Genomic DNA, 55345 nt, shown 5'->3' on the forward strand with positions numbered 1-55345 from the left:
ATTCCCGCCCCCCCCTACCGCGGCCGGGGGCCGGAATCCGCCCCGGTCCCGCCCCCCGGGGGGGTGGGCCGGGGCGCGCCCCCCCCCCCCCCCCCCCCCCCCCCGCCACGCGGGGGGGGGGGGCTGGGGGGGCCCACGGGCGGACTTACGCGGACGCGCAGTTCGGGCACGTACCGCGGTACGTCACCTCCACGTCCGAGACGGTGAAGCCGAAGCGCTCCGAGTCGGGGAGGTCGGCCAACGGGTTGCCCGTCGGGTGGACGTCGCGGATCGCGCCGCACTGGGCGCAGACCAGGTGGTGGTGGGGCCGGTGCGCGTTCGGGTCGTACCGCTTGGCGCGCTTGTCCGTGGCGACCTCCAGCACCTCACCGAGCGAGACCAGCTCGCCCAGGGTGTTGTAGACGGTCGCCCGGGAGATCTCCGGGAGCCTCGTGACGGCCCTGGCGTGCACCTCGTCGGCGGTCAGATGGACGTGTTCGCCGTCGAGGACCTCGGCCACGACGCGTCGCTGCGCGGTCATGCGCCATCCGCGTCCACGCAGCCGTTCCAGAAGGTCACTCATACAGACCAGCCTAACAGCAAGGGGACCAGGTCCCGAACGGGTGTGACTTTGGAGCTTTACTTGACTTAGACATTGTCCATTGTAGGATCGGGACCGGCATTAGCCAAGGGACAGGTTTTGCAGGATTGGCGCAGGAGGCCTACGTGACTCAGGGACCGCTTACTACGGAAGCCGGTGCTCCGGTAGCCGACAACCAGAACAGCGAGACCGCGGGCCTCGGCGGCCCGGTGCTCGTGCAGGACCAGCTCCTCCTGGAGAAGCTGGCCCACTTCAACCGTGAGCGCATCCCGGAGCGTGTCGTGCACGCCCGCGGCGCCGGCGCCTACGGCACCTTCACGGTCACCGCCGATGTCACCAAGTACACCCGCGCCAAGTTCCTCTCCGAGGTCGGCAAGCAGACGGAGGTCTTCCTCCGCTTCTCGACCGTGGCCGGCAACCTGGGCGCGGCGGACGCCGTCCGTGACCCGCGTGGTTTCGCGCTGAAGTTCTACACCGAAGAGGGCAACTACGACCTCGTCGGCAACAACACCCCGGTGTTCTTCATCAAGGACGCCATCAAGTTCCCCGACTTCATCCACACCCAGAAGCGCGACCCTTACACGGGTTCGCAGGAGGCGGACAACGTCTGGGACTTCTGGAGTCTGTCGCCCGAGTCGACCCACCAGGTGACCTGGCTGCACGGCGACCGCGGCATCCCCGCCTCGTACCGCCACATGGACGGCTTCGGCTCGCACACCTTCCAGTGGAACAACGAGGCCGGCGAGGCCTTCTGGGTGAAGTACCACTTCAAGACGGACCAGGGCATCAAGAACCTGACCGCCGAGGAGGCCGAGGTCCTCGCGGGCAAGGACCCCGACTCCCACCAGCGTGACCTGCGCGAGGCCATCGAGCGCGGCGACTTCCCGTCCTGGACCGTCGGCGTGCAGATCATGCCGGTGGCCGAGGCGGCGAACTACCGCTTCAACCCGTTCGACCTGACCAAGGTCTGGCCGCACGCGGACTACCCGGTCATCGAGTTCGGCAAGCTGGAGCTGAACCGCAACCCGGAGAACATCTTCGCCGAGGTCGAGCAGTCGATCTTCTCCCCGGCGCACTTCGTGCCCGGCATCGGCCCGTCCCCGGACAAGATGCTCCAGGGCCGCCTCTTCGCCTACGGCGACGCCCACCGCTACCGCGTCGGCATCAACGCCGACCACCTGCCGGTGAACCGCCCGCACGCCACCGAGGCGCGCACCCACTCCCGTGACGGCTACCTGTACGACGGCCGCCACAAGGGCGCGAAGAACTACGAGCCGAACAGCTTCGGCGGCCCGTTCCAGACGGACCGCGCGCTGTGGCAGCCGATCGCGGTCACCGGCGCCACCGGCGAGACGGCGGCTCCCTCGCACGCCGAGGACAACGACTTCGTCCAGGCGGGCAACCTGTACCGCCTGATGTCGGAGGACGAGAAGGAGCGCCTGATCAACAACCTGGCCGGCGGCATCTCGCAGGTCTCGCGCGAGGACATCATCGAGCGCGCGATCAACAACTTCCGTCAGGCCGACGGTGACTTCGGCAAGCGGCTGGAGGCCGCGGTCCAGGCCCTGCGCGGCTGACGTCCAGCACTGGACCGCTTGTCGTAGCGGCGGGCCGGATCCCCGGGGACGGGGGTCCGGCCCGTTCGTCATGCCGGGCGGCGCGCGGAGTCCCGGCGTACGCGTCCCGCGGCACCGGGATCAGGCGGGCACCACCGGAGCCGGGTGCTGCCGGGCCGGGGCCCAGCAGCGGATGATGTCGCGGACCGAGACGATGCCGACCGGCTCCTGGCGGTCGAGGACGATGAGGTGGCGGAAACCGCCGTGCGCCATCGCCCCGGCCGCCTCCTCCAGCCTCCAGGACGGCGCGGCGAACACGACGTCGGTGGTGGTGTGGGCGTGGGCGCGCTCGGCGTCCGGGTCCTGGCCCAGGCCGAGGGAGTTGAGGATGTCGCGTTCGGTGAGGATGCCGATGCCGCCGGCGTCGGGGTCGTGCACGACGGCCGCTCCGACGCGGCGGGCGGACATCAGCGCGGCGGCCTGGCGCAGGGTGTGGGCGGGGCCGATGGTGAGGACGACCGTGCTCATGGCTTCGCGGACGAGCATGGGTGGAGCCACCTCCTGCCGGTGATCCATGAGTTCGTTCATGGATTCACATGTTCACAAGTGGGGGAAATCCTCAGGGTGGCAGGTAAAGCCCGGGTCAACAAGGGGGCGCGGAGGGGCAGTCGGCGTGCGCGGGGGCGGGCTCAGTAGCGCTGGTTCAGGTGTCCGAGCAGTTCGTCGTGGAGCAGGCCGTTGGACGCGGCGGCGTTGCCGCTGTGCGGGCCGGGACGTCCGTCGAGGCCCGTGAACGTGCCCCCGGCCTCCGTGACGATGATCGCGTTCGCGGCCATGTCCCAGAGGGAGAGCTCGGGTTCGGCGCAGATGTCGACCGAGCCCTCGGCGACCATCATGTACGGCCAGAAGTCGCCGTAGGCGCGCGTGCGCCACACCTCGCGCGTCAAGTCCAGGAAGCCGTCGAGCCGGCCCTGCTCCTCCCAGCCGCTGAGCGAGGAGTACGCGAAGGAGGCGTCGGAGAGCGACGAGACCTTGGAGACCTGGAGCCGGGAGGCCGAGGTCAGGCTGCGGCCGGTGAAGGCGCCGTGGTCCTTGGCGGCCCACCAGCGGCGGCCGAGGGCGGGGGCGGAGACCAGGCCGACGACGGGGTGGTAGCCCCCTTCGCCCGCTTCCATCAGGGAGATGAGGGTGGCCCAGACGGGAACGCCGCGCACGTAGTTCTTGGTGCCGTCGATCGGGTCGACGACCCAGCGGCGGGGGCCGGTGCCCTCCACGCCGTACTCCTCGCCGAGGACGGCGTCGCGGGGACGGGCGCGGGAGAGGTGGCCGCGGATGAGTTCCTCGGCGGCCTTGTCCGCTTCGCTGACCGGGGTCATGTCCGGCTTGGTCTCGACCTTCAGGTCGAGCGCCTTGAAGCGGTCCATCGTCGCGGCGTCGGCGGCGTCCGCGAGGACGTGGGCGAGGCGGAGGTCGTCGAGGTAGTCGGGCATGCGGCCACGGTATCTGCCGGGGGCGGGGCGGGGCCAACAGGGGTTCGGCGGGGAGAGGGCGCCCGAGCGGGGGTGATCGCGGTGATGAGGGACGGCGGCGGCGGGCGTGTCGGGAAGGTGCGGCGGGCCGGGTCGTCCGGCTCGGCCCTGACCGGGTGCCCGTGGCCACGGCCCGCCGGCCGGGGGCCGTCAGGGCTCTTGACAAGGTCCGCAAACCCGTCAAATCTGGGCGACGGGTCGCTTCGGTCCAGGGGAGGCGCCGGTGCCCTCAGCGCGGGAGTCCCTGCTCGATGCCGCCGGCACGGCACTGTCGCGCCGGCCGTGGTCCGCCGTGCGGATGGTGGACGTGGCGGCGGCCGCCGGGGTGTCCCGGCAGACGCTCTACAACGAGTTCGGCAGCAAGGACGGCCTCGGCCGGGCGCTCGTGCGCAGGGAGGCCGACGGCTATCTCGCCGGCGTGGACCGCGCGCTCTCCGCCCCCGGCGACCCCCGTGAGAGGCTCACCGCGACGGCCGAGTGGACGACGTCCGCCGCCGTGGACAACGCGCTGGTCCGGGCCCTGCTCACCGGATGCTGGGGGACCTGGCTGCCCGCGCCCGCGCCGGGACCCGTACCGTCCTCCTGCGCGGCGCCGGCCCAGCGGCGGGCCGAAAGTCCGCTGCCCTCGCCCGGCGACCTGGTCGACCTCGTCCGCGACCGCGCCGTCGCCGCGCTGGCCGGACCCGGGACGCCCCGCCCGAAGGCCGCCGAACTCGCCCGCACCTGCGAACTCGCCGTCCGCCTCGCCCTGTCCTGCGTCACCGCACCGCCCGGCGGACCCGGCGTCTCGGAACTCGTCCGCACCGCCCTGCCAGGGCAGTTGGCGCCGTAGCGGCCGGGGGCGTCAGTGCGCGGAGCCCGACAACTGCAGCCCGATCACACCGATGATGACCAGGCTGATCGAGACGATCTTCAGCGTGGAGACCAGGTCGCCGAGGAAGACCATGCCGTAGATGGCCGTGCCCGCCGCACCGATGCCGGTCCACACGGCATACGCCGGGCCGACGTCGAGCTTCTTCAGCGACATCGTCAGCAGGCCGAAACTCCCGAGCGCGAAGGCGCAGAACGCGATCGTGGGCCACAGCCGGGTGAACCCGTGCGAGAGCTTCAGACACACGGCGAAGCCGGTCTCGAGCACCCCGGCCACTATGACCAGCAGCCACGCCATGTGTCGTCCTCCCGTGGTCACTGCCGTGACCGCTTCGTCGTTCGGCTTCGCGCAGGCCTGGATCCGGCTTGGTGCGATTATGCACTTACCGATCCCGAGCCAGGGCAAACAACGCGGAGGTCAGTCGCCTTCCTTCCGCTCCCGCGTGGACAGCAGCCGGCGCAGCGAGTACAGCCGGGCCGGGTCGGCGTGGCCCTCGGCGACATACGCGTCCAGCGCGCAGTCCGGCTCGTCGTGGCTGCACGCGCGGGGGCAGCCCGCGGTGCCCGGCTCCAGGTCGGGGAAGGCGTGGATCACACGGGACGGGTCGATGTGGGCGAGCCCGAACGACCGCACGCCCGGGGTGTCGACGACCCAGCCGCCCGCGTCCGAGGACAGCGGCAGGGCGAGGGCGGAGGTCGTCGTGTGCCGGCCGCGCCCCGTCACCGCGTTGACATGACCCGTCGTACGCCGGCGGTCCTCCGGCACCAGCGCGTTGACCAGGGTCGTCTTGCCGACGCCCGAGTGGCCGACGAACGCGGTGACCTTGCCGTCCAGATGCTCGCGCACACGGTCGGCGGCGTCGCCGTTCTCCAGCTCCTCACGGCTGGTGACGACGTAGGGGATGTCCAGGGCGCCGTACAGGCCGAGCAGTTCGTCGGGCGGGGCGAGGTCCGACTTGGTCATCACCAGCAGCGGGGTGAGGCCGCCGTCGAAGGCCGCGACCAGGCAGCGGTCGATGAGGCGCGGACGCGGCTCGGGGTCGGCGAGGGCGGTGACGATGGCGAGCTGGTCGGCGTTGGCGACGACCACGCGCTCGTAGGGATCGTCGTCGTCGGCCGTGCGCCGCAGGACCGAGGTGCGCTCCTCGATGCGGACGATCCGCGCGAGCGTGTCCTTCTTGCCGGACAGATCACCGACCAGCGCCACCCGGTCGCCGACGACCGCCGCCTTGCGGCCCAGTTCCCGCGCCTTCATCGCCACCACGGGCCGGTCGTCGACGAGACAGGTCAGCCGCCCCCGGTCCACGGTGAGGACCAGGCCCTCGGCGGCGTCCTCGTGCTTGGGCCGGATGTGGGTGCGCGGCCGGTTGCCCTTGCGGTTGGGGCGCGAGCGGATGTCGTCCTCGTCGGTGTGCTTGCCGTAGCGGCGCATGGCGATCGGTCCCTACGCCCCGAGCATCCCGGCCCACAGCTCGGGGAAGTCGGGCAGGGTCTTGGCGGTGGTCGCCACGTTCTCGATCTCCACGCCCTCGACCGCCAGGCCGATGATCGCTCCGGCGGTGGCCATGCGGTGGTCCTCGTAGGTGTGGAAGACCCCGCCGTGCAGGCCGCGCGGGCGGATGTGCAGCCCGTCGGCGGTCTCGGTGACGTCACCGCCGAGTCCGTTGATCTCCTTGGTGAGCGCGGCCAGGCGGTCCGTCTCGTGCAGGCGCAGGTGCGCCACCCCGCGCAGGGTGGAGGGGGAGTCCGCGAGGGCCGCGACGGCCGCGATGCCCGGGGTCAGCTCGCCGACCTCGCCGAGGTCCACGTCGATGCCGTGCACGGCACCCGATCCGGTGAACACCAGACCGTAGTCGGTCAGTTCGCAGGAACCGCCCATCTCGGTGAAGATCTCGCGCAGCCGGTCGCCGGGCTGGGTGGTGCGGGCCGGCCAGTCCGGGATCACGACCCTGCCGCCGGTCACCAGGGCCGCGGCGAGGAACGGCTGGGCGTTGGACAGGTCGGGCTCGATCGTGAGGTCGCGGCCGAGCAGCGCGCCCGGCTTGACCCGCCACACGTTCGGCTCGCCGCCGGACTCCGGGGTGTCGACCTGGGCGCCGACCGAGCGCAGCATGTCGACGGTCATCCGGATGTGCGGCATGGACGGCAGCGCGGAGCCGGTGTGGCGGACCTCGACGCCCTGGTTGAAGCGCGGGCCGGACAGCAGCAGGGCGCTGACGAACTGCGAGGACGAGGACGCGTCGATCTCGACCGGGCCGCCCTCCAGGGCACCGCCGCCGTGCACGGTCATCGGCAGCGCGCCGCGCCCGTCGTCGTCCACCCGGGCACCGAGGGCGCGCAGCGCGTCGATCACGCCGTGCAGCGGGCGCTCGTACGAACGCGGGTCGCCGTCGAAGCGGACGGGACCGTCGGCCAGCGTGGCGACCGGGGGCAGGAAGCGCATGACCGTGCCGGCGTTGCCGACGTCGACCGTGGCGGGGCCGCGCAGCCCGGCCGGGATGACCCGCCAGAACTCGCCGGTGCCGTCGGGGCCGACGCCCTCCTCGATCTCGACGCCCATCGCCCGCAGCGCCCCGGCCATCAGCAGGGTGTCGCGGGAGCGCAGCGGGCGGCGCAGCCAGCCGGGCTCGGAGGCGAGGGCGGCCAGCACCAGGGCGCGGTTGGTGACCGACTTCGACCCCGGCACGTGGACGGTCGCGTCGACGGCTGCGCTCGCGTGCGGGGCGGGCCAGAGGGCGGTGTGCGCGGGATTCACGGTCATGGGCCCCACTTTAATGGCTGGGACCGGCCGGGAATCTTGATCGAGGGCGGCGTCGTCCGACCGGCCCCCGCCGCTCACGGCTCCAGCAGCCAGCGGCCTCCGCCGATCAGCGAGCACAGCGACACCGCGTGGAACAGGAGGAACCACACCCCCGCCGGCGCGTGGGAGAGCCGGGCGAGCTGGTCCGCGTCCGAGTCCCCCGCCCCGCCGCGCGCCCGCTTGGCCTGAAGCTCGAACGGCGGACGCACCCCGCCCAGCAGCAGGAACCACACCGCCGCGTACGCGAACGCGGCCTGCACCTGCGGGCCGGCCAGCCAGGACACCAGCAGGAACGTCCCGCCGGTCAGCACGACCGTCAGCACCCCGTACGCGTTGCGGATCATCACCAGCAGGGCGACCAGCAGGGCGGTCGCCACCCACAGCAGCAGCGTGATCCGCCCCGAGGCCAGCAGCGCGGCCCCGCCCAGGCCCAGCAGCGAGGGGGCGGTGTAGCCGGCCACCGCGGTGAGGATCATGCCGAGCCCGTGCGGCTTGCCCCGGCTCACGGTCAGTCCGCTGGTGTCCGAGTGGAGTGTGATCCCGGTCAGCGTGCGCCCCGTGAGCAGCGCCACGAGCCCGTGCCCGCCCTCGTGCGCGATGGTGATCGCGTTGCGTGCCGTCCGCCACAGCGGGCGCGGCACGACGACGGCGAGCGCCGCGGCCAGGGTGGCGACCACCACCCACAGCTCGGGATCGGGCTGGGTGCCGGAGACCTCGTCCCACAGGGAGGCGAGCGAGGCCGATGCGAGGTGATCCATGGTCGGTGAGGGCTCCTCGTACGGGCGAGCGGGGGTGTGGCGCGCAGCGCCTCGGTGGGGAGTGGTGGTCGGGAGACGGGTGGGCCTGGCAGTGTGGCACGTATGTGCGGACGGTATGCGTCGAGTCGACGGCCCGAGGATCTCGCGGGAGTCTTCGAGATCGAGAAGTGGGAACCCGAGGAGACCCTGGAGCCCGACTACAACGTGGCGCCGACCAAAGAGGTCTACGCCGTCCTGGACCGCCCTCTGAAGGACGCCGGGGATCCGAGGCCGGTTCGCCAGCTGCGCACACTGAAGTGGGGACTCGTCCCCTCCTGGGCCAGGACGCCCGAGGGCGGCGCCCGGATGATCAACGCCCGCGCGGAGACCGTCCACGAGAAGCCGTCCTTCCGCCGCGCCTTCGCCGCCCGCCGCTGCATCCTGCCCGCCGACGGCTACTACGAGTGGGTCACCGGCAAGCAGGAGCGCGACCTGGAGGTCGAGGGGCGCAAGAAGCGGCCGCGCAAGCAGCCGTACTTCGTGACCCCGGCGGACGGGTCGGTGTTCGCCATGGCCGGGCTGTACGAGTTCTGGCGGGACCGGACACTGCCGGACGACCATCCCCGGGCCTGGTGGGTGACGTGCTCGGTGATCACGACCGAGGCGGAGACCGCCCCCCTCGCCGTCGCCCCGGCCGACGGCCCGCGGGCGCTCGCCGACATCCACCCGCGCATGCCGCTGATGCTGACGCCGGACCGCTGGGACGCCTGGCTCGACCCGGCGCGCACCGACCCCGCCGACCTGGCCGGCCTGCTGGCGCCGCCGCCCGCCGGGCTGATGCGCGCGTTCCCCGTCTCCACCGCCGTCAGCAACGTCCGCAACAACGGGCCCGAGCTGCTCAAGGAGCTGGAGGCACCGGAAGAGGGCACACTCTTCTGACGTGACGACCCAGACCATCGACACGGACGCCGGCACCGCCCGCATCACCTGGCACCCGGCCACCGAGCCCCGTCTCGTCCTCGCCGTGAGCCACGGCGCGGGCGGCGGCATCGAGGCGCGCGACCTGCGGGCGCTGGCGGCAGTGCTGCCCGGGCACGGCGTGAGCGTGGCCCTCGTCGAGCAGCCCTGGCGGGTCGCCGGCAAGAAGCTGGCGCCCGCCCCGAAGACCCTGGACAGCGGCTGGCGCGGCCTGTGGCCCGCCCTCGCCGAACCCGGCCTGCCCGTGGTCGCCGGCGGCCGCAGCGCCGGCGCCCGCGTCGCCTGCCGGACCGCCTCCGAACTGGGCGCCCACGCCGTCCTCGCCCTGAGCTTCCCGCTGCACCCGCCGGGCAGGCCCGAGAAGTCCCGCGCCGCGGAGCTGCTCGGCGCGGGGGTGCGCACCCTCGTCGTCCAGGGCGGCAACGACCCGTTCGGGAAGCCCGAGGAGTTCCCCGAAGGGACCTACGACCTGATCGAAGTGCCGTACGGCGATCACGGGTTCGCCGTGCCCAAGCGGGCGGACATCACCCAGGAACGGGCCCTGGAACTGATCACCGACGGCGTCGCGCAGTGGGCCGGCTCACTCGTCTGACACCCCGGGAATGACCGGCGCACCACCGCTGTTGTGGGGGACATACGTTGCTGAGCCATTCAGCACCGACGCCGTAGGAGAGGAAGTCCGCCGCATGGGTTCGACCTTCTGCCCACCCGTCTCCCCCCTCCACGCCGTGGACGGGCTGCGCCCGGCAGAGTCGGATTCGCGTCGCAGCCGTGCCGACCTGGACTGGACGGTGCTGCACGCGGCGAAGACCGCCCCTATTCGGGCGGCGGGCGGACCGGATCGTCGTCTATCCTCCGATTCGAGTGGGGCCGGTCTCGGCTCCGCGACGTCACTGGAGGAGGTGGGTCCGGTCACTGGGACCGACGCAGGGACCGAACACGGCCAGGCGGAGCAGCCCGAGGGCCGGGGCACGGGCGCGGAGTCGACCGCGGAGCGCAGTGCGCGCTTCGAGCGGGACGCGCTCGAGTTCCTCGACCAGATGTACTCGGCCGCGCTGCGCATGACCCGCAACCCGGCCGACGCCGAGGACCTGGTGCAGGAGACCTACGCCAAGGCGTACGCGTCCTTCCACCAGTTCCGTGAGGGCACCAACCTCAAGGCGTGGCTCTACCGCATCCTCACGAACACCTTCATCAACTCGTACCGCAAGAAGCAGCGCGAACCCCAGCGCAGCGCGGCCGAGGAGATCGAGGACTGGCAGCTCGCCCGTGCCGAGTCGCACATGTCGACGGGTCTGCGCTCCGCCGAGTCGCAGGCGCTCGACCACCTGCCCGACTCGGACGTGAAGCAGGCGCTCCAGGCGATCCCCGAGGAGTTCCGCATCGCCGTGTACCTCGCCGATGTCGAGGGCTTTGCCTACAAGGAGATCGCGGACATCATGGGGACACCCATCGGAACGGTGATGTCCCGGCTGCACCGGGGCCGCCGGCAGCTCCGCGGCATGCTGGAGGACTACGCCCGCGACCGTGGTCTGGTCCCGGCCGGCGCCGGAGAGTCGAACGAAGCGAAAGGCTCGGGGTCATGAGCTGCGGAGAGCCGCACGAGACGGAATGCAGCGAAATCCTCGATCATCTCTACGAGTTCCTCGACCGGGAGATGCCGGACTCGGACTGCGTGAAGTTCGAGCACCACTTCGAGGAGTGCTCGCCCTGCCTGGAGAAGTACGGGCTGGAGCAGGCCGTGAAGAAGCTGGTCAAGCGGTGCTGCGGACACGACGACGTGCCGGGTGACCTGCGCGCCAAGGTCATGGGCCGGATCGACCTGATCCGCTCGGGCCAGTCGGTGCCCGAGCACGACGTGACGGCCGCGCCGCCGACTCCGCAGGAGTCCTGAGCCCGTCGCACGCGAGGCGTCACTCGTCCGTGCTAATCCGCGGGTGAACCGCCCGCCGTCCCCCTGCCGCGGTCCTAGGCTCTCCGGAGCCTGACAGGCATGGCCCCGGGGGAGGCGATCATGGACGCGGTACCGGCTCGGGCGCGCGTGTACGTCGCCGGTGCCGTCCTCGCCGCCCTGCTGTGCCTGAGCCCGCTGCCGGGCCCGGACACGCCCTGGCGGCTCGTGTTCCCGCTCGCCGTGCTGTACGCGGGATGCGAGCGGGTCGCCCGGTCCCGGTTCGTCGGCACCTGCTATCCGGTGCTGCTCGCCGGAGTGTTCCTGCTGCCGCCCCCGGCCGCCGCGTTCGTGGCGCTGCCGGGGGCGCTGCTGTCCCCGGTGGAGCAGCGGCCGGCCGCCCTGCGGCGTGCCTGGCGGGCCGCGCAGCTCACGCTCGCCGCCTGGGCCGCGGCCCAGGTGCACTGGACGCTGGGCGGCCGGGACGCGGTCGCGGCGCCCGACTTCCCCTACGTGCTCCTGCCCGCCGGCGCCGCGGTGCTGGCCTTCTGCGCGGTGCTGACCGTGCTGGACGGCGGCATCCTGGCGCTGGCCGACCGGGTGCCGGCGCGGCGGGCCTGGCGGGGGCTGTTCTGGCGTTCGCTCGCCCCCGTCGCCGTGCACGGACTCGCCGGGCTGATGATGGCGGTCCTGTGGCTCAGCCCGTACGGTCCCGTCGCCGCGCTGCTCGTGCTGCTGCCGATGGGCGTGGCCTCGTGGGCGTTCGCCCAGTACCACCGGGAGAGGGCGGCCCACCAGGCGACCATCCGGGCCCTCGTGCAGGCCGTCGACATCAAGGACGGCTACACGCGCGGGCACAGCGAACGCGTCGGCCGGGCCTCGATGATGATCGCCCGCGAACTGGGTCTGGACGACGAACGCGTCGAGACGCTCCGCTTCGCCGGGATCCTGCACGACGTGGGCAAGCTCGGGGTGCCGACGCGGCTGCTGCGCAAGGACGGGCCGCTGACGCCCGAGGAGCGGCGCGTGATCGAGCTGCACCCCGAGTACGGGCACGAGATGGTGCGCGGCATCCGCTTCCTCGGCGAGGCCCGGGCCGCGGTACTGCACCACCACGAACGCCTGGACGGCAGCGGCTACCCCTACGGGCTGGCGGGCGCCCAGATCCCCGAGTCGGCGCGGGTGGTCGCCGTCGCCGACGCCTTCGACGCCATGACGTCCACCCGTTCCTACAGCAGGGCACGGCCGGTCTCGGCGGCCGTCGAGGAACTCCGGCGCTGCGCGGGGGCCCAGTTCGACCCGCGGATGGTCGGGGCGCTGGTGCGGGCCGTCGCCCGCCACGGCTGGCACCCCGTCGTGACCGCCGACGGCACCCCCGCCGGCCCGCCCCGCCCGGCCGCCGGCGGGGGCGATGCCGCGCGCGACGGTGCCGTGAAGGGTGCTCCGTGAGGCGGCGCGGAGCCGGGGCGGCGGCCGCGTCGCCCCCGGCCGCCGGAAGGGCCGCGCCGTGACCTCGCCCGGGGCGGCGGGCGCCCCGTCCCGTGCGCACCGGCTCCGGTGGCGGCGGGCCCGGACGGCCCCGCGGACGCCCCCGGTGCTCCCGCTGATGCACGCCGCCGCCGGCCTCCTCGCGCTCGGGTGCCTCGCCTCCGTGCTGTGGTCGGGGCTCGTGGAACGCCCCGTCGCCGCCGCCTTCGGATGCCTCGTCGCGCTCGGCGAACTGACGCGCCGCGCCGAGGGGGAGGGCCGAGAGGGCGCGCCGCTCGCCACCGCCGGGGCACTGGCGTACGCGCTGCTCGGGGACGTCGCCGGGCGGCCCACGCAGCACGGCGTCGCCCAGACCGTCGCCGTCGTGCTCGCGGCCTCCCTGCTCGGCAGCGTGCCGCACGTCGCACGCGGGAACGGACCCGTCCTCGACCATCTGGCGCGGCGCCTGCTCACCGTCGCCTTCGCCGCCGTGTGCTTCCGGCCGCCGGCCGCCCAGGGCACCTTCCGCGACTGGGGCGGCTCCGCCCACGCGCTGCTGCTGATCGGACTGCTCGCCCTGACCGCGCTGTGCGACGCCGTGCTCGCCGCGGCACCCGCGCACGCGCGCACCGGGTGGCCCTTCGGCCCGCTGCTGCGCGAGCAACTGCGGGGCGTGGTCGGCATCACCTCCGCGGTCTGCGCGACGGGGGCGGTGATGGCGCTCGCCGTGGCCGTCGCGGGGCTGTGGGCGCTGCCCGTCTTCTGCGTGCCGCTGCTGCTCGCCCAGCTCTCCTTCCGGCGGTACGCCGCCGTCCGCGCCACCTACCGGCAGACCATCGCCTCCCTCGCCCGCGCCACCGAGATCGCCGGGTACACCCCGGCCGGGCACGCCCGCCGCGTCGCCGAGCTGAGCGCGGCCGTCGGACGGGACCTCGGGCTGTCCGGGCCCGAACTGACCGTGCTGGAGTACGCGGCCCTCATGCACGACATCGGACAGCTCAGCCTCGTCGACCCGGTCCCCGGCGGAGCCACCGCCGGCCTGCCCGCGGCCGAGCAACGGCGCATCGCGCTGCTCGGCGGGGCCGTCGTACGCCAGACCGGCGTCGACGCGGCCGTCGCCGTGGTGGTGGAGCGGCAGGCCGACCCCTGCGCGGAGCAGCCGGTCGCCGCCCGGATCGTGCGCGCCGTCAACGCCTACGAGGAGAGGGCGCGGGACGCGGGGCCGGGCGGTGACCTGTCCGCGCTGGAGGAGCTGCGCCTGGCCACCGCGGGCGACTACGCTCCGGAAGTGGTGGAAGCGCTGGCCCGGGTGCTGTCCCGAGGCAGCCTTACCTCGCCCGCGGCTGGGTAACCCATGGGTAATGAGCGCCCTCCAGGCCGTACGTGGTTTGATGCGCAGGAGAGGGTGTCCGGGGGCGCGGAAAGGCACAGCCAGCCCACTGAACGGAACTGGCAGGCGGGAATCGTGAGGATCTTCGGCAAGGGACGGCACCGGCCCTCCGCCTCCTGGCGGCAGGCCACCGACCGTGCGTTCACGCTGATCGGCGACGGTCGCTACGAGGACGCGGGGGCGCTGCTGACGCGGGCCGCCGACCTGGAGCCGTGGCTGTCGGAGTCGTGGTTCAACCTCGCCCTGCTGCACAAGTTCCGGCACGACTGGGAGCAGGCGAGGGCGGCGGGACTCAGGGCCGTCGCGCTGCTCGACCGGGACAGCGGCGCGCCGGACTGGTGGAACGTCGGCATCGCCGCGACCGCCCTCCAGGACTGGCCGCTGGCCCGGCGCGCATGGCAGGCCTACGGGCTGAAGACGCCCGGCGACGCCACCGACGCCGGTGAACCCCTCGGCATGGACCTGGGCAGCGCGGCCGTGCGGCTCTCCCCGGAGGGCGAGGCCGAGGTGGTGTGGGGACGGCGGCTGGACCCCGCGCGCATCGAGGTGCTGTCCATCCCGCTGCCGTCCTCCGGGCGCCGCTGGGGCGAGGTCGTGCTGCACGACGGCGTCCCCCACGGGGAGCGCACCACGGCCGCCGGGCACGCCTACCCCGTCTTCGACGAGATCGAGCTGTGGGCGCCGTCGCCCGTGCCCACCTGGGTGGTCCTCCTGGAGGCCGCCACCGAGGCCGACCGGGACGCCCTGGAACAGCTCGCCGCGGACGCGGGGTTCGCCGCGGAGGACTGGTCGTCGTCGGTGCGGTTGCTGTGCCGGATGTGTTCCGAGTCGCGGATGCCGTCGGACGAGGGTGACGGGGAGCACCTGGATCCGCACGACCACAGCGAGCCCGGCCACCCCGGTCCGCTGGGGCACCGGACGGACGGGCAGTTGTGGGTGCCGGAGCGGGAGTGCGGCGTGGCAGCGCCGGCCTCTCTGGTCCGGGGGCTGCTGGACGGGTGGGTCGCGGACAGTCCCGATTCCCGTGACTGGCGGGATCTCGAAGAGGTGTGCTGAGGCCCCCCTCCCGTCCCGGCTGCTCGCCCGGTTCCCCGCGCCCCCTCCGGGACGCGTTCCCCGTACCCTGTATCAGGCATCAACCCGGGTTTCACTGAGGAAGGCATACGTCGGTCATGGCGCAGCAGGACACCGATCAGCAGCACGCGGGCGTGCTCCCCGTGGACGACGAGGGCTTCGTCGTCGACACCGAGGACTGCGAGGAGCGCGAGACGGCCTGGCGTGAGCGCGGGACCTCGCGCCCGATCACGGTGGTCGGCAACCCGGTGCTGCACAAGGAGTGCCAGGACGTCACCGACTTCGGCGACGAGCTCCAGGAGCTGGTCGCGGACATGTTCGCCAGCCAGCGCACCGCCGAGGGCGTCGGCCTCGCCGCCAACCAGATCGGCGTCGACAAGAAGGTCTTCGTCTACGACTGCCCCGACGACGAGGGCGTCCGCCACGTCGGCGTGGTCTGCAACCCGAAGCTCGTCGAACTGCCCGCCGACCGGCGCCGCCTCGACGACAGCAACGAGGGCTGCCTGTCCGTGCCGACCGCCTACGCGCCGCTCGCCCGCCCCGACTACGCCGAGGTGACGGGGCAGGACGAGAAGGGCAACCCGATCAAGGTGCGCGGCACCGGTTACTTCGCGCGCTGCCTCCAGCACGAGACCGACCACCTGTACGGGTACCTCTACATCGACCGGCTCTCCAAGCGCGAGCGCAAGGACGCGCTGCGGCAGATGGCCGAGAACGAGCCGCGCTACCCCGTGGTCGCGAACGACTGACCGCGGGGGGCGGCCGCACAAGTCCCGGGCGCACGGCGCCCGTTCGGGTCACACCCGGGCGGGCGCCGTTCGTCTGTCCGCCGTGGGTTCCCCCCTTCCCCGCCCCGCCCCCGCCCGAGATCCAAAGCCGCCACACAACAGGAGAATTCCGGCACGGTGGGGTGGTGAATGAAGCAAATCCGTTCCCAGGACGGTCAGTTGTGGTGCTGAATGGATGAGCGGGGATACGCAACGGCGCACGCCCCGCTCAGCGAGGGGTGTGCGCCACCGGCGGCTGAGAGGGGTTTGTTCGTGCATGCTTTCTCACACGGCACCACAGCGACACCGACCGCGACCGCAGTTCCACCGCAGCTCTCACTGCCGGTGATCGAGACGGAATTTCCCCGGCGACTCCACCCCTATTGGCCGAAGCTCCAGGAGAAGACCCGGACCTGGCTGCTCGAAAAACGGCTCATGCCCGCGGACAAGGTCGAGGAACATGCCGATGGCCTGTGCTACACGGACCTGATGGCGGGGTACTACCTCGGCGCGCCCGACGCGGTCCTGCAGGCGATAGCCGACTACAGCGCGTGGTTCTTCGTCTGGGACGACCGTCACGACCGCGACGTCGTCCACGGCCGGGCCGCCGCCTGGCGGCGGCTGCGGGAGCGGCTGCACACGGCGCTGGACGCACCCGCGGACCACCTGCACCACGAGGACCCGCTGGTCGCCGGGCTCGCCGACAGCGTGCTGCGGCTGTACGCCTTCCTGTCGCCCACCTGGAACGCCCGGTTCGCCCGGCACTTCCACGCGGTGATCGACGCGTACGACCGGGAATTCCACAACCGCACCCACACAATCGTGCCCGGCGTCGAGGAGTATCTGGAGCTGCGCCGGCTCACCTTCGCGCACTGGATCTGGACCGACCTGCTGGAGCCGAGCGCCGGTTGCGAACTGCCGGACGCCGTGCGAAAACACCCCGCATATCGGCGGGCGGCCCTGCTGAGCCAGGAATTCGCCGCCTGGTACAACGACCTCTGCTCACTTCCGAAGGAAATAGCGGGGGATGAGGTCCACAATCTCGGCATCAGTCTCATCACCCACCGCGGTCTGAGCCTGGAGGAAGCGACGGCGGAAGTCCGGCGAAGAGTCGAGGAATGCATCACGGAATTCCTCGCCGTCGAACAGGACGTATTGCGGTTCGCCGACGCGCTCGCCGACGGGACCGTGCGCGGAAAGGAACTGAGCGGCGCCGTGCGGGCCAATGTCGGCAATATGCGGAACTGGTTCAGTTCCGTCTACTGGTTCCACCACGAGTCGGGCCGGTACATGGTCGAGAGCTGGGACGACCGGTCCACGCCCCCGTACGTCGACAACGAAGCGGCAGGTGAGAAATGACCGTCGAGTCCGTCAACCCCGATATCCGGACCGATCAGGCACCGGAGCTGCGCGAGCCGCCCGTGGCCGGCGGCGGAGTACCGCTCCTCGGCCACGGCTGGAAGCTGGCGCGCGACCCGCTGACCTTCATGGCCCAGCTCCGCGACCACGGCGACGTCGTCCGCATCAGGATCGGCCCCAAGACCGTGTACGCGGTCACCACCCCGGCGCTCACCGGCGCCCTCGCGCTGAGCCCCGACTACCACATCGCCGGTCCGCTGTGGGAGTCGCTGGAGGGCCTGCTCGGCAAGGAGGGCGTGGCGACCGCCAACGGGGCGCTGCACCGGCGCCAGCGGCGCACCATCCAGCCCGCCTTCAAGCTCGACGCGATCCCCGCCTACGGGCCGATCATGGAGGAGGAGGCGCACGCCCTCACCGAGCGCTGGCAGCCGGGGCGGACCGTCGACGTCACCTCCGAGGCGTTCCGCGTCGCCGTGCGCGTCGCCGCCCGCTGCCTGCTGCGCGGCCAGTACATGGACGAGCGCGCCGAGCGGCTGTGCGGATCCCTCGCCACCGTCTTCCGGGGGATGTACCGCCGGATGGTCGTCCCGCTCGGCCCGCTGTACCGGCTGCCGCTGCCGGCCAATCGCGAATTCAACAACGCGCTGGCCGACTTGCACCTGCTGGTCGACGAGATCATCGCCGAACGCCGCGCATCCGGTAAGAGGCCGGACGATTTGCTGACGGCTCTGCTGGAGGCGAAGGACGACAATGGCGACCCGATCGGGGAACAGGAGATCCACGACCAGCTCGTCGCGATACTCACCCCCGGAAGTGAAACCATCGCTTCCACGATCATGTGGTTGCTGCAGGCACTTGCCGAACACCCGGAACATGCCGACCGCATACGCGACGAAGTCGAAGAGGTCACCGGCGGACGCCCCGTGGCATTCGAGGACGTTCGCAAGCTCACGCACACCGGCAATGTCATCGTGGAGGCGATGCGTTTGCGTCCGGCCGTGTGGGTATTGACCCGCCGCGCCGTGGTGGAGACCGAACTCGGTGGCTACCGCATTCCGGCCGGGGCGGACATCATCTACAGTCCGTACGCAATCCAGCGCGATCCGAAGTCATACGCCCGTCACCTGGACTTCGACCCCGACCGATGGCTCCCGGAACGCGTGACGGAACTGCCGAAATACGCCATGCGGCCGTTCAGCGTCGGCAATCGCAAGTGCCCCAGTGACCACTTCTCGATGGCGCAGCTCACGCTGATCACGGCCGCGCTCGCCGCCAAGTACCGCTTCGAGCAGGTGGCCGGCTCGAACGACGCCGTCCACGTGGGCATCACCCTGCGTCCGCACGGCCTGCTGGTCAGGCCCGTGGCGCGGTGACCTCCCGGCGAGGTGCCGCCCCGTCCGGGTGGGCACCTCGCCGGGCCGAGGGGCGGGACTCAGAAGTCCTCGTCCAGGTCGACGGTGCCCTCCACCGCCACCTGGTACGCCGACGGGCGCCGCTCGAAGAAGTTGGTCAGCTCCTGGACCCCCTGCAGCTCCATGAAGGAGAAGGGGTTCTCGGAGCCGTACACCGGGGCGAATCCGAGGCGCGTCAGCCGCTGGTCGGCCACGCACTCCAGGTACTGCCGCATCGAGTCGGTGTTCATGCCCGGAAGGCCGTCGCCGCACAGGTCGCGCGCGAACTGGAGCTCGGCCTCGACGGCCTCCCGCAGCATGTCGGTGACCTGCTCGCGGAGCCGGTCGTCGAAGAGGTCGGGCTCCTCCTTGCGGACGGTGTCGACCACGTCGAACGCGAAGGACATGTGCATGGTCTCGTCGCGGAACACCCAGTTGGTGCCGGTGGCCAGGCCGTGCAGCAGGCCCCGGCTGCGGAACCAGTAGACGTAGGCGAACGCGCCGTAGAAGAACAGGCCCTCGATGCACGCGGCGAAGCAGATCAGGTTGAGCAGGAAGCGGCGGCGGTCGGCCTTGGTCTCCAGTCGGTCGATCGACTCGACCGAGTCCATCCACCTGAAGCAGAACTCGGCCTTCTCGCGGATCGACGGGATGTTCTCCACGGCCGCGAAGGCGGCGGCGCGGTCGTCCGGGTCGGGCAGATAGGTGTCCAGCAGCGTCAGGTAGAACTGGACGTGTACCGCCTCCTCGAAGAGCTGACGGCTCAGGTACAGCCGCGCCTCGGGGGAGTTGATGTGCTTGTAGAGGGTCAGCACCAGGTTGTTGGCGACGATCGAGTCGCCGGTGGCGAAGAAGGCCACCAGCCGGCCGATCAGGTGCTGCTCCTCGGGGCTCAGCCTGGCCAGGTCCGCGACGTCCGAGTGGAGGTCGACCTCCTCCACGTGCCAGGTGTTCTTGATGGCGTCCCGGTAGCGCTCGTAGAAGTCGGGGTAGCGCATCGGGCGCAGGGTCAGCTCGAAGCCGGGGTCGAGCAGGTTCTTGCTGGTCATTACTGGCAGGCCTCGCAGGACTCGGGGTTCTCCAGGGAGCAGGCGACCGCCTCGGGGTCGGCCTGCACGGGGGCGGCGGCCCGGCCGGCGGCGCGGGCGATGCGGGTCGCCGGACGGGAGCGCAGGTAGTACGTGGTCTTCAGGCCCTGCTTCCAGGCGTAGGCGTACATCGAGGAGAGCTTTCCGATGGTCGGCGTCTCCAGGAACAGGTTCAGCGACTGGGCCTGGTCGAGGTACGGGGTGCGGGCGGCGGCCATGTCGATCAGGGCGCGCTGCGGGATCTCCCAGGCGGTGCGGTACAGCGCGCGCACGTCCTCGGGGATCCAGGCGAAGCCCTGCACCGAGCCGTTCGCCTCGCGCAGCGCCTCACGGGTACGGGCGTCCCAGACGCCGAGCCGCTTGAGGTCGGCCACCAGGTACGAGTTGACCTGGAGGAACTCCCCGGACAGCGTCTCGCGCTTGAACAGGTTGGACACCTGCGGCTCGATGCACTCGTACGCGCCCGCGATGGACGCGATCGTGGCGGTCGGCGCGATGGCGAGCAACAGGGAGTTGCGCAGGCCGCTCGACGCGATGCGCGTCCGCAGCGCCGCCCACCGCTCCGGCCAGACCGGCTCCACGCCGTAGTGGTCGGGGTGCAGCACACCCCGGGCGGTACGGGTCTTCTCCCAGGCCGGCAGCGGGCCGTCGCGCTCGGCGAGGTCGGCGGAGGTCTCGTACGCGGCGAGCATGATCCGCTCGGCGATGCGGGTGGACAGTGCCTTCGCCTGCGGCGAGTCGAAGGGCAGCCGGAGCTGGAAGAAGACGTCCTGGAGGCCCATCGCGCCGAGGCCGACCGGACGCCAGCGGGCGTTGGACCGGCCCGCCTGCTCGGTCGGGTAGAAGTTGATGTCGACGACGCGGTCGAGGAAGGTGACGGCGGTGCGAACGGTGGCGTCCAGCCGCTCCCAGTCGATGTCCCCGCCGGTCACGAAGGCGCCCAGGTTGACCGAGCCCAGGTTGCAGACCGCCGTCTCCCCGTCGTCCGTGACCTCCAGGATCTCCGTGCAGAGGTTGGAGGAGTGGACGACGTTGCCCGGCTCGGCGGTCTGGTTGGCGGTGCGGTTGGCCGCGTCCTTGAAGGTCATCCAGCCGTTGCCGGTCTGCGCGAGGGTGCGCATCATGCGGCCGTACAGCTCACGGGCGGGGAGGGTCTTCCTGGCCAGGCCCTTCGCCTCGGCCGCGCGGTAGGCGGCGTCGAACTCCGCGCCCCACAGGTCCACCAGCTCCGGCACGTCCGAGGGCGAGAACAGCGACCAGGGCCCGTCGGCGTCCACCCGGCGCATGAACTCGTCCGGGATCCAGTGCGCCAGGTTGAGGTTGTGCGTGCGGCGGGCGTCCTCGCCCGTGTTGTCCCGCAGCTCCAGGAACTCCTCGATGTCCGCGTGCCAGGTCTCCAGGTAGACCGCCGCCGCGCCCTTGCGCCTGCCGCCCTGGTTCACCGCGGCCACCGAGGCGTCCAGCGTCTTGAGGAACGGGACGATGCCGTTGGAGTGCCCGTTGGTGCCGCGGATCAGCGAACCCCGGGCGCGGACGCGGGAGTAGGCGATGCCGATGCCGCCGGCGTGCTTGGACAGGCGGGCGACCTGGTGCAGGCGGTCGTAGAGGGAGTCCAGCTCGTCCTTGGGGGAGTCGAGGAGGTAGCAGGACGACATCTGGGCGTGCCGGGTGCCGGAGTTGAAGAGGGTGGGGGAGGAGGGCAGGTAGTCCAGGCGGCTCATCAGCCCGTAGAGCGCGGCGACTTCGTCCACGGCCCGGTCGGTGTCGTCCTCGGCGAGCCCGCAGGCGACGCGCAGCAGGAAGTGCTGGGGCGTCTCGACGGCCCTGCGGGTGATCGGGTGCCGCAGCAGGTAGCGGCTGTGGACCGTGCGCAGGCCGAAGTAGCCGAAGCGGTCGTCGGCGTCCGGGTCGATCAGCGCGTCCAGGCGGTCCGCGTGCAGCCGGACGAACGCGGCCGTGCGGTCGGCGATCAGGCCCTCGCGGTGACCGGTGGCGACGGACTCCGTGAAGCGGGTGACGCCCTGGGAGGCGGCCTCGGCGCGGATGCTCAGGGTCAGCAGCCGGGCGGCGAGGCGGGAGTAGGCCGGGTCCTCGGAGATCAGTCCGGCCGCGGCCTCCGTGGCCAGCTCCCGCAGCTCGGCCTCGTCGGCGCGCGCGGACCGGCCGCGCAGGGCGGCGGCGGCGACCCGGCCGGGGTCGGCGTCCGGCAGGCCGGCGGTCAGCTCGGTCAGGGTCCGCAGCAGGGCGGCACCGGGGCCGTCGGGCTCCTCGGCCGGCCCGGGCGCTGCGGCGGTCGAAGCCGTCACCGGGTTCGCAGCGGCCGGGTCGGCTGGCGCGATGGTCACGTGGGGGCACTCCCTCGCTCGGCACGGGGCCTTGCGAGGGGCAGGGGCAGCTCACGAGCGCACGCGGCGTCGCGTCCACCGGCCCATTCCGCGAGGCCCGGACGTCATGGCGCCCGGACCGGGACGGCCGGGCGCACTGTCGGCAGGTCCTCGGACTGAAGCCCGTGCGCTCACGCGGACACGCGAACACGCACAAGTACACCGTTGCGGGACAGTTCCGGATTCCCACCGGATTCCCCTGCGGCGACAGCGAGCATGAGCATACATCTTGTGCCGGGCCGCGCGAGCACCCCCAGATGTTGTGCCGTGAAGCTGTCAGAGTGTCAGGCTGTAGGTGAGCAGCATGATGTCGTCCAGCTCCGGCAGCGGGTTCCAGTCGCGCTCGGGCGTGCGGACGAAGCCCAGGCGTTCGTAGAGCCGGTGGGCGGTGCGCATCGTGCGCTGGGTCGACAGCACGACGCGTTCGCAGCCCTCGACGGCCCGGGCACGGTCGACGCAGGACCGCACGAGGGCCTCGCCCACACCGCGTCCGCGCCCCTCGCGGGCGACGGCGAGCATGCGTATCTCGGCCTCGCCGGGCCGGGCGATGTCGGCCATGGGGCCGCCGGACGGCACGAAGGTCACGCCGCCCAGGACGCGGCCGTCCGCGGTGGCGACCAGGACCTCGGCGGCGGCCCGCTTGGCCACGTCGCGCAGTTCGCCGAGGTAGGCGTCGCTCTCGCCGAAGTCGAGGAGGCCGTCGTGCAGGTAGGCGTCGGCGGTGATGTCGCCGAGGGCGGTGTGGTCGGAGGGGAGTGCGGTGCGGATCTCGAGGTCCATGGGGACTGTGTACGGCAACGGGCCGCCCTCGCGCATCACGAGGGCGGCCCGCCGCGGTGGTCTCCCGGGGCCCGACGGACAGGCCCCGGGGAACTGCCTCAGTGCGAGGAGCCCGCCGTGGCCGGGGGCAGCTCGACCTGGACGCCCGGGTCGCCCGCGTCCGCCGTGTAGTCCTCCGGCTTGGTCTCGTCGACGCCGTCGGGTGCCTTGACGGCCCTCAGGACGAAGGTCAGCGCCACGGTGACCAGGACGTTCAGCACGAAGGCGGTGAGACCGATGTAGCCGATCTCCCCGATGCCCGGGATCTCCTTGGCCGAACCGCCGAAGTGCTTCTGCGTCGGCGAGGCGACCCCGTACGCGGCGGCCGTGCCGTAGACCATGCCGACCGCCCAGCCGCCGAGCAGCGCCCAGCGGTGGAACCAGCGCGTGAACAGGCCGCCCACCAGGGCCGGGAAGGTCTGCAGGATCCAGATGCCGCCCAGGAGCTGGAAGTTGATCGCCACCGTCTTGTCCATGCCGAGCACGAAGACCAGCGCGCCCACCTTCACCAGGAGCGACACCAGCTTGGAGACCTTGGTCTCCTGCTCGGGCGTGGCGTCCGGCTTGATGAAGTCCTTGTAGATGTTGCGGGTGAACAGGTTCGCGGCCGCGATCGACATGATCGCCGCCGGGACCAGGGCGCCGATCCCGATGGCCGCGAAGGCCACGCCCGCGAACCAGGCCGGGAACATGTCCTCGAACAACTGGGGGATGGCGAGCTGGCCGTTGCTCACCTTCACGCCGGCCGCGATCGCCATGAAGCCCAGCAGCGCGAGCAGGCCGAGCATCAGCGAGTACAGCGGCAGGATCGTGGTGTTGCGGCGGATCACCTCACGGCTGCGGGAGGACAGCGTCGCGGTGATCGAGTGCGGGTACATGAACAGCGCCAGCGCCGAGCCCAGCGCCAGCGTGGCGTACGTCCACTGGCCCGCCTCTCCCGGCGCCAGCGCGCCGCGCGGCTTGCCGGTCGCCTCGTTGGTCTGGCCGAACGCCTCGCCGGCCTTGGCGAAGATGTCGTCGAAGCCGCCCAGCTTGATCGGGATGTAGATGATCGCCACCGCGATCACGATGTAGATCAGCGTGTCCTTCACGAACGCGATCAGCGCGGGCGCGCGCAGCCCCGACGAGTAGGTGTACGCCGCCAGCACGCCGAAGGCGATCAGCAGGGGCAGGTCCTTGACGAACCAGTTGGTGTCCTCCCCGCCGCCGACGCCCATCACGTCCAGCACGGCCTGGATGCCGACGAGCTGGAGCGCGATGTACGGCATCGTGGCCAGGATGCCGGTGACGGCGACCGCCAGCGACAGGCCCTTGGAGCCGAACCGGCCGCGCACGAAGTCCGAGGTCGTCACGTAGCCGTGCTTGTGGGAGACCGACCACAGGCGGGGCAGGAAGGTGAAGATCAGCGGATAGACCAGGATCGTGTACGGCACGGCGAAGAAGCCGGCCGCGCCCGCCGCGTAGATCGCCGCCGGGACGGCCACGAAGGTGTACGCGGTGTACAGGTCGCCGCCCAGCAGGAACCAGGTGACCCAGGTGCCGAACGAGCGGCCGCCGAGGCCCCATTCGTCGAGGCTGTGCTCGTTCTCGGCCTTGCGCCAGCGCGCGGCCAGGAAGCCCATGGCCGTGACGAGCACGAAGAAGAAGATGAAGACGGCGAGTGCGACGCCGTTGACGCCGTCGTTCACTTCGAGCCGCCTTCCCGGCGGGCGCGCTGGTCACGCTGCCACAGCTTGTACGCGACGACCGTCAGCGCGGTGGAGATCAGCACCCACGCCATCTGGTACCAGTAGAAGAACGGGATGCCGATGAGCGTCGGGTCCGTCTTGGCGTACGAGCCGACCCACAGCATGGCGACGAACGGTGCGGCGAGGCAGAGGGCGATGACGACGCGTGCCGGCGTCACCGTCGGCCCTCTGCTGGTTTCCGGGGCTTGCGACATGCGGTGACTCCGTCCCTCGCTGATCACCTGGTGCGGTGCGCACGAAAATGTAGGTGACGGTGTCAGGACAGCGGAAGACCTCGTTCACACTTCGGTCGCCGTACGCGGTGTGCCGGGTGGCCCGGGGAGGGGTGTGCCTAGTCCTGGGGCCGCTTGAGGCGGGCCACGAACTTGTAGCGGTCGCCGCGGTAGACCGAGCGCACCCACTCCACCGGCTGGCCCGTCCGGTCCAGCGAGTGCCGGGAGAGCATCAGCATCGGCAGGCCGACGTCGGTGCCGAGCAGCCCCGCCTCGCGCGGGGTGGCCAGCGAGGTCTCGATGGTCTCCTCGGCCTCGGCCAGATGGACGTCGTACACCTCGGCGAGTGCCGTGTAGAGGGACGTGTACTTCACCAGCGACCTGCGCAGTGCCGGGAAGCGCTTCGCCGACAGGTGCGTGGTCTCGATCGCCATCGGCTCGCCGTTGGCCATGCGCAGCCGCTCGATGCGCAGCACCCGCCCGCCGGCCGTGATGTCCAGCAGTCCGGCGAGGCGTTCGTCGGCGGTGATGTAGCCGATGTCCAGGAGCTGGGAGGTGGGTTCGAGGCCCTGCGCCCGCATGTCCTCGGTGTACGAGGTGAGTTGCAGCGCCTGCGACACCTTGGGCTTGGCGACGAAGGTGCCCTTGCCCTGGATGCGCTCCAGGCGCCCCTCGACGACCAGCTCCTGAAGGGCCTGGCGCACGGTCGTGCGCGAGGTGTCGAACTCCGCGGCCAGGGTGCGCTCGGGCGGGACCGGGGTGCCCGGCGCCTGCGTCCGGGTCATGTCGAGCAGGTGCTTCTTCAGTCGGTAGTACTTGGGCACGCGCGCGGTACGGACGGTCGCCCCACCCTCGTTCTCCGCACTGCTGACGTCGGTGCTCATGCTCTGCCTTCCCGGCTCCGGGTGCCGAAGCGACCGACATCCGCTATCGGCCACGGCTCACATCGTGGCACGGGTTGGTGCCGGGAGGGCCCCGCACGCTCCGTGATCCCTTCTGTATACCTCCGTGGCCCCCGTTGGTCTAGTCCACCATGGCGTCCGGGGTCTCTGGTACGGCTCGCGCGGCAGGTCCCGGCGCCCCGCCGGGCGGCAGTGGTACACCCGGCCCCGGTCCGTCCGAAGTGTCGCTTGCGCAATGAAAGGTCCCTGCATATCTCGGTCGCATCACGGACGCCCGGAGGGTGCTTGAAGACCCTTGACAGCCCAATTGGTCTGGGCCAAGCTCCCCCTACTGGTCTACACCATTGGTCCAGGTCCCGGCCCCATGGGCGGTCCGCGTCGACGAGCAACCGCGGGGAGGCAGGGGGGTTTTGTGGCATCCCTGAGGAGGGTGGCGTGAAGCGCAAGCTGATAGCCGCGATCGGTATCGCGGGCATGATGGTCTCGGTCGCGGCGTGCGGGGGCGACGACGGCGACGACGGCAAGAAGGCCGGGGCGGACGGCTACGCCGGCCAGACGCTGACCGTGTGGGTGATGGACGGTTCCTCGCCCGACCAGTGGCAGGCGGACCTCGCCAAGGAGTTCGAGGCGAAGACCAAGGCGAAGGTCAAGTTCGAGATCCAGAAGTGGAACGGTATCCAGCAGAAGCTGACCACCGCTCTGTCCGAGGAGAACCCGCCCGACGTCTTCGAGATCGGCAACACCCAGACCCCGGCCTACGCCAAGACCGGCGGCCTGGCCGACCTGGCCGACCTCAAGAGCGAGATCGGCGGCGACTGGTCCGAGTCCCTGAACAAGTCCGCGGTCTTCGACGGCAAGCAGTACGCGGCCCCGTGGTTCGTGGTCAACCGCGTGGTCATCTACAACAAGAAGATCTGGGCGGACGCGGGCATCAAGGACACGCCCAAGACCCGCGACGAGTTCTACAACGCCCTCAAGACCATCGGCGAGAAGACCGACGCCGAGCCGATCTACATGCCCGGCCAGAACTGGTACCACTTCGTGGGCCTGGCCATCGGTGAGGGCGCCGAACTGGTCAAGAAGGACGGCGACAAGTACGTCTCCAACCTCGCCGACCCGAAGGTCGCCGCCGCCACCGAGACCTACAAGAAGTTCCAGGCCCTCTCCAAGGCACCCAAGGACAAGGACGAGGCCACCCCGCAGCAGGGCGAGATCTTCGCCAAGGGCAAGACCGGCGCCATCATCGGCATGGGCTGGGAGGGCGCCACGGCGATCACCACCAACCCGGCGATCGAGAAGGACCTCGGCTACTTCACCATCCCGGGCGCCACGGCCGACAAGCCCGAGGGCGTCTTCCTCGGCGGCTCCAACCTGGCCGTCGCCGCGGGCAGCAAGAAGCAGGAGCTGGCCAAGGAGTTCCTGAAGATCGCGCTGTCCGACAAGTTCGAGGGCGAGCTGGCCAAGGCCAACGGCGTCATCCCGAACAAGGAGTCGCTGCAGGGCAACCTCCAGGGCAACGCCGCCGCCGAGGCCGCCGCGCCGGCCGCCGCCGGCGGTGACACCACGCCGCTGATCCCGGAGTGGGCCGCGGTCGAGAACGACCCCAACCCGATCAAGACCTATCTGACGGCCGTGCTGAAGGGCAAGTCCCCCGCCGAGGCCGCCAAGCAGGTCGAGGGCGAGTTCAACAAGCGCCTGGCGCAGCAGCAGTAACACCGGGTGAGCCGGGGCGGGGGCAGGCAGACGACGGCCCCCGCCCCGGCGTCGAGTTGAGCAGGTCGAGAAGAGAGAGACCGCGAGCATGACCGTGCAGACCGAACGGCCGCCCCGAGGCCCGTCGGACGTCCGCAAGGCGGGCGGCGGGGACACCGGCCGGGCGAAACCGAGAGCCGCGTCACGCGCCGGCGCGCTCGTCCCGTACCTGTTGCTGCTGCCCGCCTGCGCGGCCACCGTGCTGCTGCTCGGCTGGCCGCTGGTGAAGGACGCCCTGCTGTCCTTCCAGAACCTCAACATGGCGCAGCTCATCCAGCACGTCACCGAGTGGACGGGCTTCGACAACTACAAGGAGGTCCTCACCGGCGAGGACTTCTGGCGGGTCACCCTCCGCTCGATCGTCTTCACCGCGGTCAACGTCGTCCTCACCATGGTGGTGGGCGGCCTGATCGGCCTGCTGCTCGCACGCCTCGGCAGGGCCATGCGGTTCCTGCTGATGCTCGGCCTGGTGCTGGCGTGGGCCATGCCGGTCGTCGCCGCGACCACCGTCTACCAGTGGCTCTTCGCCCAGCGCTTCGGCGTCGTCAACTGGGTCCTGGACAAGCTCGGCTGGCACTCCATGGCCGACTACAGCTGGACCGGCAGCCAGATGTCGACGTTCTTCGTCGTCACCGTGCTGATCGTCTGGATGTCCGTCCCGTTCGTCGCCATCAACCTGTACGCGGCGACCACCACCATCCCCGGCGAGCTGTACGAGGCGGCCGCCCTCGACGGAGCCGGCGTCTGGCGCAGCTTCACCTCGGTCACCCTGCCGTTCCTGCGCCCGTTCCTCTACGCGACGACCTTCCTGGAAGTCATCTGGATCTTCAAGGCGTTCGTCCAGGTCTACACGTTCAACGGAGGCGGCCCCGACCGCCTCACCGAGATCCTGCCCGTCTACGCCTACATCGAGGGCGTCGGCAACCAGCACTACGGCATGGGCGCGGCGATCGCGGTCCTGACCATCCTGATCCTGCTCGGTCTGACCGCCTACTACCTCAGGATCGTGCTCAAGCAAGAGGAGGACGAGCTGTGAAGCGCTCGCTCTTCGGCCGCCTGTGGCCCAACGTCACGGCCGTCGTCCTGTTCATCGGCCTCGTCTTCCCCGTCTACTGGATGTTCGCGACGGCCTTCAAGCCGGCCAACGACATCATCTCGGAGGACCCGGTCTGGTTCCCGACCGACATCACCTTCGAGCACTTCAGGACCGCGGTCGACGCCGACCACTTCTGGACCTACGTCGCCAACTCGTTCGTCGTCACCGTCTGCGCGGTCGTCTTCTCGCTGATCATTGCGCTGGCCGGAGCCTTCGCCCTGGCGCGGATGCGGTTCAAGGGGCGGCGCGGCTTCGTCATCGGCTTCATGCTCGCCCAGATGGCGCCCTGGGAAGTCATGGTCATCGCCATCTACATGATCGTGCGCGACGCCTCGATGCTGAACAGCCTCGTACCGCTCACCCTCTTCTACATGATGATGATCCTGCCCTTCACCGTCCTGACGCTGCGCGGCTTCGTCGCCGCCGTGCCGAGGGAGCTGGAGGAGTCCGCGATGGTCGACGGCTGCACCCGGGCCCAGGCCTTCCGCCGCGTCATCCTGCCGCTGCTCGCCCCGGGCCTGATGTCCACCTCGATGTTCGGCTTCATCACCGCGTGGAACGAGCTCCCCCTCGTCCTGGTCGTCAACAAGGAGGCCGAGTCCCAGACCCTGCCGCTGTGGCTGACCAGCTTCCAGACCGTGTTCGGCGACAACTGGGGTGCGACCATGGCCGCCTCGTCGCTCTTCGCCGTCCCGATCCTGATCCTCTTCGTCTATCTGCAGCGCAAGGCCGTCAGCGGCCTGACCGCCGGCGCCGTGAAGGGATAACGCCATCCGATGACGACCATCGCCAGCGGTACCGACACACTCACCCGCGACGCCCTGACCGTCCTCCAGCCCGGCTTCACGGGCACCACCGCCCCCGACTGGCTGCTGCGCCGCCTCGGCGAGGGGCTGGCCTCCGTCGGCCTGTTCGGGCGCAACATCGCCTCGCCCGGGCAACTGGCCGCCCTCACCGCCCAGCTCCGCGCCGAACGCGAGGACGTGCTGGTCGCCATCGACGAGGAGGGCGGCGACGTCACCCGGCTCGAGGTGCGCACCGGCTCCTCCTTCCCCGGCAACCTGGCCCTCGGCGCGGTGGACGACACCGGGCTCACCCGGCAGGTCGCCGCGGAGCTCGGCCGCCGCCTCGCCGCCTGCGGGGTGAACCTCAACTGGGCCCCGTCCGCCGACGTGAACTCCAACCCGGACAACCCGGTCATAGGGGTGCGCTCCTTCGGCGCCGGCACCGACCTGGTCGCCCGCCACACCGCCGCCTACGTCATCGGTCTCCAGTCGGCGGGCGTGGCCGCCTGCACCAAGCACTTCCCGGGCCACGGAGACACCGCCGTGGACTCCCACCACGCCATGCCCCGCATCGACGTGGACGCCTCGGTGCTGGCCGAGCGCGACCTGGTGCCCTTCCGCGCCGCCATCGCCGCCGGCAGCCGCGCGGTGATGAGCGCCCACATCCTGGTCCCCGCCCTGGATCCGCGCCTTCCGGCAACGTTGTCCCGCCGCATCCTCACCGACCTGCTCCGCGGTGAACTGGGCTACGACGGCCTGATCGTCACCGACGGCATGGAGATGCGGGCCATCGCGGACACCTACGGCATCGAGCGCGGCAGCGTCCTGGCCGTCGCGGCCGGCGCCGACGCGATCTGCGTGGGCGGGGGCCTCGCCGACGAGGAGACCGTGCGCCGGCTGTGCGACGCCCTGGTCGAGGCCGTCCGCACCGGCGACCTGCCCGAGGAACGCCTGGCCGACGCGGCGGAGCGCGTCCGCGCCCTGGCCCGTTGGACGGCGGCCGCCCGCTCCGGCGCGGCCCGAGCGGCGTCCGCCGGGAACGAGGAGGTGGGCCTGCGCGCCGCCCGCCGCGCCCTGCGCGTCACCGGCGGCGAGGGCTTCACCGCCCTGACGGCACCGCCGTTCGTCGCCGCGCTCACGCCGGTCGCCAACATCGCGGTCGGCGACGAGACCCCCTGGGGCGTCGCCGCCGAGCTGTCCCGACTGCTCCCCGGCACCGAGACCGGCAGCTTCGCGGGAGCGGACGCCGGGAACGAGGTGCTGGCCGCCGCGGGACCGCGCCGCATCGTGGCCGTCGTCCGCGACGAGCACCGCCACCCCTGGATGGCGGCGGCGCTGGACGCCCTGCTGGCGGCCCGCCCGGACACCGTCGTGGTCGAGATGGGCGTCCCCGGGGCCGAGCCCCGTGGCGCCCTGCACCTGGCCACCCACGGCGCGGCCCGCGTCTGCGGCCGGGCGGCGGCGGAGGCCCTCACGGGCGGCTGAGCCGTACGGCGGCACGACGAAGGCGCCGCACCCCCGGCCGGGGGTGCGGCGCCTTCGTCGTGCCGGGTACGCGGGGCGCGGACCGTCGGTCAGATGCCCTGCCAGTCCGGCTTGTGGGCGTAGGTGTGCCGGAAGTAGCCGGCGAGCTTCAGCTTGCCCGCGGCGGCCTCGTCGACGACGACCGTGGCGTGCGGGTGGAGCTGCAGAGCGGAGGCCGGGCACACGGCCGCGACGGGGCCCTCGACGGTCGCGGCCACCGCGTCCGCCTTGCCCTCGCCCGTGGCCAGCAGCACCAGGTGGCGGGCCTCCAGGATGGTGCCGATGCCCTGCGTGATCACGTGGTGCGGCACCTGCTCGATCTCACCGTCGAAGAACCGCGCGTTGTCGACGCGGGTCTGCTCGGTCAGCGTCTTGATGCGGGTCCGCGAGGCGAGCGAGGAGCAGGGCTCGTTGAAGCCGATGTGCCCGTCCGTCCCGATGCCCAGGAGCTGGAGGTCCACCCCGCCCGCCTCGCCGAGCGCGCGGTCGTAGGCCTCGCACGCCGCCTGGACGTCCTCCGCCGTGCCGTCGGGGCCCATGAACGCCTCCATCGGGACGCCCAGGGGCTCCAGCACCTCGCGCCGCAGCACGGAACGGTACGACTCCGGGTGCTCCGCGGGCAGCCCCACGTACTCGTCGAGCTGGGCGATCCGCGCCCGCGAGGCGTCCACGGCGCCCGAACGCACCCGGGCCGCCAGCGCCTCGTAGACGGGCAGCGGCGTCGAGCCTGTGGCGACCCCGAGCAGGGCGTCGGGCTTGCGCCGCAGGAGCTGCGCCATGGCCTCGGCGATGAGCTCGCCGCCCGCCTTGGCGTCGGGAACGATGACAACTTCCACGCTGGCCTGCCGTTTCGAAGAGAGGGACTCACCCGGTGCCCGGGACTGCGTGTGGTTTAGACCAATCTAACAGAGGAGGGCCGTCCGGGCGGGGCGAACTGGCGGCCGGACCGGCGAACGGAAGAGCGGCTTCTCCGGGGAGCGCCCGGAAAATGCCCCGGCGGTCCGGCCCCGCTGGTGGGCCGACAGGGTTAGGCTTCTGCAGACCGCCCGCGCACGGGGCGAGCGGCGGAACACGGCACGAACAAAGACCGTCCACCGCATGGACACGGCTAGTGGTCTAGTCCACAATGGCCAGTGGGACCCCGCGACATGACACACACGCGAGGGACGTCAGACTTCCGCCTTCCCCGCACAGGAGGGCGGACCGAGGAACCGGTGCTCTCTGCCCTGACTGCCCCGGCTCCTCATCCTTCGGCCGACCGGGACCGCACACCCCACGGCCGATGTTGCTCCGGGCTGCGGTGCCGGGAGGGTTGAGGGTCCCTCCCAGGCGCCGCGGCCCGCGGGTGTCTCCGGGCCCGGGCAGCGGCGGAATCCGGCCGATTTCGATCGGTGTCCGTACCGCCAGGTACGCTCGGCCACGTGCCCTCCATGAACGAACTCGTACGCCAGCACACCGCCCTCGACGACTCCGACCTCGAGTGGCTCCACCTGCTGGTCTCGGAGTGGCAGCTCCTCTCCGACCTCTCCTTCGCCGACCTGGTCCTGTGGGTCCCCACCCTGGACGGCACCCGGTACGTCTCCGTCGCCCAGATGCGCCCCAACACCGGCCCGACCTCGTACCAGGACGACATGGTCGGCCACCTCGTCCCGCGCGGCCGGCGCCCCATGCTGGACATCGCCCTGGACGAGGGCCGCATCGTGCGCGAGGGCGACCCGGAGTGGCGCGAGGAGGTCCCCGTCCGCGTCGAGTCCATCCCGGTACGGCGCCAGGGACGCGTCCTCGGTGTCATCGCCCGCAACACCAACCTGCTCACCGTGCGCACCCCGAGCCGCCTGGAGCTCACCTACCTGCAGAGCGCCTCGGACCTCGCGCAGATGATCGCCGCGGGTGCCTTCCCGTTCGAGAACCAGCAGGTCGACATGGACGCCTCGCCCCGCGTCGGTGACGGTCTGATCCGCGTCGACGGGGACGGCATCGTGCAGTACGCGTCCCCCAACGCCCTGTCGGCCTACCACCGCCTCGGCCTCGCCGCCGACCTGGTCGGCCACCACCTCGGCCGGACCACCGCCGAACTCGCCCCCTCACGGGGCCCGGTGGACGAGGCACTCGCCAAGGTGGCCAGCGGCTGGGCACCGCGCGAGTTCGAGATCGAGGCGCACGACGGGGTGATCCAGTTCCGCGCCATCCCGCTCAAGCCGAAGGGCACGCGCATCGGTTCACTGGTGCTGCTGCGCGACGTCACGGAACTGCGCCGCCGCGAACGCGAGTTGATCACCAAGGACGCCACCATCCGGGAGATCCACCACCGGGTGAAGAACAACCTCCAGACCGTGGCCGCCCTGCTGAGGCTCCAGGCCCGGCGCATCGAGTCCGAACGGGGCCGCGAGGCGCTGGAGGAGGCCGTGCGCCGGGTCGGGTCCATCGCCATCGTCCACGAGACGCTGTCCCACAACCTGGACGAGCGCGTGGAGTTCGACGAGATCGCCGACCGCGTCCTGGCCATGGTCGCCGAGATCTCGCCGGGCAAGGTGACCGGCAGGCGCACCGGCCGTTTCGGCATCCTGGACGCCGAGGTGGCCACGCCGCTGTCGATGGTGCTCACCGAGGTGCTGCAGAACGCGCTGGAGCACGGCTTTCGCGAGGGCGACACCGGCACGGTCGAGGTCTCCGCGGTCCGCGGCGGCACGACGAGGGAGTCCCGCCTGCTGGTCACCGTCCAGGACGACGGCGTCGGCCTGCCCGAGGACTTCGACCCGCACAGCTCGGGCAACCTCGGTCTTCAGATCGTCCGGACCCTGGTGGAGGGTGAGCTCGGCGGCACCTTCGACATGATCCCGGCTCCGGAGGGCGGCACCCGGGTGATCCTCGACATCCCGGTGCCGGCGCACAAGTAGCACGGCACACGGAGCCGCGGGCGGACAGCAAAAAGCCTCGGACCCGTGAAGGTCCGAGGCCAGTGCTCATGTGATGCGGGGGAGCATCGGGGGGTACTGCGCGCTGCGGCTCGGGGGCGGGAGTTGCGTACGCGCTGTACGCGCCGCCAAGCTGAGGCTGTCAGTAGGGGTGGCTGGTCAGGCGGAGGCCTGACGGGCCCGGTTGCGGGCGGCACGGCGCTTCATCGCGCGGCGCTCGTCCTCGCTGAGACCACCCCAGACGCCGGAGTCCTGACCGGACTCGAGCGCCCACTGCAGGCACTGCTCCATGACAGGGCAGCGACGGCAGACGGCCTTGGCTTCCTCGATCTGCAGCAGCGCGGGACCGGTGTTGCCGATGGGGAAGAAGAGCTCGGGGTCTTCCTCGCGGCAAACGGCGCGGTGACGCCAGTCCATGGCTGCTACCTCTCCTTGGTATTACGTGCAGGGTGCTTGTGAATGTGAACGCTTTCACGAATCCCTCAACAAGGGAAGGGCCTACCGCCAGGTTCCCTGGTGTGGTCCTTGGATTGAAGAGGGGTTCCGGTGATCTGTGGAGGCCGGTGTTGCGGGCCGTCCCGATCGCCATGAAGAGACTCGCAAACCTCGGCGGCGGATACAACCCCTTCCGGAAAGTTTTTTTTGATTCTTCGGTGTCGACTAGGTCACAGCCGTACTTCTATGGGGTGGACCCTGGCCTAAACGTTCGAGTGAAAGGACTTTTGCCGGTTCTGCTCACACAATCACACGCAGTGCACGGCGTACGCCTGTGAACGTCACGCTCGTCCGCAGCCCCAGGTGGTCACCGTCCATCTGGAGGGGCAGGGGCACCTTCGAATGCAAGGTGAAGTCACTCAGATCGTGCAGGGAGACCGCGTGCCTGCCGCGAGGTCCGCGCTCGGGGGACGAAGTGAGCAACTGGGTGCCATACCGGGCAACCGCGGCCGTGGACAGCCGGCTGAGTCCGAACACGTCGAGCCCGGTGTCGAACGACGCCTCGGGCGACGCGTAGATCGGCCGGTTGCCGAGGAACGTCCACGGGCACGTGTTCGAGACTATGGAGAGCACCAGATCGGTGACCGGGTCCTCGCCGGCGCGCTCCAGCGTGATGGTGCCGCTGCGGCGGTGCGGCTCCCCGAAGAGCTGGCGCACCACCTGGCGGACGTAGAGGGCGTGGGTGGACTTCTTGCCCTGCTCGCGGTGCTGCTCGACCCGGCCGACCACTCCGGCGTCGAAGCCCAGACCGGCGTTGAAGGTGAACCAGCGGGCCGGCACCGCCTCGTCCTCCGAGCCCGGCGTGCCGGAGGCCAGCCCCAGGCCGACCGTCCGCTCACTGCCCTCGCGCAGCGCGTCCAGCAGGGCGCCGGTGGCCTCCACCGCGTGGTTGGGCAGGCCCAGGGCGCGGGCGAAGACGTTGGTGGAACCGCCGGGTACCACCGCGAGACCGGGCAGGTGCTCCGGGTCGGGCCCGGCGTGCAGCAGGCCGTTGACGACCTCGTTCACCGTGCCGTCGCCACCGAGGGCCACCACCAGCTCGATGTCGTCGCTCAGCGCCGCCTGCCGGCCGAGGTCGCGCGCGTGGCCCCGGTACTCCGTGGTGACCGCCTCGAGCTTCATCTCGCTCGCGAGCGCATGGATCAGCACGTCGCGCGTGCGCGCGCTCGTGGTGGTTGCCGCCGGATTGACCACGAGAAGTGCACGCATGCTGTGCAGGGTACCTACTGGGCGGTACCCGGCCCAGACCGAGGTAGGGAACGGGTAAGGGTCCGGCCGTGCGGCGCGGGCCCGGCCCGCGGGCCTCGGCGCGGGCGCCGGTGGCCCGACGGCTACCCTTCAGGGGTGAGCAGTGAGCAGACCCCCACCCCCGAAGCCGAAGCCGCCGAAGAGGCGGGCCCGCGTCCCGGCCGTCTGACGGCCGCGGCCGCGCTCGCCGCGCTGGAGGGGCTGGCGCTCGTCGTCGGCGGAGCCTGGATGCTCGTGGAGGGGCTCACGGGGCATCCCGACGACCGGACCTCGGCCGTCACCGGCGGCGTCACCCTGATCGTCCTCGCCCTGCTGCCGCTGCTCGCCGCCCGCGGGCTGCTCGCCCGGCGCGGCTGGAGCCGGGGACCCGCCGTGATCACGCAGATCATGGCGCTGCCGGTGGCCTACAACCTGCTCCAGGCCGACAGCGTGGCCATCCCGGCCGGCATCGTGCTCGCCGTCGTGTCCGTCACGGCGCTGGTCCTGCTGGTCAATCCCACGACGACCCGCGCCCTCGGCATCCGGGGACCCGGCCGCGCCGAGAAGTAGCCGCGGGGCCGGCCGCCGCTCCTACTCCTCGACCAGCAGCTTCTCCCGGAGCTGCGCCAGGGTGCGCGCCAGCAGCCGGGAGACGTGCATCTGGGAGATCCCGACCTCCTGCGCGATCTGCGACTGGGTCATGTTGCCGAAGAAGCGCAGCAGCAGGATCCGCTTCTCGCGCGGGGGCAGGTCCTCCAGCAGGGGTTTGAGCGACTCCCTGTACTCGACGCCCTCCAGCGCCTCGTCCTCGGCGCCGAGGGTGTCCGCGACCGCCGGGGACTCGTCGTCGGTGTCGGGGACGTCCAGGGACAGCGTGGAGTACGCGTTGGCGGACTCCAGCCCCTCCAGGACCTCCTCCTCGGAGATCGCCAGCTTCTCGGCGAGCTCGTGGACCGTGGGGGAGCGGCCGTGGAGCTGGGAGAGCTCCGCGGTGGCCGTCGTCAGCGACAGGCGCAGTTCCTGGAGCCTGCGCGGCACGCGCACCGCCCAGCCCTTGTCCCGGAAGTGCCGCTTGATCTCACCCACGACGGTGGGGGTGGCGTACGTGGAGAACTCCACCCCGCGGTCCGGGTCGAAGCGGTCCACCGACTTGATCAGGCCGATGGTGGCGACCTGCGTGAGGTCGTCCAGCGGCTCGCCGCGGTTGCGGAAGCGGCGCGCGAGGTGCTCGACGAGCGGCAGATGCATGCGGACGAGCTGATTGCGCAGCTCCGCGTACTCCGGGGTGTCCTTCGAGAGCGTCCGCAGCTCGGTGAACAGGGCGCGCGCCCCGCTGCGGTCCCGCGGGTCGTGGCGCGTGTCCTGCGTGCCGGTGCCACGGGCGCCCGGCGCCTGCTCCTCGGAGTGCCGCTCGTGCTCGCTCATGGTCCCGCCCGTCGCCCTTTCCCGAGCCCCTGCCCCCGCTCGGCCGGGCCGGGCGGGGGCATCCCCGGTCCGCCCGGCCGTGGGCGTGCTCCGCACGGCGCCGTCGCCGCTCCCGGCCGCCTCGGGGGCGTCGTCCTCCGGGTGCGGGCGGGCCTGCTCGGGGATGCCGTCGATGCCGTCCGCCATGCGTGGGGCCGCGTTCTGGGAACGCGTGCCCTCGGCCGGCAGCTCCCGTGTGCCGCGCTCTTCGTCCCGCACCGGCCCGTCCCCGTTCCTCACGTCGGCCCTGGTCCCGCGCCGCGCTGTTTGTACAGGCTGATCGAAACGGTCTTGTCCTCGTCCACGGCGGAGGAGACCTTGCCCGCGAGAGCGGACAGGACGGTCCAGGCGAAGGTGTCCCGCGAGGGGGCGTGACCGTCCGTGGTCGGCGCCGAGACGGTGACTTCGAGCGAGTCGTCGACGAGGCGGAAGACACAACTGAGCACCGAGCCGGGCACGGCCTGCTGAAGCAGGATCGCGCAGGCCTCGTCGACTGCGATGCGCAGGTCCTCGATCTCGTCGAGGGTGAAGTCCAAGCGGGCTGCGAGGCCGGCCGTCGCCGTACGCAGCACCGACAGGTAGGCACCCGCGGCCGGCAGCCGGACTTCCACGAAGTCCTGGGTCGCGGGCTCGCCTGCGATCTGGGACACCCTCACCTCCAAGGTGGTACAAGCGTTACAGGGCCGGGGGCCGCCCCCCGGGGTAACGCGACACGTGGTTCAGCGGTGACGTTATCGCGCTCCGAAGTTTCCTGTCCCCGAGCCCCCAACCCCTCGCTGTCACTCATAGTAAACACCCGAACACGCACAGTGGCTAGGGGTTGGGCGGGCTCAAATCGAAAGAGCGCGCGCCGGGTTGACGTACCCAGGCGCACGTCGCTCGAACCGTCCCTCCGTACAGTCGTCCGAGGGTCATACGAGCACGTGGTCGACGAAGCACCAACGCCAGTTCTCCCCGGGCTCGAACGTCCGCATCACGGGGTGGCCGGTCTCCCCGTGGTGCGCCGACGCGTGCCGCTTCGGCGAGGAGTCGCAGCAGCCCACGTGCCCGCACGTGAGGCACAGGCGAAGCTGCACCGGCTCCGTGCCCTCGGCCAGGCATTCCGGGCAGGTGTCGCTCAGCGGCTTCGGCTCCGGGTGCGGCAGCGCGTCGGCGTGCGTGCACTGTTTCATGATTGCCAGGTTACGACGGGTGTGCGGATCACCGCGCGGAAGAAGAGGGCGGGCGAGGGCCATGGACGTGATGCCGCTGCTGTTGCTGGTGGCGGGCAGCGCCGCGATCGCGGCGGCGGGCAGACGCGTCCCGGTGCCCGCGCCGCTGCTGCTGGTCGCGTCCGGTCTGGCCCTCAGCTACGTCCCCGGGGTGCCCGACTACACCCTCGACCCGCACGTCGTCCTGCCGCTGATCCTGCCCCCGCTCCTGTACACGGCCGCCACCGACAGCTCCTACCTCGACCTGCGCGCCCAGGTGCGGCCCGTGGCGCTGCTGTCCGTGGGGTACGTGCTCTTCGCGACCTTCGTCGTCGGCTGCGCGGCCTACCTGATCGTGCCGGGGCTGCCGCTGACCGCGGCCCTGGTGCTCGGCGCGGTGGTGGCGCCGCCGGACGCCGTCGCCGCCACGGCGGTCGCGCGCCGGGTGGGGCTGCCGTCCCGGATCACCACGATCCTCCAGGGCGAGTCCCTGGTGAACGACGCCACCGCGATCACCGCCTACAAGGTGGCGCTGGCGGCGGCGGTCGGCGAGGGCGCCACCTGGGCCGGCGGGATCGGCGAGTTCCTGATCGCGGCGTTCGGCGGAGTGGGCGTCGGACTGGTGCTCATGGTGCCGATCCACTGGCTGCGCACGCACGTGCGGGAGCCGCTGCTGCAGAACACGCTCTCCCTGCTGATCCCGTTCGTCGCGTACGCGGCCGCCGAGCAGGTGCACGCCTCCGGGGTGCTGGCGGTGGTGGTCGTCGCGCTCCATCTCGGCCACCGCGCGTGGGAGGTCGACTTCGCCACCCGCCTCCAGGAGGAAGCGGTGTGGAAGATGGTCGCCTTCGTCCTGGAGTCGGCGGTTTTCGCCCTGATCGGCCTCCAGCTCCCCGTGGTGCTGAAGGGACTCGGCGAGTACGAGGGAACCCAGGCCGCCTGGTACGCGCTCGCCGTCTTCCTGGTGGTGGTCGCCGCGCGGTTCGTGTGGTCGTACCCGGCGACCTTCCTGCCCCGCCTCCTGTCGGCACGTGTGCGCGAGCGCGAGGAGAACCCGACCTGGAAGCAGCCGTTCGTGATCGCCTGGGCCGGGATGCGGGGCGTGGTCTCGCTGGCCATCGCCTTCTCGATCCCGCTGACCGTGCACAGCGGCGAGCCGTTCCCGGAGCGCAACCTCGTCCTGTTCCTGACCTTCACCACCGTCATCGGCACCCTGGTCGTCCAGGGCGTGACCCTGCCGCCCCTGATCCGGCTGCTGAAGTTCCCGCCCCGCGACGTGCAGGCCGAGACGCTCGCGGAGGCCAACGCCCAGGCACAGGCCTCCCGGGTCGCCGAGGAGCGCCTGGACGGCCTGCTCACCGACGAGCGCAACACGCTTCCCGCGCCCCTCGCCGACCGTCTGCGCACGGTCCTGGAGCGCCGCCGCAACGCCGTCTGGGAACGCCTCGGCCAGGCCAACCCCGTCACCGGCGAGAGCGTCGACGACACCTACCGGCGGCTGTCCCGCGAGATGATCGGCGTGGAGCGGGAGGTCTTCGTCCGGCTGCGGGACGGCCGCTACATCGACGACGAGATGTTGCGGACGCTGCTGCGCCGGCTGGACCTGGAGGAGGCGGCGGCGTACCGGGAGACGGCGTAGAGGCAGGCGGGCAAAGGCCCCGGACGGTGCCCCCGCGCGCGTGCCGTACGGCCGTCCCCGCCCTCAGGGGAACGGGCGGCCGGTGACGACCGCCGCCAGGGTGGTCCCGCGCGGGAACGCGCCCTCCTCGGTCAGGGCGAGCAGCCCGTACAGCATCTTGGCCACGTAGACGCGCTCGACGGGCAGGCCGTGGCGCCGTTCGAAGTCCCCGGCGAACGAGTCGAGCTCGGGGGTGACACGGGCGTAACCGCCGCAGTGGAAGCGGTCGTCGACGCTCCAGGTGCCCCGGGGCCCGCCGAAGGCCCGCTCCTGCAGCGCCCGTACGTCGTCGGCGAGGAAACCGCCCTTGAGCACGGACATCCCGAGCGCACGCCGTCCGCGCGGGAGACCGGCGGCCAGTCCGGCCAGCGTGCCCCCGGTGCCGCAGGCGACCGCGACCACATCGGCGAGCCCGCCCAGTTCCCCGCCGAGTTCCCGGCAGCCGCGCACGGCCGCCGCGTTGCTGCCGCCCTCGGGGACGACGAACGCGCCCTCGGCGCCCGCCGCCCGCAGCAGGGCCGCCAGCGTCGCGGGTTCGCTCTTGCGGCGGTACGTCGAGCGGTCCGTGAAGTGCAGCCGCATCCCGTCGGCCGCGCACCGGGCCAGGGAGGGGTTCAGCGGCCGGCCGGCCAGTTCCTGGCCGCGCACCACACCGACCGTGGGCAGCCCGAGGAGCCGGCCCGCCGCGGCCGTGGCGCGCAGGTGATTGGAGTACGCACCCCCGAAGGTGACGACGGTACGCCCCTGGGCCAGGGCGAGATTGGGGGCGAGTTTGCGCCACTTGTTGCCGATCAGATCCGGGTGGATCAGGTCGTCCCGCTTCAGCAGCAACCGCACCCCGTGCCGTTCGAAGCGTTCGTCCGCGGCTTCGTGCAGCGGCGAGGGCAGGCGGGGGCGCAGCGCGGCGAGGCCGGACGGGTCGGTGCTGGTCACCCCGCCATTGTCGCGCCGCGCCGCACGGGATCCGTGCTCACTTCAGCCGGTCCCGGATCCGCTCGCGCATCGACGCCATCGAGAACCCCCGCGGGTCCACCTTCCCCGGCTGCCATTCGAGGTGGCCGATGACGGACCGCTCGTTCCAGCCGTGGTGGCGGCAGACCGCCGCGGCGGCCTGCTCGATCGCCTCCAGCTGCGCCGCCGGCCAGGGGTCCTCGCCGGTGCCCAGGTTCTCGCACTCGAAGCCGTAGAAGTGCCGGTTGCCGTCGGTGTTCGCCTCGTTGTCCCGGGGCAGCCCCTTCTCCGCGATGACCGCGCGCAGGACCTCGTCGTCGCCGAGGCCGGCGTGGTTGGCCCTGCCGTAGCCGACCAGGTGCACCTTGCCGTCCTTGGTGATGACCCCGTGGCACAGCGGCCCCGGCAGGCCCTCGTAGCCCTTGCGGCAGATCTCCACGGTCCGCTCGCTGCCCCTGGTGACCGTGTGGTGGATCATCACGCCGTGGACGGGACCCCACGGGCCCTTGTGGTTGCGGTTGTGGTGCCGCCAGTCGCCGACCTCGACGACACTGAGGCCCTCCGCCTCGAGTGCCCTGAGGAAACTGCCCGCCGACATGGGTGAGGCCATGGCCGACTCCTTCGCGCTGCGCGGCGGTCGCCGGGCGCGACCGCCTCGTACGGTGCTTGTACCGAAACGGAGCGTTGCCTACTAGTTGTTCGGGCGGGCTCCGCCGGTGTTCGGGCCCGTGTGCGAGCCGATCCGGACAGTCCCGTCCGGACGGTGGCGGGGGAGAGCGGCGGGGGCGCGGTGCCGCGCCGCCGGACGAGCCTCCCTTTCTGCCCTGGCAGCCGCTGATCCATTCCCGCTCTTTCGTGTAATAGCACCGGCACGCTCCGTGAGGAAGGCTGTTCCACGCACATCGATGCCGGGCGCGGGCGCCCGGCATGACCGGGAGGGCAATTCCTTATGTCGGTAGGCGAAGAGGTCCGCGACGAGCAGACCGCGCCGCAGCAGAGCCTCGGCACGGCGGCCGCGCGGAACCTGGCCACCACGACCAAGTCCGTACCTCAGATGCAGGAGATCAGCTCACGCTGGCTGCTGCGCACACTTCCCTGGGTGGACATCCAAGGCGGCACGTACCGGGTGAACCGGCGCCTGACCTTCGCCGTGGGCGACGGCCGGGTGACGTTCGTGAAGACCGGTGACCGCGTCGAGGTCATCCCCGCGGAACTGGGCGAGCTGCCGGCCCTGCGTTCGTACGGGGACGAGGAGGTACTGCGGGAGCTGGCCCAGCGCTGCGAGCAGCGGGAGTTCGGTCCGGGGGAGGTGATCGCCTCCTTCGGCGGTCAGGCCGACGCGGTCCATCTGCTCGCGCACGGCAGGGTCGAGAAGATCGGCACCGGCCCGTACGGCGACGACGCGGTGCTCGGAGTCCTCGCCGACGGCGCCTACTTCGGCGACCACGCCCTGCTCGACGGGGACGCCATCTGGGAGTACACGGCCCGCGCGGCCACCGCCTGCACGGTGCTCGTGCTGCCCCGCCAGGAGGTGGAGCACATCGCGCAGCGCGCCGACTCCCTGCGCGAGCACCTTCGGCAGCGGCGCTCGATCCCCGCGCAGCGCACCAACAAGCACGGTGAGAAGGCGATCGACCTCGCCGCGGGCCACACCGGCGAGCCGGACATCCCGCACACCTTCGTCGACTACGAGGCCCGGCCCCGCGAGTACGAACTGAGCGTCGCCCAGACCGTGCTGCGCATCCACTCGCGCGTGGCCGACCTCTACAACCAGCCGATGAACCAGACCGAGCAGCAGCTCCGGCTGACCGTCGAGGCGTTGAAGGAGCGCCAGGAGCACGAGCTCATCAACAACCGCGAGTTCGGCCTGCTGCACAACTGCGAGTACGACCAGCGGATCCAGCCGCACGACGGCGTGCCCGGTCCGGACGACCTGGACGAGCTGCTCAGCCGCCGACGCGGCACCAAGCTCCTCCTCGCCCACCCGCGTGCCATCGCCGCCATCGGACGCGAACTCAACAAGCGCGGACTGGTCCCCGAGACGATCGACATCGCCGGCAACCGCATCCCCACCTGGCGCGGTGTGCCGATCTACCCCTGCAACAAGATCCCGGTCACCGAGGCCCGTACGTCCTCGATCATCGCCATGCGTACCGGCGAGGCGGACCAGGGCGTCATCGGTCTGCGCGCCACCGGCATCCCGGACGAGATCGAGCCGAGCCTGTCGGTGCGCTTCATGGGCATCAACGAACAGGCCATCATCAAGTACCTGGTGACGGCCTATTACTCGGCGGCAGTCCTGGTCCCGGACGCGCTCGGCGTCCTGGAGAACGTCGAGATCGGCCGCTGGCGGTGACGACTGTCTCCCGAACGCCGTGTCCCCGCCCGTCAGGGCGGGTACACCCCGGGGGGTACGGAGGCGGACGCGTGGGGGAGGCGAGCCGATGACACAGGCCGCGCACGGCGCAGCCGGGACGCCACGTCCCACAGGGACCCTGGAGAGGCAGGGGCCGATCGGCGCGCAGCGCGACGAGGAGCCCGGACCGGCGGCCGGCGGGCCAGGACCGGCCGGGCCCGGCGGGGGCGGGACCGCGGGGTCCGACGAGCACGAGGCGGCGGCGCTGCTGCGCCGGTCCCGCGCCTCGGTCGATCCCGAGCTGCGCTCCGCGATCGGCTCGCTGCCCGCCACCATGCGCCGGATCGCGCTGTACCACTTCGGGTGGCAGGACGCGGACGGCACGCCCGCCGCGGGGAACGCGGGCAAGGCGATCCGCCCCGCGCTGGTCCTCGCGTCGGCCGCCGCGCTCGGCGGACCCGGCGCCCGGTCGGCGGCCGTCCGGGCGGCAGCGGCGGTGGAACTGGTCCACAACTTCACGTTGCTGCACGACGACGTGATGGACCGGGACGCCACCCGCCGCCACCGGCCCACCGCCTGGACCGTGTTCGGCGACGCCGACGCGATCCTCGCGGGGGACGCCCTCCAGGCGCTGGCCCTGCGGCTGCTCGCGGCGGACCCGCATCCGGCGTCCGCCGCGGCGGTCTCCCGGCTCGCGGACTGCGTCATGGAGCTGTGCGAGGGCCAGCACGCGGACACCGCCATGGAGCGGCGCGGCCCGGACGAGGTCACCCTCGAGGAGACGCTGCTGATGGCGGAGGCCAAGACCGGGGCGCTGCTGGGGTGCGCCTGCGCCCTCGGCGCGCTGTACGCCGGCGCGGCGGACGAGGACGTCGAGGCACTGGACGCCTTCGGCCGCGAGGCCGGTCTGGCCTTCCAGCTCATCGACGACGTCATCGGCACGTGGGGCGACCCGGGCCGCACCGGCAAACCGGCCGGCGCCGATCTGGCCGCCCGCAAGAAGTCGCTGCCGGTCGTCGCCGCCCTCACCTCGGGCACGCCGGAAGCAGCGGCACTCGCCGAGCTGTACGCGGCACCGTACGAGAAGGACAAGGAGGATCTCGAACACACCGCGCTCGCCGTGGAGCGGGCGGGCGGCCGGGACTGGGCGCAGGCGCAGGCGGCCGACCGGATGGCGCGGGCCATGCAGGAGCTCGCCCGCGCCGTGCCCGAGCCGGAGGCGGCGGGCGGCCTGCTCGCCCTCGCCGAGTTCGTGACCCGGCGCAGCACCTGACGGCCAGGGCCGACGCAGGACCCCGGAGCCCGTACAGGGCCGTACGGCACCCGCGTCGTACGACCGCGCCGCCGACGGCTCCGGCCCGGCGGGTCCCGCACTTCCCCACGGTGTGCGGGGCCCGCCGTCCACCGGCCACCGCGGGCGGGCGCGGCTCCCGCTAGGCTCAACGGCCGTACACGCAGGCGTGGTTGAGGTGAAGGGCGGGCGAGGCATGGGTGTGGCGATCCGGACGGCGGGGGAGGGCGACCGGGAGCCGGTGGTGCGGCTGCTGGACGAGGCGTTCCAGGACGACCCGGTGAGCGGCTGGGTCTTCCCGGGTGAGGAGTACCGCCGCAGGACCCACCACCGGCTGATGGCCGCCTTCACCGACGCGGTCCTCGCCGACGGCCGCATCGACATCACCGAGGACGGCGCCGCCTGCGCGCTGTGGCTGTCCGTGCCGGCGGCCGGCCACGGCGCCGAGGGGGACACCGGCGACGGGGGTGACGAGGAGCCCGCCCGGGTGCGTGAGGCGGTGGACCCGGACAACGAGCGGGTCGAGCTCATAGCCCGGCTGACGGCGGGCATCCACCCGTCCGACCGCGCGCACGAATACCTGTGGATGATCGGCGTGGCCCCTCACCGGCAGGGCGAGGGCCTGGGCACCGCGCTGATCGCCGCGGTCCTCGACCGCTGCGACCGCGAGGGCCGCCCCGCCTATCTGGAGGCCAGCAGCGCCCGCAGCCGGGTGCTCTACGAACGTCTCGGCTTCGTGGACACGGGGCGTCCCCTGGATCTTCCGGACGGCCCCCGCATGTGGCCCATGTGGCGCGACCCGCAGCCCTCGGCGACGGCCTGAGCGCACCACGCCGCGCCGCGCCCGTCACGGCGCGGCAGCACGAAGACGCCCGCACCCGGTCCGTCATGGACGCCGTGTTCGGCGGAGGGCGGGCCGGGTGCGGGCGGGGAGACTCTGCGATCAGGCAAGACGCAGGTCAAAGGGCTTGATGCGCGATCAGGCCTTCTTGGTCTCCCAGAAGATCTTGTCGATCTGGGCGATGTAGTCCAGCGCCTTCTGACCGGTGGCCGGGTCCTTCGACGCCTTGGCGGCCGAGAGGGCCTTCAGGGTGTCGTTGACGAGCTGGTGCAGCTCCGGGTACTTCTCGAAGTGCGGGGGCTTGAAGTAGTCGCTCCAGAGCACGGAGACGTGGTGCTTCGCGAGCTCGGCGCGCTGCTCCTTGATGACCGTGGCGCGCGTCTGGAAGTGCGGGTCGTCGTTGCCGGCCATCTTCTCCTGGACGGCCTTCACCGACTCCGCCTCGATGCGGGCCTGGGCCGGGTCGTACACGCCGCAGGGCAGGTCGCAGTGGGCGCTGACCGTGACCTTGGGGGCAAACAGTCGGGAAAGCATGGAGCGTTCCTTCCTCGTGATCGTCTTCTCAGGGGGGACATTACTCCCTGGGAGGCCCGATTTCGCGGGTGCCCCCGTGGGCTTAGGACAAAAGTCCGGGGTGAGACTGAGACTGGTGGAGGAAAGACCGGGGAGGTGCCGGGGTATGCCGGAGCAGTTGTCGCGGGAGACCGAGCGCGCGAGAGGGGCCTTGCCCTTCGGGCCGGCCGAGGTGACCGGGCCGTCGATGGTGCCCACGCTGCACCACGGCGACCTGCTGCTCGTGCACTGGGGGGCGCGGGTGCGGCCCGGTGACGTGGTCGTGCTGCGGCATCCCTTCCAGCAGGACCTGCTCGTCGTCAAACGGGCGGCGGAGCGGCGCGGGGCCGGCTGGTGGGTGCTCGGGGACAACGCCTTCGCCGGCGGCGACAGCACCGACTACGGGGTGGTCCCCGAGGACCTCGTGCTGGGCAGGGTGCGGTTCCGTTACCGGCCGCCGCGCTCCGGTCGGCGTTCGCCGTTCGCCGTGGTCCGCTGGGCCGTCTCGGCGCTGAGGCCGGTGCTGTCCGACCGGTCCGCCTCCAGGCGTTTGCGGGCACGGTAGGCGGCGACGTTGGCCCGGGTGGCGCAGCGGTCGGAGCAGTAGCGGCGCGAGCGGTTGGTGGACGTGTCCAGGTAGGCGTTGCGGCAGGGGGTCGCCTCGCACAGGCCGAGCCGGTCCACGCCGTACTCGGTGAGGTGGAAGGCCAGGCCCATCGCGGCGATGGCGGCGAAACCGGCGGTCGCGTTGGACGGATGGTCCGCCAGGTGCATGTGCCACAGGGGGCGGCCGTCGTCGTCGCGCTGGTCGTGGCCGGAGATCTGCGGGCTCACCGGGAACTCCAGGAGCAGGGAGTTCAGCAGGTCCACGGCGAGGGTCTCGTCGCCGGTGTTGGCCGCCTCGAAGACCGCGCGCAGCCGTCCCCGCACCGAGCGGAACCGGGTCACGTCCGAGTCCGTGGCCCGCCGGGCCGCCGAGTGGTTCGCGCCGAAGAGTTCGCGGACGGCCTCGACCGAGGTCAGGGAGTCCTGTCCCCGGGCCGGTTCCTCGGTGTTGACGAGACGTACGGCGTAATCCGAGTAATAGGCCAGTTCCACTTGTAGTCCTTACGAAGGGGCTCTATGGTCGTGCCTGCGGTCAGGTAATAGCTGATCGTGTCTACAGGGTATTACGTGTGCGAGGAGAGGGAGGGGCTCGATGACGGACGCGGAGATCACCACGGCCACCGCCGACTGGAACGCCTGGCAGGAGAGCTGGGACCGCCAGCAGGAGTGGTACATGCCCGACCGCGAGGAACGCTTCCGGATCATGCTCGACATGGTCGAGGCGCTGACCGGCCCCGCGCCGCGCGTGCTCGACCTCGCCTGCGGCACCGGCACCATCACCGCCCGGCTGCTCGCCCGCTTCCCCGGCGCCACCAGCACCGGCGTGGACCTCGACCCCGCGCTGCTCGCCATCGCGGAGGGCACCTTCGCGGGCGACGACCGGGTCTCCTTCGTCGCCGCCGACCTCAAGGACCCCGACTGGCCGGCGAAGCTGCCGTACGACTCCTACGACGCCGTCCTGACCGCGACGGCCCTGCACTGGTTCCACGCCGAACCCCTCGCAGCCCTCTACGGCCGGGTCGCGGAGCTGGTCCGCGACGGTGGTGTCTTCATGAACGCCGACCACATGATCGACGAGACGACGCCCAGGATCAACGCGGCGGAGCGCGCGCAGCGGCACGCCCGCATGGAGAGCGCCCGGCGGGAGGGGGCCCTCGACTGGTCCGAATGGTGGCAGCTCGCCGCGAAGGACCCCGTCCTCGCGGAGCCGACCGCCCGGCGCTTCGAGATCTACGGCGAACACGCCGACGGCGACATGCCCTCGGCGGCCTGGCACGCGCGGGTGCTGCGCGAGAAGGGCTTCAGCGAAGCGCGGCCGGTGTGGTGCTCGCCCTCGGACACGCTGCTGCTGGCCCTGAAGTAGCGGCGAGGGGCGGTACGGAGATCCGTACCGCCCCTCGCCGTCGGTGGTGCTCAGAGGACCTTGGACAGGAAGGACCTGGTCCTCTCGTGCTGCGGGTCGGTCAGCACGTCGCGCGGGTTGCCCGACTCGACCACCACGCCGCCGTCCATGAAGACCAGGCTGTCGCCCACCTCGCGGGCGAAGCCCATCTCGTGGGTCACCACGACCATCGTCATGCCGGACTCGGCGAGGTCGCGCATGACGTCGAGGACGTCACCGACCAGCTCGGGGTCCAGTGCCGAGGTCGGCTCGTCGAACAGCATCAGCTTCGGGTCCATGGCGAGGGCCCGGGCGATGGCGACCCGCTGCTGCTGGCCGCCGGAGAGCTGCGAGGGGTAGTTGCCGGCCTTGTCGGCCAGGCCCACGCGCTCCAGGAGCTGCATCGCGCGCTCCCTGGCCTGGCCCTTGCCGATGCCCTTGACCTGGACCGGGGCCTCCATGACGTTCTCGACGGCCGTCATGTGCGGGAACAGGTTGAAGCGCTGGAAGACCATGCCGATGTCCCGGCGCTTGAGGGCGACCTCGCTGTCCTTCAGCTCGTAGAGCTTGTCGCCCTTCTGGCGGTAGCCGACCAGCTCGCCGTCGACGTACAGACGTCCGGCGTTGATCTTCTCGAGGTGGTTGATGCACCTGAGGAAGGTGGACTTGCCGGAGCCGGACGGGCCGATCAGGCAGAAGACCTCGCCCGACTTCACCTCCAGGTCGATGCCCTTGAGGACGTCGACGGCACCGAAGGACTTGTGGACGCCCTCGGCCTTCACCATGGCGTGGGAGGAGGACTGCTTCATGCCGCGACTCCCTTCGGACGGCGCGTGGGGAGGACCGCGGCCTTGAAGCGCTGCAGCGGCGTCGGCGGCAGAGTGCGGCTGGAGCCGCGGGCGTAGTACCGCTCGACGTAGTACTGGCCGACGCTCAGGATCGAGGTCATGATCAGGTACCAGGCGGCGGCCAGGAAGTACATCTCGACCGTGGAGCCGGCGTTCTGGCCGATGTCCTGGGCCTGCTTGAAGAGGTCGTAGAACTGCACCGCCGAGACGAGCGACGTCGTCTTCAGCATGTTGATGACCTCGTTGCCCGTGGGCGGCACGATGACGCGCATCGCCTGCGGGATGACGATCCGGCGGAGCGTCTTGGTGTGGCTCATGCCGAGGGCGTGCGACGCCTCGGTCTGCCCCTCGTCCACCGAGAGCAGGCCGGCACGGCAGATCTCGGCCATGTAGGCGGCCTCGTTGAGACCCAGGCCGAGCAGCGCCGTCAGCAACGGCGTCATGAAGGACGACCAGTAGTCCTTGTAGACCGGGCCCAGGTTGATGTACTCGAAGACCAGGCCGAGGTTGAACCAGACGAAGAGCTGGACGAGGACCGGAGTGCCGCGGAAGAACCAGATGTAGAACCACGCCACCGACGAGGTCACCGGGTTCTTGGACAGCCTCATCACGGCGAGCAGGACGCCGCCGACGATGCCGATCACCATCGACAGCACCGTGAGGACCAGGGTGTTCCAGACGCCGTCGAGGATGCGGTCGTCGAAGAAGTAGTCGGGGATCGCGCCCCAGTTGATCTTGCCTTGGGCGAAGGCGTAGATGACCGCGCCCAGGAGGGCGAGGGCGACGGCCGCGGACACGTACCGCCCCGGGTGCCGGACCGGAATGGCCTTGATGGCCTCCGGCCCGGCGGGGGGCCTCGCGTCGGGACCGGTCGTCTTGTTGACGTCAACAGTCACGGAGGGAGCCTTTCAGAGCCGCGTCGGGCGGGACGGTCAGGAGCCGCCGTTGATCTTCGCCTCGGTGACCGCGCCGTCCGCGACACCCCACTTGTCGACGATCTTCTTGTACTCGCCGCTGTCGATGACGGCCTGGAGGGCGGCCTTCAGCGCGTCGCGGAGCTGGGTGTTGTCCTTGGCGACGGCGATGCCGTAGGGGCCCGCCTCGACCTGGTCGCCGACGATCTCGAAGTAGTTGCCGCCGCCCGAGTTCTTCACGGAGTACGCGGCGATCGGGAAGTCGGCGGAGACGACGTCGGCGCCCTTCGAGCGCATCCGGGTCTCGGCCTCGGGGTTGGTCGCGAAGTCCTCGATCTTGAGGGTCTTCTTGCCGTCCTTCTCGCACTTCTTCGCCTGGTCCTTGGCGAGGTCGTGGGAGAAGGTGTTGCGCTGCACCGCCATGGTCTTGCCGCACAGGTCGTCCCAGGTCTTGATGCCCTGGTCGTCGCCCTTGTTGGTGTAGAGGGAGACACCCGCGGTGAAGTAGTCGACGAAGTCGACGCCGGCGCCCACCTTCTTGCCGGTGTCGGCGTCGATGCCCTCCTGCCGGTCCTTGGTGTCGGTCATGGCGGACATGGCTATGTCGTAGCGCTTGGACGCGAGGCCACCGATGAGGGTGTCGAACGTGCCGTTCTGGAATTCGAACGTCACGCCGAGCTGCTTGCCCATCGCGGCCGCGACATCCGGGTCGATACCGACCGTCTTGCCGGAGTCGTCCTTGAACTCGACGGGGGCGTAGGCGATGTCGGAGCCGACCTTGATGACGCCCTTGTCGCGGATCGCCTGCGGCAGCTTGTCGGCGAGCGGGGCCCCCGAGGAGGACTTGCCGCCGCCGCCGGAGTCGTTCTTCTTGGTCTGGTCGCCGCATCCGGTGAGCAGCAGCGCGCCTGCGACCGCGATCGCACCGACCGCTGCTAGCCGGGACCGAGCGGCGATCGTACGACGGGTGGAGCTTGCGGTCATGGTGGTTCCTCCGGCGGATGAGGGAGTTGCCGATGGGACGGGACGCCGGCCGGGGGACCGGCAGGCGCCGTGGGTCGACGAGTGCACGCACCTTCGAGTGTCGCGACCTCGTTTGGTTACGGCATCTTGCCATTCGGACTCGGCCATTCAGGGGAGCCGTCATGTCAAAATCGGATAACGGGTGACCCGTCGAACCGCACCAGGTCGGTACATCACCACCGAACCTTTGCGGGAATCAACCCCTCCGGCCGGAAGATCTTCGGTACTTCTCGGAATGTGGACGTGGATCGCCGGTGCGGATCCGGGTCGGGATGCCGTTCTCCGCACCTGTCAAGGGGTGTCGGGAAGTTGACCGGATACCCGGCTATGAGCCATGTCACCGACATGCGGCCTGCGGTGTCCGACATGTGAGCTTGCGCTTATCGGACTCGTCGCGGACGGCGTCCGTCGGGTAAGAAGGTTCTTTACACCCCTCATCAGGGGCTCAGGGCGCGTGTGCGGCGCGCCCGTCGCACAGGTCCATGCGCAACAGCGGCCATGTCCCTGTGTGGTGCCCGCCCACCCCTCACCAGGAGTGGACAACCCTCAAACCGTAAATACTTAAGGGGTAAAACAAAGTGGCAGCGGAGATCGTCAATCCTCGCAGCGACAGCGACGCCAGTACGGATCAGGAGGCTGGGGCGGAGCCCCTCGACTCCTTCGACCCGGCGTTCGCGCTGCACCGCGGCGGCAAGATGGCCGTGCAGGCCACCGTGCCGATCCGCGACAAGGACGACCTGTCCCTGGCGTACACGCCCGGCGTCGCGAAGGTGTGCAGCGCGATCGCCGAGCAGCCGGACCTCGTGCACGACTACACGTGGAAGTCGTCGGTGGTGGCCGTCGTGACGGACGGTACGGCGGTTCTCGGCCTCGGCGACATCGGGCCCGAGGCCTCCCTTCCGGTGATGGAAGGCAAGGCGATCCTCTTCAAGCAGTTCGGCGGCGTGGATGCGGTCCCGATCGCCCTGGACTGCACGGACGCCGACGAGATCGTCGAGACCGTGGTGCGCCTCGCTCCCTCGTTCGGCGGAGTCAACCTGGAGGACATCTCGGCGCCGCGGTGCTTCGAGATCGAGCGCAAGCTCCAGGAGCGCCTCGACATCCCGATCTTCCACGACGACCAGCACGGTACGGCGGTCGTCACGCTGGCGGCGCTGCGCAACGCGGCGCGGCTGAGCGGGCGGACGCTCGGTGAGCTGCGGGCGGTGATCTCGGGCGCGGGCGCGGCCGGTGTCGCCATCGCCAAGATGCTCGTCGAGGCCGGCATCGGGGACGTCGCGGTCGCCGACCGCAAGGGCGTCGTCTCGGCCGGCCGGGGCGACCTGACCCCGGTCAAGCAGGAGCTGGCCTCCTTCACGAACAAGGCCGGGCTGTCCGGATCGCTGGAGGAGGCCCTCGCGGGCGCCGACGTCTTCATCGGCGTCTCCGGCGGTACGGTGCCGGAGGCGGCCGTGGCGTCGATGGCCGAGGGCGCGTTCGTGTTCGCCATGGCCAACCCGAACCCCGAGGTGCACCCGGAGATCGCGCACAAGTACGCGGCGGTCGTGGCCACGGGGCGGTCGGACTTCCCGAACCAGATCAACAACGTGCTGGCGTTCCCGGGCATCTTCGCGGGTGCGCTGCAGGTGCGGGCGTCCCGGATCACCGAGGGTATGAAGCTCGCGGCGGCTGAGGCGCTGGCCTCGGTCGTGGGTGACGACCTCGCGGCGGACTACGTCATTCCGTCCCCGTTCGACGAGCGGGTCGCGCCTGCCGTGACGGCGGCGGTGGCCGCGGCGGCCCGTGCGGAGGGTGTCGCGCGTCGGTGAAGGCCTGACGTGATGCGTGTCGTGTGAGCGGCCTCGTCCCCTGGGGGACGGGGCCGTTTGCCGTGCGCGGAGGGGGCTGTGCGTGAGGCTCGGCGTCTTGGGTGCGCGGTGTGGGGGTGGCCGGCGGGGTGGGGCGCGCGGCCCGGCGCCGGGGGAGGCACGACTGCCCGCATGCTGCGCAGGCATGGCAGTGGCCCGCACCTGCCTCGGTGTGGTGGCAAGAGGGTGTGTGTCACAGGGTGGTGTGGTTCCCGTCGGGGGGTGGGGACCCTATCGTCGGGGGCATGTTCGCTGTCTATGCCGCCCGAATCGACCGCGACCAGCCCCTGAACGGCCTGGAGTCGGGAGAGCGTCCGGCTCCCGAGGCCCGGCCCGGCTGGAGTGTCGTCGATGTCCGCGCCGCCTCCCTCAACCACCATGACCTGTGGTCCCTGCGCGGCGTCGGCCTCCCGGAGGACCGGCTGCCGATGATCCTCGGCTGCGACGCCGCCGGTGTCGACGCCGACGGCAACGAGGTCGTCCTGCACTCCGTGATCGGCCAGACGGGCCACGGGGTCGGCCCCCGGGAGCCCCGCTCCATCCTCACCGAGCGCTATCCGGGGACGTTCGCCGAGCAGGTCGCCGTGCCGACCTGGAACATCCTGCCCAAGCCCAAGGAGCTCTCCTTCGAGGAGGCCGCCTGTCTGCCGACCGCCTGGCTGACGGCGTACCGGATGCTGTTCACCAACGCCGGGGTGCGTCCCGGTGACTCGGTGCTGGTGCAGGGCGCCGGCGGCGGGGTCGCCTCGGCCGCGATCGTGCTCGCCAAGGCGGCGGGACTGCGGGTCTTCGCCACCAGCCGGGACGAGGCCAAGCGGAAGCGGGCGCTCGAACTGGGTGCCGTGGAGGCCGTCGAGCCGGGCGCCCGGCTGCCGCAGCGCGTCGACGCCGTGATCGAGACCGTGGGCGCGGCCACCTGGTCCCACTCGGTGAAGTCGCTGCGGCCCGGCGGCACGCTCGTCATCTCGGGTGCCACCAGCGGCGACCGGCCCTCCCACGCGGAACTGACCCGGATCTTCTTCCTGGAGCTCAAGGTCGTCGGCTCCACCATGGGCACCAAGGAGGAACTGGAGGACCTGCTGTCCTTCTGCGCCGCCACCGGGGTGCGTCCGGTCATCGACGAGGTGCTTCCGCTGGACCGGGCCCGCGAGGGCTTCGAGCGGATGGCGTCCGGCGAGCTGTTCGGCAAGATCGTGCTCAACGTGTCCTGAGCCCCTTCCACGTCCGTCGACGGCGGGCCCGGTTCTCCGGGCCCGCCGTTCGCGTTCCCGCACGGATCCAGGTGTCAACCAGGGTTGACGGGCCGGGTACTGTCAACCTATGTTGACATCATGAGTGAAGCAACGGATCTCGCCGCGCGTGCGGGTGACCGCGACCCCAGGGTCGGGCTGCGGGCCGTCGCGGCACTGCGCCGGCTGCTGGAGCAACTGGAGGCGGTGCAGGTGCGCAGCGCGCGCAACCAGGGCTGGTCGTGGCAGGAGATCGCCACGGAACTCGGGGTCAGCAGGCAGGCCGTGCACAAGAAGTACGGGAGGCATTGATGTTCGAGCGGTTCACGAAGGATGCCCGAGCAGTGGTCCAGGAGGCCGTCGAGCATGCCGGACGGGAGGGGGCGCGGAGCGTCGGCGCCGAGCACCTGCTGCTCGCCCTGCTGGACCGTGAGGCCGGCCGCGCCTCGTTCGCGCTGACGGTGCTCGGGGGAGACGAGGGCAGGGAGTCGGTACGCCGGGCCCTGGAGGAGGCGCGGCGGCGCGCCGGTCTCTCGCAGGCCGACGCCGACGCCCTCGCCGGGCTGGGGATCGACGTCACGGCGATCGTCGCCAGGGTGGAGGAGACGCATGGCGTCGGCGCGATGTCCGGCGGCGGTGCGGACCGGCGTTCGCGGTCGGGTCGCCCCAGCTTCGGCCGGGACGCCAAGGAGGTTCTGGAGAAGTCCCTGCGGATCGCCCTGGCCCGGCGTGAACGGTACATCGGGGACGAGCATCTGCTGCTCGCCCTCACCGTCCGCCCCGGAGTGCCGGCCGAGGTGCTCGCCGATCTCGGGGTGACCCACGAGTCCGTGACCCGGGTGCTCGGCGGTGCGGGGGAGGCCTGCGCCTGACCGGGAGGGACGTGCCCCGTGGCGCGGGGAAGGGGACCGGCGCGGCCCCTCCCCGCACCGGGTGCTCAGGCCTTCGGGCTCCGCAGTATCACCCCGATGCGGGCCGCCGCCGTGGACAGGTGTCTGCGGGCGTCCCGGAGCTGGTCGGCGGTGACGCCGTGGTCGCGGGCCGCGTCGCGGATGTCGTCCCGGAAACGGTCCAGCAGCCGGTCCAGGTCCCGGGCGGGGTCCCCGGTGGAGTCCGCGGCGTCCTCATGGGCCCACGCCGGGGCGTAGCCCGCCGGGAAGTCCTCGGGTGTGGCGGAGTACTCCGGCCTGGGGGCGGAGGGGCCGGTGCGGCCGAAGCCCCAGTCCTTGCCGACGTCCTTGCCGAACTCGCCGACCTCCTTGGCCAGTTCGCTCAGTCCCTCACGCAGGCCCGTCGGCCAGTCGCCCCGCGAGAAGTGGGTCTGCACCTGCTCCTGCACCCGCTGGGCGATGCGCTGCACCTCCTGCTGGGCCTGGGCGCGGGCCCGCTCCTGCGCCTCCGTGGCCTGACGCCGGGCCCGCTGCGCCTCGTCGCGGGCGCGGCGGCTCTCGTCCTTGGCGCGGCGGGCCTGCTCCTTCCACTCCTGCTTGACCCGGCGCATCTCCTCCTTGGCGGCACGCCAGGCCTCCCTGTCACCGAGGTCCGCGGTGTCGCCGTTCCCGCCGCCCTGGCGGGCCTCGCCGGCCGCCGCCCTCATCTCCCGGCGCAGGTCGCCCGCCGCGCCGCGCACATCGGCGCGGATCTCGGCCGCGAGTTCGGCGACCGACTCGCGGATCTCCAGCTCCAGGTCGGCCAGCTCGCCGCTGCGGTCGGCCAGCTCGGCGCGGCCCGCGTCGGTGATGGCGTACACCTTGCGGCCGCCCTCGGTCGTGTGGGTGACCAGGCCCTCCGCCTCCAGCTTGGCCAGGCGCGGGTACACCGTGCCGGCGGAGGGCGCG

Annotated in this window: 55 protein-coding genes and 1 riboswitch (1 of these 56 cut by a window edge); of the genes, 28 read left to right on the forward strand and 27 right to left on the reverse strand. The window is 71.5% G+C overall.

Going from position 1 to position 55345, the window contains the following annotated elements:
* Window positions 1-145: 145 nt before the first annotated feature.
* Window positions 146-562: a Fur family transcriptional regulator gene (locus ACH499_RS27050; protein ID WP_356201849.1), complete on the reverse strand. Its 417-nt coding sequence runs from the start codon at window positions 560-562 to the stop codon at window positions 146-148.
* A 143-nt stretch (window positions 563-705) separates the two neighbouring features.
* On the opposite strand from ACH499_RS27050, the gene ACH499_RS27055 reads away from it, so the two are divergent.
* On the forward strand, window positions 706-2157 hold the full coding sequence (locus ACH499_RS27055) for a catalase (RefSeq protein ID WP_392829700.1): 1452 nt from the start codon (window positions 706-708) through the stop codon (window positions 2155-2157).
* 120 nt (window positions 2158-2277) lie between these two features.
* Here ACH499_RS27055 and ACH499_RS27060 read toward each other — a convergent pair whose 3' ends face one another.
* Entirely contained in the window at window positions 2278-2682 is a 405-nt protein-coding gene (locus ACH499_RS27060) for a CBS domain-containing protein (protein WP_356201858.1), read from the reverse strand.
* Between the two features lie 143 nt (window positions 2683-2825).
* Complete coding sequence (gene hisN, locus ACH499_RS27065; RefSeq protein ID WP_356201845.1) at window positions 2826-3626, reverse strand: histidinol-phosphatase; 801 nt, start codon at window positions 3624-3626, stop codon at window positions 2826-2828.
* A 262-nt stretch (window positions 3627-3888) separates the two neighbouring features.
* Here hisN and ACH499_RS27070 point away from each other — a divergent pair, with 262 nt between their 5' ends.
* Window positions 3889-4497, forward strand: coding sequence for a TetR/AcrR family transcriptional regulator (locus ACH499_RS27070; RefSeq protein ID WP_399018948.1), 609 nt, complete (start codon window positions 3889-3891; stop codon window positions 4495-4497).
* 12 nt (window positions 4498-4509) lie between these two features.
* Here the strand turns inward: ACH499_RS27070 and ACH499_RS27075 are convergent, their stop codons facing one another.
* From ACH499_RS27075 to ACH499_RS27090, 4 genes are all read right to left on the reverse strand, one after another.
* The gene (locus ACH499_RS27075; protein ID WP_030400671.1) at window positions 4510-4833 is read right to left on the reverse strand and encodes a multidrug efflux SMR transporter; all 324 of its coding nucleotides are present in this window, start codon (window positions 4831-4833) and stop codon (window positions 4510-4512) included.
* Window positions 4834-4953: 120 nt separating this feature from the next.
* On the reverse strand, window positions 4954-5967 hold the full coding sequence (rsgA, locus tag ACH499_RS27080; RefSeq protein ID WP_399018950.1) for a ribosome small subunit-dependent GTPase A: 1014 nt from the start codon (window positions 5965-5967) through the stop codon (window positions 4954-4956).
* A 12-nt stretch (window positions 5968-5979) separates the two neighbouring features.
* Entirely contained in the window at window positions 5980-7296 is a 1317-nt protein-coding gene (gene aroA, locus ACH499_RS27085) for a 3-phosphoshikimate 1-carboxyvinyltransferase (protein ID WP_356201839.1), read from the reverse strand.
* A 74-nt stretch (window positions 7297-7370) separates the two neighbouring features.
* A complete protein-coding gene (locus tag ACH499_RS27090) occupies window positions 7371-8093 on the reverse strand; it encodes a M50 family metallopeptidase (protein ID WP_399018953.1) in 723 nt (240 codons plus the stop codon).
* 102 nt (window positions 8094-8195) lie between these two features.
* On the opposite strand from ACH499_RS27090, the gene ACH499_RS27095 reads away from it, so the two are divergent.
* The 10 genes from ACH499_RS27095 (at window position 8196) to ACH499_RS27140 (ending at window position 18371) form a co-directional block, all read left to right on the forward strand.
* Complete coding sequence (locus tag ACH499_RS27095; protein WP_356201835.1) at window positions 8196-9011, forward strand: SOS response-associated peptidase; 816 nt, start codon at window positions 8196-8198, stop codon at window positions 9009-9011.
* A 1-nt stretch (window position 9012) separates the two neighbouring features.
* Entirely contained in the window at window positions 9013-9642 is a 630-nt protein-coding gene (locus ACH499_RS27100; RefSeq protein WP_399018955.1) for an alpha/beta family hydrolase, read from the forward strand.
* A gap of 310 nt (window positions 9643-9952) precedes the next feature.
* Window positions 9953-10636 (forward strand): RNA polymerase sigma factor SigR, encoded by a 684-nt coding sequence (gene sigR / locus ACH499_RS27105; RefSeq protein WP_003973756.1) that lies wholly within the window; start codon window positions 9953-9955, stop codon window positions 10634-10636.
* Window positions 10633-10944: a mycothiol system anti-sigma-R factor gene (rsrA, locus tag ACH499_RS27110; RefSeq protein WP_356201831.1), complete on the forward strand. Its 312-nt coding sequence runs from the start codon at window positions 10633-10635 to the stop codon at window positions 10942-10944. Before sigR ends, rsrA begins: the two co-directional genes overlap by 4 nt.
* Before the next feature lie 120 nt (window positions 10945-11064).
* Window positions 11065-12390: an HD-GYP domain-containing protein gene (locus ACH499_RS27115; protein WP_399019146.1), complete on the forward strand. Its 1326-nt coding sequence runs from the start codon at window positions 11065-11067 to the stop codon at window positions 12388-12390.
* A gap of 157 nt (window positions 12391-12547) precedes the next feature.
* Complete coding sequence (locus tag ACH499_RS27120) at window positions 12548-13759, forward strand: HD-GYP domain-containing protein (protein ID WP_399019148.1); 1212 nt, start codon at window positions 12548-12550, stop codon at window positions 13757-13759.
* Between the two features lie 114 nt (window positions 13760-13873).
* Window positions 13874-14854: a hypothetical protein gene (locus tag ACH499_RS27125; RefSeq protein WP_356201828.1), complete on the forward strand. Its 981-nt coding sequence runs from the start codon at window positions 13874-13876 to the stop codon at window positions 14852-14854.
* Window positions 14855-14970: 116 nt separating this feature from the next.
* Complete coding sequence (gene def, locus ACH499_RS27130; protein WP_356201826.1) at window positions 14971-15621, forward strand: peptide deformylase; 651 nt, start codon at window positions 14971-14973, stop codon at window positions 15619-15621.
* Window positions 15622-15912: 291 nt separating this feature from the next.
* Entirely contained in the window at window positions 15913-16998 is a 1086-nt protein-coding gene (gene cyc1, locus ACH499_RS27135; protein WP_399018958.1) for an epi-isozizaene synthase, read from the forward strand.
* On the forward strand, window positions 16995-18371 hold the full coding sequence (locus ACH499_RS27140) for a cytochrome P450 (protein WP_399018960.1): 1377 nt from the start codon (window positions 16995-16997) through the stop codon (window positions 18369-18371). Before cyc1 ends, ACH499_RS27140 begins: the two co-directional genes overlap by 4 nt.
* Window positions 18372-18430: 59 nt before the next feature.
* Here the strand turns inward: ACH499_RS27140 and ACH499_RS27145 are convergent, their stop codons facing one another.
* From ACH499_RS27145 to ACH499_RS27170, 6 genes are all read right to left on the reverse strand, one after another.
* Window positions 18431-19438 carry a ribonucleotide-diphosphate reductase subunit beta gene (locus ACH499_RS27145; protein WP_356201820.1) on the reverse strand — a complete coding sequence of 336 codons (1008 nt, stop codon included), beginning with the start codon at window positions 19436-19438 and terminating at the stop codon, window positions 18431-18433.
* Window positions 19438-21822: a ribonucleoside-diphosphate reductase subunit alpha gene (locus tag ACH499_RS27150; RefSeq protein WP_399018963.1), complete on the reverse strand. Its 2385-nt coding sequence runs from the start codon at window positions 21820-21822 to the stop codon at window positions 19438-19440. Before ACH499_RS27150 ends, ACH499_RS27145 begins: the two co-directional genes overlap by 1 nt.
* Before the next feature lie 145 nt (window positions 21823-21967).
* A riboswitch (cobalamin riboswitch) is annotated at window positions 21968-22060 on the reverse strand.
* A gap of 77 nt (window positions 22061-22137) precedes the next feature.
* Complete coding sequence (locus ACH499_RS27155; RefSeq protein WP_399018965.1) at window positions 22138-22641, reverse strand: GNAT family N-acetyltransferase; 504 nt, start codon at window positions 22639-22641, stop codon at window positions 22138-22140.
* A gap of 98 nt (window positions 22642-22739) precedes the next feature.
* Window positions 22740-24368 (reverse strand): monocarboxylate uptake permease MctP, encoded by a 1629-nt coding sequence (gene mctP, locus ACH499_RS27160; protein ID WP_356201814.1) that lies wholly within the window; start codon window positions 24366-24368, stop codon window positions 22740-22742.
* Window positions 24365-24622 carry a DUF3311 domain-containing protein gene (locus ACH499_RS27165; RefSeq protein ID WP_356201813.1) on the reverse strand — a complete coding sequence of 86 codons (258 nt, stop codon included), beginning with the start codon at window positions 24620-24622 and terminating at the stop codon, window positions 24365-24367. Before ACH499_RS27165 ends, mctP begins: the two co-directional genes overlap by 4 nt.
* A gap of 137 nt (window positions 24623-24759) precedes the next feature.
* Window positions 24760-25524: a GntR family transcriptional regulator gene (locus ACH499_RS27170; RefSeq protein WP_239762586.1), complete on the reverse strand. Its 765-nt coding sequence runs from the start codon at window positions 25522-25524 to the stop codon at window positions 24760-24762.
* A 453-nt stretch (window positions 25525-25977) separates the two neighbouring features.
* Here ACH499_RS27170 and ACH499_RS27175 point away from each other — a divergent pair, with 453 nt between their 5' ends.
* From ACH499_RS27175 to ACH499_RS27190, 4 genes are all read left to right on the forward strand, one after another.
* Window positions 25978-27255 (forward strand): extracellular solute-binding protein, encoded by a 1278-nt coding sequence (locus ACH499_RS27175; RefSeq protein ID WP_399018969.1) that lies wholly within the window; start codon window positions 25978-25980, stop codon window positions 27253-27255.
* A gap of 88 nt (window positions 27256-27343) precedes the next feature.
* Window positions 27344-28330: a sugar ABC transporter permease gene (locus ACH499_RS27180; RefSeq protein WP_356201810.1), complete on the forward strand. Its 987-nt coding sequence runs from the start codon at window positions 27344-27346 to the stop codon at window positions 28328-28330.
* Window positions 28327-29157, forward strand: coding sequence for a carbohydrate ABC transporter permease (locus tag ACH499_RS27185; protein ID WP_399018971.1), 831 nt, complete (start codon window positions 28327-28329; stop codon window positions 29155-29157). The genes ACH499_RS27180 and ACH499_RS27185 overlap by 4 nt, the downstream gene beginning before the upstream one ends.
* Before the next feature lie 9 nt (window positions 29158-29166).
* Window positions 29167-30660: a glycoside hydrolase family 3 protein gene (locus ACH499_RS27190; RefSeq protein ID WP_399018973.1), complete on the forward strand. Its 1494-nt coding sequence runs from the start codon at window positions 29167-29169 to the stop codon at window positions 30658-30660.
* Window positions 30661-30749: 89 nt separating this feature from the next.
* Here ACH499_RS27190 and nagB read toward each other — a convergent pair whose 3' ends face one another.
* Entirely contained in the window at window positions 30750-31535 is a 786-nt protein-coding gene (gene nagB, locus ACH499_RS27195; protein WP_356201806.1) for a glucosamine-6-phosphate deaminase, read from the reverse strand.
* A 594-nt stretch (window positions 31536-32129) separates the two neighbouring features.
* Here nagB and ACH499_RS27200 point away from each other — a divergent pair.
* Window positions 32130-33596, forward strand: coding sequence for a PAS domain-containing sensor histidine kinase (locus ACH499_RS27200; protein ID WP_356201854.1), 1467 nt, complete (start codon window positions 32130-32132; stop codon window positions 33594-33596).
* A 177-nt stretch (window positions 33597-33773) separates the two neighbouring features.
* On the opposite strand, the gene ACH499_RS27205 is transcribed toward ACH499_RS27200, so the two are convergent.
* Complete coding sequence (locus ACH499_RS27205; protein ID WP_003973730.1) at window positions 33774-34031, reverse strand: WhiB family transcriptional regulator; 258 nt, start codon at window positions 34029-34031, stop codon at window positions 33774-33776.
* Window positions 34032-34349: 318 nt separating this feature from the next.
* A complete protein-coding gene (locus ACH499_RS27210; protein ID WP_356201804.1) occupies window positions 34350-35318 on the reverse strand; it encodes a diacylglycerol kinase family protein in 969 nt (322 codons plus the stop codon).
* A gap of 135 nt (window positions 35319-35453) precedes the next feature.
* Here ACH499_RS27210 and ACH499_RS27215 point away from each other — a divergent pair, with 135 nt between their 5' ends.
* On the forward strand, window positions 35454-35906 hold the full coding sequence (locus ACH499_RS27215) for a hypothetical protein (protein WP_399018975.1): 453 nt from the start codon (window positions 35454-35456) through the stop codon (window positions 35904-35906).
* Window positions 35907-35927: 21 nt separating this feature from the next.
* Here the strand turns inward: ACH499_RS27215 and ACH499_RS27220 are convergent, their stop codons facing one another.
* From ACH499_RS27220 to ACH499_RS27230, 3 genes are all read right to left on the reverse strand, one after another.
* The gene (locus ACH499_RS27220) at window positions 35928-37019 is read right to left on the reverse strand and encodes a SigB/SigF/SigG family RNA polymerase sigma factor (RefSeq protein ID WP_399018977.1); all 1092 of its coding nucleotides are present in this window, start codon (window positions 37017-37019) and stop codon (window positions 35928-35930) included.
* A gap of 17 nt (window positions 37020-37036) precedes the next feature.
* A complete protein-coding gene (locus ACH499_RS27225) occupies window positions 37037-37450 on the reverse strand; it encodes an anti-sigma regulatory factor (RefSeq protein WP_003973726.1) in 414 nt (137 codons plus the stop codon).
* A 261-nt stretch (window positions 37451-37711) separates the two neighbouring features.
* On the reverse strand, window positions 37712-37972 hold the full coding sequence (locus tag ACH499_RS27230) for a UBP-type zinc finger domain-containing protein (protein ID WP_356201799.1): 261 nt from the start codon (window positions 37970-37972) through the stop codon (window positions 37712-37714).
* A 61-nt stretch (window positions 37973-38033) separates the two neighbouring features.
* Between ACH499_RS27230 and ACH499_RS27235 the strand changes: the two genes are divergently transcribed.
* Window positions 38034-39629, forward strand: a complete 1596-nt coding sequence (locus tag ACH499_RS27235; protein WP_399018980.1) for a Na+/H+ antiporter — start codon at window positions 38034-38036, stop codon at window positions 39627-39629.
* A gap of 63 nt (window positions 39630-39692) precedes the next feature.
* Here the strand turns inward: ACH499_RS27235 and ACH499_RS27240 are convergent, their stop codons facing one another.
* Both ACH499_RS27240 and ACH499_RS27245 read right to left on the reverse strand, forming a co-directional pair.
* Window positions 39693-40601, reverse strand: a complete 909-nt coding sequence (locus ACH499_RS27240; RefSeq protein ID WP_399018982.1) for a 1-aminocyclopropane-1-carboxylate deaminase/D-cysteine desulfhydrase — start codon at window positions 40599-40601, stop codon at window positions 39693-39695.
* Between the two features lie 37 nt (window positions 40602-40638).
* The gene (locus ACH499_RS27245) at window positions 40639-41217 is read right to left on the reverse strand and encodes an N-acetylmuramoyl-L-alanine amidase (protein ID WP_399019150.1); all 579 of its coding nucleotides are present in this window, start codon (window positions 41215-41217) and stop codon (window positions 40639-40641) included.
* Window positions 41218-41568: 351 nt separating this feature from the next.
* Between ACH499_RS27245 and ACH499_RS27250 the strand changes: the two genes are divergently transcribed.
* The 3 genes from ACH499_RS27250 (at window position 41569) to ACH499_RS27260 (ending at window position 45089) form a co-directional block, all read left to right on the forward strand.
* On the forward strand, window positions 41569-42975 hold the full coding sequence (locus tag ACH499_RS27250; RefSeq protein WP_356201795.1) for a family 2B encapsulin nanocompartment shell protein: 1407 nt from the start codon (window positions 41569-41571) through the stop codon (window positions 42973-42975).
* Window positions 42976-43063: 88 nt separating this feature from the next.
* Window positions 43064-44248, forward strand: coding sequence for a family 2 encapsulin nanocompartment cargo protein polyprenyl transferase (locus tag ACH499_RS27255; protein ID WP_356201794.1), 1185 nt, complete (start codon window positions 43064-43066; stop codon window positions 44246-44248).
* Window positions 44249-44462: 214 nt separating this feature from the next.
* Window positions 44463-45089, forward strand: coding sequence for a GNAT family N-acetyltransferase (locus ACH499_RS27260; protein WP_399018984.1), 627 nt, complete (start codon window positions 44463-44465; stop codon window positions 45087-45089).
* A 156-nt stretch (window positions 45090-45245) separates the two neighbouring features.
* Here ACH499_RS27260 and sodN read toward each other — a convergent pair whose 3' ends face one another.
* Window positions 45246-45641 (reverse strand): superoxide dismutase, Ni, encoded by a 396-nt coding sequence (sodN, locus tag ACH499_RS27265; RefSeq protein WP_019326937.1) that lies wholly within the window; start codon window positions 45639-45641, stop codon window positions 45246-45248.
* Window positions 45642-45786: 145 nt separating this feature from the next.
* On the opposite strand from sodN, the gene sodX reads away from it, so the two are divergent.
* A complete protein-coding gene (gene sodX / locus ACH499_RS27270; RefSeq protein WP_399018986.1) occupies window positions 45787-46224 on the forward strand; it encodes a nickel-type superoxide dismutase maturation protease in 438 nt (145 codons plus the stop codon).
* Here the strand turns inward: sodX and ACH499_RS27275 are convergent.
* Window positions 46107-46757, reverse strand: a complete 651-nt coding sequence (locus tag ACH499_RS27275; protein WP_399018988.1) for a CGNR zinc finger domain-containing protein — start codon at window positions 46755-46757, stop codon at window positions 46107-46109. The two genes, sodX and ACH499_RS27275, sit on opposite strands and share 118 nt — an antisense overlap.
* Before the next feature lie 100 nt (window positions 46758-46857).
* Here ACH499_RS27275 and ACH499_RS27280 point away from each other — a divergent pair, with 100 nt between their 5' ends.
* Window positions 46858-47628 carry a class I SAM-dependent methyltransferase gene (locus ACH499_RS27280; RefSeq protein ID WP_399018991.1) on the forward strand — a complete coding sequence of 257 codons (771 nt, stop codon included), beginning with the start codon at window positions 46858-46860 and terminating at the stop codon, window positions 47626-47628.
* Between the two features lie 50 nt (window positions 47629-47678).
* Here the strand turns inward: ACH499_RS27280 and ACH499_RS27285 are convergent, their stop codons facing one another.
* The 3 genes from ACH499_RS27285 to ACH499_RS27295 are packed head-to-tail and all read right to left on the reverse strand — an operon-like array spanning window position 47679 to window position 50392.
* Complete coding sequence (locus ACH499_RS27285) at window positions 47679-48455, reverse strand: amino acid ABC transporter ATP-binding protein (RefSeq protein WP_356201785.1); 777 nt, start codon at window positions 48453-48455, stop codon at window positions 47679-47681.
* Entirely contained in the window at window positions 48452-49390 is a 939-nt protein-coding gene (locus ACH499_RS27290; RefSeq protein WP_356201783.1) for an amino acid ABC transporter permease, read from the reverse strand. The genes ACH499_RS27285 and ACH499_RS27290 overlap by 4 nt, the downstream gene beginning before the upstream one ends.
* A 36-nt stretch (window positions 49391-49426) precedes the next feature.
* Window positions 49427-50392, reverse strand: a complete 966-nt coding sequence (locus ACH499_RS27295; protein ID WP_399018994.1) for an ABC transporter substrate-binding protein — start codon at window positions 50390-50392, stop codon at window positions 49427-49429.
* Between the two features lie 617 nt (window positions 50393-51009).
* On the opposite strand from ACH499_RS27295, the gene ACH499_RS27300 reads away from it, so the two are divergent.
* The 4 genes from ACH499_RS27300 to ACH499_RS27315 all read left to right on the forward strand — a co-directional run bounded on the left by ACH499_RS27300 (window position 51010) and on the right by ACH499_RS27315 (window position 54379).
* The gene (locus ACH499_RS27300) at window positions 51010-52239 is read left to right on the forward strand and encodes an NADP-dependent malic enzyme (RefSeq protein ID WP_399018996.1); all 1230 of its coding nucleotides are present in this window, start codon (window positions 51010-51012) and stop codon (window positions 52237-52239) included.
* Between the two features lie 284 nt (window positions 52240-52523).
* On the forward strand, window positions 52524-53489 hold the full coding sequence (locus ACH499_RS27305; RefSeq protein WP_399018998.1) for a zinc-binding dehydrogenase: 966 nt from the start codon (window positions 52524-52526) through the stop codon (window positions 53487-53489).
* A gap of 120 nt (window positions 53490-53609) precedes the next feature.
* Window positions 53610-53819 (forward strand): helix-turn-helix domain-containing protein, encoded by a 210-nt coding sequence (locus tag ACH499_RS27310; RefSeq protein ID WP_055417899.1) that lies wholly within the window; start codon window positions 53610-53612, stop codon window positions 53817-53819.
* Window positions 53819-54379, forward strand: coding sequence for a Clp protease N-terminal domain-containing protein (locus tag ACH499_RS27315; RefSeq protein WP_399019000.1), 561 nt, complete (start codon window positions 53819-53821; stop codon window positions 54377-54379). The genes ACH499_RS27310 and ACH499_RS27315 overlap by 1 nt, the downstream gene beginning before the upstream one ends.
* Before the next feature lie 65 nt (window positions 54380-54444).
* Here the strand turns inward: ACH499_RS27315 and ACH499_RS27320 are convergent, their stop codons facing one another.
* A protein-coding gene (locus ACH499_RS27320; RefSeq protein WP_399019002.1) for a helix-turn-helix transcriptional regulator crosses the window boundary here: on the reverse strand, window positions 54445-55345 show its 3' portion. 119 nt of this gene lie beyond the right edge of the window; 901 of the gene's 1020 nt are visible here — the last part of the coding sequence; the start codon falls outside the window, past its right edge — the gene reads right to left on this strand; it ends in the stop codon at window positions 54445-54447.

Source organism: Streptomyces sp. NPDC018947, from assembly GCF_044390505.1.
Lineage (GTDB): Bacteria > Actinomycetota > Actinomycetes > Streptomycetales > Streptomycetaceae > Streptomyces.

Excerpts from the sequence above, each read along its gene's own strand:
- ACH499_RS27050 (WP_356201849.1), bottom strand. The coding sequence starts at position 562 with ATGAGTGACCTTCTGGAACGGCTGCGTGGACGCGGATGGCGCATGACC.
- ACH499_RS27060 (WP_356201858.1), bottom strand. The coding sequence starts at position 2,682 with ATGCTCGTCCGCGAAGCCATGAGCACGGTCGTCCTCACCATCGGCCCC.
- hisN (WP_356201845.1), bottom strand. The coding sequence starts at position 3,626 with ATGCCCGACTACCTCGACGACCTCCGCCTCGCCCACGTCCTCGCGGAC.
- ACH499_RS27075 (WP_030400671.1), bottom strand. The coding sequence starts at position 4,833 with ATGGCGTGGCTGCTGGTCATAGTGGCCGGGGTGCTCGAGACCGGCTTC.
- rsgA (WP_399018950.1), bottom strand. The coding sequence starts at position 5,967 with ATGCGCCGCTACGGCAAGCACACCGACGAGGACGACATCCGCTCGCGC.
- aroA (WP_356201839.1), bottom strand. The coding sequence starts at position 7,296 with ATGACCGTGAATCCCGCGCACACCGCCCTCTGGCCCGCCCCGCACGCG.
- ACH499_RS27090 (WP_399018953.1), bottom strand. The coding sequence starts at position 8,093 with ATGGATCACCTCGCATCGGCCTCGCTCGCCTCCCTGTGGGACGAGGTC.
- ACH499_RS27095 (WP_356201835.1), top strand. The coding sequence starts at position 8,196 with ATGTGCGGACGGTATGCGTCGAGTCGACGGCCCGAGGATCTCGCGGGA.
- rsrA (WP_356201831.1), top strand. The coding sequence starts at position 10,633 with ATGAGCTGCGGAGAGCCGCACGAGACGGAATGCAGCGAAATCCTCGAT.
- ACH499_RS27115 (WP_399019146.1), top strand. The coding sequence starts at position 11,065 with ATGGACGCGGTACCGGCTCGGGCGCGCGTGTACGTCGCCGGTGCCGTC.
- ACH499_RS27120 (WP_399019148.1), top strand. The coding sequence starts at position 12,548 with ATGCACGCCGCCGCCGGCCTCCTCGCGCTCGGGTGCCTCGCCTCCGTG.
- def (WP_356201826.1), top strand. The coding sequence starts at position 14,971 with ATGGCGCAGCAGGACACCGATCAGCAGCACGCGGGCGTGCTCCCCGTG.
- ACH499_RS27140 (WP_399018960.1), top strand. The coding sequence starts at position 16,995 with ATGACCGTCGAGTCCGTCAACCCCGATATCCGGACCGATCAGGCACCG.
- ACH499_RS27145 (WP_356201820.1), bottom strand. The coding sequence starts at position 19,438 with ATGACCAGCAAGAACCTGCTCGACCCCGGCTTCGAGCTGACCCTGCGC.
- ACH499_RS27155 (WP_399018965.1), bottom strand. The coding sequence starts at position 22,641 with ATGGACCTCGAGATCCGCACCGCACTCCCCTCCGACCACACCGCCCTC.
- ACH499_RS27165 (WP_356201813.1), bottom strand. The coding sequence starts at position 24,622 with ATGTCGCAAGCCCCGGAAACCAGCAGAGGGCCGACGGTGACGCCGGCA.
- ACH499_RS27170 (WP_239762586.1), bottom strand. The coding sequence starts at position 25,524 with ATGAGCACCGACGTCAGCAGTGCGGAGAACGAGGGTGGGGCGACCGTC.
- ACH499_RS27180 (WP_356201810.1), top strand. The coding sequence starts at position 27,344 with ATGACCGTGCAGACCGAACGGCCGCCCCGAGGCCCGTCGGACGTCCGC.
- ACH499_RS27190 (WP_399018973.1), top strand. The coding sequence starts at position 29,167 with ATGACGACCATCGCCAGCGGTACCGACACACTCACCCGCGACGCCCTG.
- ACH499_RS27200 (WP_356201854.1), top strand. The coding sequence starts at position 32,130 with ATGAACGAACTCGTACGCCAGCACACCGCCCTCGACGACTCCGACCTC.
- ACH499_RS27205 (WP_003973730.1), bottom strand. The coding sequence starts at position 34,031 with ATGGACTGGCGTCACCGCGCCGTTTGCCGCGAGGAAGACCCCGAGCTC.
- ACH499_RS27210 (WP_356201804.1), bottom strand. The coding sequence starts at position 35,318 with ATGCGTGCACTTCTCGTGGTCAATCCGGCGGCAACCACCACGAGCGCG.
- ACH499_RS27230 (WP_356201799.1), bottom strand. The coding sequence starts at position 37,972 with ATGAAACAGTGCACGCACGCCGACGCGCTGCCGCACCCGGAGCCGAAG.
- ACH499_RS27235 (WP_399018980.1), top strand. The coding sequence starts at position 38,034 with ATGGACGTGATGCCGCTGCTGTTGCTGGTGGCGGGCAGCGCCGCGATC.
- ACH499_RS27245 (WP_399019150.1), bottom strand. The coding sequence starts at position 41,217 with ATGTCGGCGGGCAGTTTCCTCAGGGCACTCGAGGCGGAGGGCCTCAGT.
- ACH499_RS27250 (WP_356201795.1), top strand. The coding sequence starts at position 41,569 with ATGTCGGTAGGCGAAGAGGTCCGCGACGAGCAGACCGCGCCGCAGCAG.
- ACH499_RS27255 (WP_356201794.1), top strand. The coding sequence starts at position 43,064 with ATGACACAGGCCGCGCACGGCGCAGCCGGGACGCCACGTCCCACAGGG.
- ACH499_RS27260 (WP_399018984.1), top strand. The coding sequence starts at position 44,463 with ATGGGTGTGGCGATCCGGACGGCGGGGGAGGGCGACCGGGAGCCGGTG.
- sodN (WP_019326937.1), bottom strand. The coding sequence starts at position 45,641 with ATGCTTTCCCGACTGTTTGCCCCCAAGGTCACGGTCAGCGCCCACTGC.
- sodX (WP_399018986.1), top strand. The coding sequence starts at position 45,787 with ATGCCGGAGCAGTTGTCGCGGGAGACCGAGCGCGCGAGAGGGGCCTTG.
- ACH499_RS27280 (WP_399018991.1), top strand. The coding sequence starts at position 46,858 with ATGACGGACGCGGAGATCACCACGGCCACCGCCGACTGGAACGCCTGG.
- ACH499_RS27285 (WP_356201785.1), bottom strand. The coding sequence starts at position 48,455 with ATGAAGCAGTCCTCCTCCCACGCCATGGTGAAGGCCGAGGGCGTCCAC.
- ACH499_RS27295 (WP_399018994.1), bottom strand. The coding sequence starts at position 50,392 with ATGACCGCAAGCTCCACCCGTCGTACGATCGCCGCTCGGTCCCGGCTA.
- ACH499_RS27305 (WP_399018998.1), top strand. The coding sequence starts at position 52,524 with ATGTTCGCTGTCTATGCCGCCCGAATCGACCGCGACCAGCCCCTGAAC.
- ACH499_RS27310 (WP_055417899.1), top strand. The coding sequence starts at position 53,610 with ATGAGTGAAGCAACGGATCTCGCCGCGCGTGCGGGTGACCGCGACCCC.
- ACH499_RS27315 (WP_399019000.1), top strand. The coding sequence starts at position 53,819 with ATGTTCGAGCGGTTCACGAAGGATGCCCGAGCAGTGGTCCAGGAGGCC.